Origin of the sequence: Lutibacter sp. (assembly GCF_016342705.1) — a bacterium.
Taxonomy (GTDB): domain Bacteria; phylum Bacteroidota; class Bacteroidia; order Flavobacteriales; family Flavobacteriaceae; genus Lutibacter.
On record NZ_JAEINV010000018.1, the window covers coordinates 1 to 57,671 of the forward strand.

The following is a 57,671-nucleotide window of genomic DNA, read 5'->3' on the forward strand; positions in this document are numbered from 1 at the left end:
TCTTATGAAGAAAATAGAGCCAGACCTCCCATTAGTTTTTTAATTGCCTTATCTGATTATTCTAAGATTACTATGGATACGTTAATTAAAAAGAACGTGAACGAATTAGAATACTAATTCATTCCTCTTAAAAATATTTGGATGTTTCTAAAAAGAAACCTTCAAAGAAGTTCCTTTAAAATAACTTGTCCATTTTTTAAATCTATATTTGTTATCTAATACCTGTATCAAAATACAAATCTAAATTTGTAATCTCCACAGAATTAACAATAACCTCTTTCGTTTGAAACTCAGCACCTAAAATTGGCGCAGATTTATCCGGTACAACTTTGTAATTTCCAGGAGAAAGTAAAACCATATATTCCCCATTTTCATTAGAAACAAATGAAGTTATTTTCTTATTTTTTGAAGTATATATAAAAAATTTAGCACTAAATGGCGCATCGTTTAATTGTCCATCTACTACCACTGGAGCAATAGGTCCTCTAAACATTTGGCCTTTAAGTCCTGTTGTTATTAACTGCTCATTATTTGTACAGCCATTAAAAATAAGTAGAAAAGATAGCGCTATAAAAATATTTCTATGTAGCATATTTTACATTTTATCACAATTCAAAAGTATTAAAATTAGATATGCAATCGTCTTAAAAAAATATATTATTTTACGCGCCGCTTTTAAATAAACTTCTATCTTCCATAAAAATATTATTAAAAAAGGTAAAGGAACTATTTTAATAGTTCATACAATTTATGTAGCTTTAATAAAAGTTTACTAAAACACGATGTATTTAGACCTTATTATTTATGGCTATTAATTGCTACATCTTTATTTTAAAATTAAATGTGTTATCAAACTAAAATTACAAAAGAAAAAGAAGCCATTGCAGCGCTTTTTAATGCTGAAGTTAGTAATTTGAATAGTTATGAACCTCAAGAATTTTGTAGTGCTTTTGAGTATCCAAAAACACCAGTTATAACACATGAAGCACCCAATAAAGTTCAATTATTTCATTGGGGATTAATTCCAAGCTGGTCTGAAGATGACACTATTAAAAAGCACACTTTAAATGCGCGTATAGAAACATTGACTGAAAAAAAGAGTTTTAAAGATGTGATACAGAACCGCTGCTTAATCATTGCGGATGGTTTTTATGAATGGCAATGGAGAACTAAAAGTGGTTCTAAAAAAGAAAAATACTTAATTACGCTTCCTAATCAGGAGCTTTTTGCTTTTGCCGGTATTTACACGCAATGGATAGCTTTTAATAATGAAATTGTAAATTCCTACAGCATTGTTACTACCCAAGCCAATGAATTGATGCGTGAAATTCATAATACCCAGCAACGAATGCCTGTTATTTTAAAAAAACAAGATGAACAACACTGGCTACACTGTGAAAATTACAAAGATTTTGCGTTTCCTTATAGTTGTAATTTGGTGGCTACTTCTTTAGAAAATACTACTGGACAATTGGGGTTGTTTTAAGGATTGGTAGTAGAATAGTATTTTGTAGTAAATATATTGTTGGCGTGGCAAATACATAATAATCTTTTACCGCTTGACTATCCCATTTCTTGTAATCGCAGCTACTGATAAATGATAAATAAGTTTTATAGATTTGAAAGCTTGTAATGTATCATATAAAAGAAAACCCTGACAGCGCCTTTGCAAAGTCACTGCCAGGGTTTCAGAAATAGCGTTGTTAAAAAGACCGAATAGCACGCACACGGTATAAGTTAGTCTTTTCAACGATCCAAGCGATGTAAGGGGATACAGGAGATAAGGAAAATGCTCTAGTGTCATTGTTGCCCTCGGTGGAAGTCCAATAGTTTTTCTCAGTATTAATATTAAAAACAGAATCCCCTAGACTGAATAGTAGTTTTAACTCATATGAGGATGGTAAGTACCAGTCCGCATAGGTAACACCACCATCTGCAACTGAATAATAGACACAAACTTTTGCAGCAAAATTTCCCCATTGGTCATCTGACATTTCATCTATTAAGTTTGAACCTGAAAATACTCAGCAATTAGTCCTTTTTTGTTAAATCCTTATGCCGAACTCAGGTTTTAAGTTAAGACATGTTATGTTACTTAGCTTGGGAGAAAAGATTTAAAATTATTAAACTTACTTTTCTTTTAAGTAATGATTCATTTTTTCTTCCAATACATTGTGCTTTGCGGGTTTTGAAAGAAAATGATTTCCTTGTTAATTTTTATTAGCTGTTATTCAATAATAATTCTTTTATTTATTGTGCCATTTATGGTATTTATTTGAACTATATAAACACCTGTTGCTAATTTTAGAGGTAAAGAAATAATCCTTCTGTTAAGGTCAGTCTTCCAGGTTCTCATGGTTAGTCCTAAATAATTAAATAGGGTTACCCCTGTTATTTCCGTATTCACAATTTTATTAATTTGCAATTCCGAAATCTTATTATTCATATAAATAAAAATACTATTATCTAAAGCAACTTCCTGCAATGTTTTTAAAGAAGGTTGAAAAACAAGGGAAAATCTCTCCAAATATTCTCCAGCTTCCAAAATTACTTCAAATGGCTGACTGTTTATTTTATAAGTTTCACCCGTTAAATGATCCTTCATAAAAAGCTCAACACCCTCTTCTATATTTTCAAGTGCTTCTATTTTAATGCTTGCCAAGCCAGTTTCACTAATTTTCAATCCTAAAGGTAAAACCTGTTCCAAATCAAAGTTATTTACACCTTGAATTACAAATTTACCATTATCAATAATCCAAAACATATCCTCTTTACCATCTTCATTGAGAGGGGCATCATAACCAATATCAAATTGATTAGAAGCATATTCATCCAGACCAACCAATAACGGACGACGATACCCTAATGGAGAATCAAATATCAATCTTATTTTTGGTCTCGTATCGGTAGTTGTTTCTTGGGTTTCCTGGGTTTTCGATTTTTTGGACACAACTGTTTTCATAAATAACGATCCACTGTTTGTTCCAGTAACAACTTCTCGTTGAAATACCCGCTGACCGTTTTTGAAATATAAATTTCCCGTATCGAAAGCATTTACAAAAAACCCTTGTCCAACAGGAATATACCGTTCAGGTACTTTTGAACCTGAATTACCCGTAATTGCAGTTAATGGAACATCTGACTTGGCACTAACACCACCCATTAAGTTATAAATTGCATATCCCGCCTCGTATTGGGCCAATAAATGATTATTGGATAAACCAAAATGATCCCAAAAATAAAGGGTGCCATCAAACACATTAGCACTACCGGTGCAGCCTACACAATCCTTTATGTTGTTTCTTATAAATTCGTTGGCATCCAGCGCCGACGGAAACGGATTTCCTATCAAATAAGTTTGATCTTCGTTTAAATAGGAGGTCATAATATCCCCGGAATTAGGTTTTCCAATAAAAACATAATTTTGAAGTGCATCAATAGCTGCCACTCCACCACTTCCTTTCATGCAAAATCCATCTCCTACATCAATTGCTACTGAACTTCCAACATAATTCCACTGATAATAATTTTGCCAATCAGTATTAGTATTAGGAGTCGTAGAATTGTAAGTCCATATCCATCGGTTACTTATTTTTATTGCTCCTGAATTTGAAGTATCTGCAAAATAAGCGTCATCTCCAAAGGTGATGGAACCGGGACTAAAATTAGATACATCTGTAAAAGTATTTGTCATTAATGATCCATCTCTTAATACGCCACCAACTGAATAGGTTAAATTATCGGCACTTACCGGTGAAGACCAATTATTGTAGATAAAACTATTTTTCTGCCCTTGCTGGTCTATCAAAATATTTCCCGTGCCTCCAGTAGGATTTGGATTTATTCCGATTCCTGCCTGAACCAATTGAGCTTCACCAGTCAATCTGATATCACCATTTGTTAAAGATAAAATATTTGAAACCGTTAATTCAAATTTATCCTCTACACTAATTCCTAAAGCTCCACCCGAATTGTTTGTAGTTAAATTGTAAAAAGTTTCATTGGTTTTAATTCCTGCATTTATCGTCTGAATTTGATTTAAAGTGGCACCATTAAAGGTTACGGTTCCCGTTCCAGGAATAAAAGCTCCACTGTTTTTCCAATCACGACTTACTTGTAATTCTGAATTACTGGTACTTACCATGGTAACTGAAGCGCTAGGCGATATAATCAAATCTCGGGAACTCGCTATAAAACTATACAAAGACGCTAACGGAGAATCTCTGTTTATTACCGGCATTCTTGAACCTCCGGAAGGTGTAGTAGGAATTTGAGCATCTATGGTGCTTGATGGCAAGCCTCCTGCCCAATTAAGACAATCAAACCAATCTGTACTTACCAATCCGGTCCATAATCCATCGGTTCCATTTAGAACAGTAACGCAGAAAATTTCTGAATATTTATCTTCCGTATCAATAACGCCTATATTACCGCCACAAATATTATCAACAAGTGCACGGAAACAAGTAGACGAAGTAAGATTGGAGTATGAATATTGGTATGTAGTGTTGGCTATATCTGTCCAGGTGCCAGTACTTGTTGGTGCAGATTGCCATTTTAAAATCGGACCAGTATGTCCTTGCAATGTCAAAGTACCACTAGACCCTAAACAAATTGGGTTTTCACCCGTTATTATTCCTCCTGAAATACTGCCCAAGTCATCTGAATAATATAGAAAAGCAGGTTCTGAAACATTAGTACATCCGGAAGAGGCGTCAGCGACTATTCTCCTTATCCTATAATCACCTGAGGCATTAGAATTAGGCACTAATATAAAGTCGGTGATGTTCTTTTGAGCTAAATTTGAAGTTGTGATAGGCACATAGCTCGCATCTACAATTGTTGTATAAGCTCCTCCAAAGAATGAAACCTCCCAGCTATAGGTTAGGGTACTACCCGAAGGAGTTGTTCCATTAAGATTTTGCCAACTGTTATTACCGCAAGCAGAATTGAAAATTGGTTCTCCTCCTATAAATGATAGTGAGTTTGGCGTACACTGAGCATATATTTTCGTTATGGCAGTCGAAAATATTAATAAACAAAGCATTAATATTTGGCTAAATACCTTCATCTTATCAACTATTTTATGTGGGTATACTGGTTTATATTATTACTCCTTAGACTTTTAATTAAAGCTTTAGGTAACTTATAATATTTTATTCCCCCTTATAATTCAACATAAGAACAGAACCCATTAAACATATTTTAGATGTAACAAATAATATTAAACTTACTTTTCTTTTGATGTTTTTACAAATCATTGATTGCCTTAAAGTTACAATAAAAAAACCATTTGTTTCAATTTTAATACCATTTATTTAATTTTATGAGACCGCTTCTCATTTTTATATAAACTAAAGAAACTTAAACCTTCCATTCAGCCTCAAACTTCATCTGAACTTGCAACAAAAAGTCGGATAAATTTCTAAAAGCTATAATTCTTCTATTATACCAAATCTATATATATTCAAATACAGCTAATTTAGCTTCTTATATGATTTTAAAACTATGATGAAACGGGTTTTATCAATTTTTTTAGTGGGTTTCATATATATTCTTTGTATTTAAATTTAAACATTTCAAAAAAAATATCAAAAAATTTCTGGTAAAAATTCCTTTTTGGCAAGGGAAGGGTATTATTCTATGCGTGTATATGTATAAAAAGATGGGATGCCCATGGTATTTTTGAATGAAGAATAAGACGTATTGAAAGCTGTTAGTGCTTGGTAAACATCAATTGAATAAGAATATTTTTAATTAAAGTAAGCACTTAACACAGGTAATAGTTTAAATTTAACCTACTTCTGTAACTTTTATAAAATAAACTGCTATACTAAACTTTGTAAAGTTCTTAGTATTTCTTATAAAAACACTTAGTCTTTCTTATAAAAGCTCTTCGTCTTTTTAATAAAAGTTGTACAAGTATTCACTAATTAAATGTAGAATTATTTTTAAAATATTGTAGAATTATTTCAAAAAAATTGTAGAATATTTAGAAAGGCTTTATTTAAGATGAAGTATGGTTTCCCATGTTTTTCAGAATAAAGATAGTGATTTACATGAATTGAAACCTTCTTTCGCCCTTTTTTTTATCAACAATTTATGGACAGTAGTTACTTCCTATGTTTATTAAATATATTCATAGTTCGAAATCCTAAAAACCGGAACGATTTATATGTTCAGCAAAAAGGACTAACATTAGTATTATTTAATTTTATTTCTCCAAAATGCCTTGTTGCAGCAATTTCTAAATTTTGACTATTAATTCTAGAAGGTTACATTTGGTTCTAATAAGCCTAACTGATATTACAACCCTACGTTTTGGGAAAGTAAAATGATTTTAGTTAGAGAGTTTAGGTTATGTTTAATCCCTTCACCAACGCAGTTTTTTAATAAAATTTAGTTCTTTTTTACACGTTTTAAATCTAAGTGATTTACGGGATTAATTCCTAAACCAGAAACATTTTTTTGTGTAAAGCGCACCACCTCATCATAATACAACGGAATGATTACCGATGATTCCATCACCAAACTATCCATTTTTTGGTACAATGCTCTGCGTTTAAAATTATCGGTAATTGTAATAGATTGTTCATACAAAGCATCAAATTCTTTAGAGCTATAATGCGTGTAATTTGGTCCGTTTGGCGAAAAGTTTTTACTATGAAATATAAATAAATAATTCTCCGCATCGGGATAATCAGCCACCCAACTACCTCTAAAAATACTAAGTTTACCATTTACTTTTGTTTGTCGTAATGTGGAAGGTGGTAACACATCAACTTTAACTTCTAAACCCGTTTTACCAACTTCGCGCTGAATATATTCACACAAATCTAAATATTGACTGTTGGTACTTATGGTTATGGAAGGATTTGCGTTTCCAGTTTCCTGTATATACTCTTGCACCAATTGTTTTGCTTTTTCTGGCTGATAGGTATACCCTTTCATATTATTAAACGATGGTAATCCTTTAGGAATAAACCCATTAACCGCTGGAGTTCCAATGCCATTTCTTAAATATTGAATCATTTTTACACGGTCAAATCCATAATTTAAGGCTTTTCTAATTTTTATTGAGTTGACTTCTTTCTCATCAGCATCCACATAAACACCTAAATATTCTGTATTTAAATAAGGACCAGAAACCATATCAATTTTTTCTTTATGAACCTCTTTTAATTTTCCATCCGTAGTTAATAAATCATCTTTATAAGAAGCATCAATACTACTCATAAAATCTATATTTCCTTGAATAAATTGCAAAAATTCACTTTGTTTGTCTGGCAAAAAAGTAATGGCAACGGCTTCTAAATACGGTAGTTTATTTCCTTTCTCATCTTTCTCGTAATAATTATTATTTTTTCTGAACACCAATTTGGTATTTTCAATCCATAATTTAAATTGAAAGGGGCCAGTACCAATTGGGTTTGCTCTAAAAGTACTTCCAAAATAGTCTACCGCTTCTTTAGGAACCACTGAACAATATTTCATACTAAGTATGCTTAAAAAAGGAGGAAAAGATTGCTTTAAATGTATCACAAACGTACTGTCATTTTTTGCTTCAAAAGTATCCACAAAATCTAACACCCATTTTCCAGAAGCTGCAATAGTTGGGTCTAACAATCTATTAAAACTATACACAAAATCGTTGGCCACAACTGCTCTGGTGGAATCTTTTCCAAACAATATATGCTTATGAAAATTCACATCTTTTCTTAAATTAAAAGCATATGTTTTTCCATCTTCAGAAATTACCCAAGAATGCGCAATATCAGGTTGTACTTCTAACTGATCATCTAATTGTACCAATCCATTAAACAATTGGTTTGTTGCCCAAATAGTCCGTAAATCTTTTGCAAAAGCCGGATCTAGCGTTGTAATATTAGCGTGTTCATTATATCTAAAAACCTGATTATCATTATATTTTGAAGTATGCTTTGTACACGAAACCAACAACAAACTACCAACAACCAACAACCAAAACTTACTTTTCAAACCCATACTCTTTTTCTACTTTACAAATTCTAAGTTGATATTTTTTATACCACAAGGCTCTACCCTTTTCACGAGCAACCGTATGCTCCACATTATTTTTCCAATTTAAAATAGCCTCTAAACTTTCCCAGTAACTTACCGTAATTCCCAAACTATCTCTGGCGGATTCAATACCCAAATACCCTGGTTGCAACTTGGCTAGTTCTTCCATTCTGTGGGCTGTTTCCAAATATCCATCATCAACAGTTGTTCTAATGGTTGAAAAAATGACCGCAAAATAAGGTGGTTTTGGTGTGGAAGCAATCATAATTATAAAAATAAAATTCTGTACTTTTGCATCCGATAAATGTACAAGAATGAGCGCACAAAAAAAAGTCGCATTTTACACTTTAGGATGTAAGTTAAATTTTTCGGAAACCTCCACCATTGCCAGAAGCTTTCAAAATGAAGGTTTTGACCGTGTTGAGTTTGACGAAGTTGCTGATATATACGTAATTAACACCTGTTCTGTAACAGATAATGCCGATAAACGTTTTAAAACTATTGTAAAAAACGCATTGAAAAAAAATGAAAATGCCTTTTTAATAGCCATTGGTTGTTATGCCCAATTAAAACCAGAGGAATTAGCTGCTGTAGATGGTGTTGATTTAGTGCTGGGAGCTACAGAAAAATTTAAAGTTACTGATTATATCAATGATCTTAGTAAAAATGAAATGGGCGAAGTGCACTCCTGTGAAATTGAAGAAGCCGATTTTTATGTTGGATCTTACTCTATTGGCGACAGAACACGGGCCTTTTTAAAAGTGCAAGATGGTTGCGATTATAAATGTACGTATTGCACCATTCCGCTGGCTAGAGGAATTTCTAGAAGTGATGAACTGCAAAATGTATTAAAAAATGCCAAAGAAATTTCTGAAAAAGGCATTAAAGAAATTGTGCTTACGGGTGTTAATATTGGCGATTACGGAAAAGGTGAATTTGGAAACAAAAAACACGAACATACTTTTTTAGAATTGGTACAAGCGTTGGATACTGTGGAAGGAATTCATAGATTACGTATTTCCTCTATTGAGCCTAATTTATTAACCAATGAAACTATAGATTTTGTTGCAAATTCAAACAGTTTTGTTCCTCATTTTCACATTCCATTACAAAGCGGAAGCGATACTTTGTTAAAATTAATGAAGCGTAGATATTTACGTGAAACGTATGATAACAGAGTGGAAGCCATTAAAAACACCATGCCAAACGCTTGTATTGGTGTAGATGTAATTGTTGGTTTTCCTGGGGAAACTGATGCCCTATTTTTAGAAACGTACAACTATTTAAATCAGTTAGATATATCCTATTTACACGTGTTTACCTATTCTGAACGTCCAAATACGGAGGCTGTAGAAATGGAAGGATTTGTTCCTTTAAAAACAAGAAACAAACGCAGTAAAATGTTACGCGGTTTATCCGTTAAAAAAAGAAGAGCTTTTTATGAAAGTCAACTTGGAAACGAATCTGTGGTGCTTTTTGAAAGCGAAAATAAAGAAGGATTTATTCACGGATTTACGGAGAATTATGTAAAAGTTAAAACTCCTTGGAATCCAGCATTGGTAAATACTTTACATCCTATTAAATTAACCAACATTGATGAAGATGGAATGGTTAGATTTGATTGGTTAAAAGAACCATCATTAAACTAAAAAAATTGTTGTGACCGAAATATATACTTTTGCTTTACTCGCTTTTACTGCATTTTTCACCATTATAAACCCTTTAGGCACTATGCCTATTTTTATGTCTATGACTGCTTCTTTAAGCAAACAACATAGAAAACAAACTGCAAAAAAAGCAACCATTGTCGCTTTTTTCACAGTGCTTGCATTTGCTTTTTCAGGGCAAATTTTATTTAAATTCTTTGGGATTTCGGTGAACAGTTTTAGAGTTGTTGGTGGTATCATATTTTTTATGATGGGCTGGGATATGTTGCAAGCACGATTGGGACACTTTAAACATACTGATGATGAAGATAAAATTGATGCATACGTTGAAGATATTTCCATTACACCATTAGCAATCCCAATGATTTGTGGACCTGGAGCAATTACAAATGCCATTATTTTAATGGAAGACGCTAAAGATATTCCACAAAAAATAACATTAGTTTTAGTTATTGCACTCGTTTTATTAATTACCAATTTAGTGCTTGTTGGGGCTAGTAAAATCACTGAAAAATTGGGTTCAACCGGAAATAAAGTGATGATGCGTTTAATGGGATTAATAGTAATGGTTATTGCTGTAGAATTTTTCTTTAGCGGTTTAAAACCTATCATTCAAGGAATAATACATTCATAATGGAAAACTCAAAAACACATATTTATTTTGTTCCTGGTTTAGCCGCAAGCTCAAAAATATTTGAATATTTACAATTTCCAGCAGAACAATTCGAATTGCATTTTTTAGAATGGATTTTACCATTATCTGAAAACGAACCTATTGAAGAATACGCCTTAAGAATGGCTAATTTTGTAAAAGAAGAACGTCCTGTTTTAGTAGGTGTTTCTTTTGGAGGCATTATTGTGCAAGAAATGAGCAAACACTTACAACCTAAAAGAGTGATTTTGGTTTCTAGTATAAAATCCAATAAAGAATTACCAAAACGATTAAAAGTTATTCAGAAAACAAAAATTTACAAGTTATTTCCTACACATGCTATAAAAAATATTGAAGGATTCTTTAAATATGCCTTTGGTGATTATGCCAAAAAACGGGTAAAAATTTATAAAGAGTATTTATCTGTGAGAGATGAAACGTATTTAAAATGGGCCATTTATAATGTTCTGCATTGGAATCAGAAAAAACCTATGCCTCATATTGTCCATATTCATGGGGTTGATGATGAAATTTTCCCTATTAAACATATAAAAAATTGTATTACCATAGAAAAGGGTACGCATATTATGATATTACAAAAAGCAAAAAAAATTAGTGAAATAATTATAGATTCACTTAATTAATTGTTAAATTGAAACATCACAAATAGGTAAGTCGAAATTATTTGTACTTTCACATCATATAAAAACTACTACTATGGATAAGTCAATAAAAATTTTAGGGTTAATTGCTATTATTGCTGTATGTTCCATGTTTATTTTTGGCACTAAATCGGACAGTATAAAGAACGTTCTAAATAGCGATAAAAACACCAGCGAAACCTATCAAATTAAAGCATTAAAAATTCCTGATAATTTAAATTTTGCAGGAGAAAAAGTTCCGTTAAACAAACCAGATATTTACGAACGTATTGATAAAGAGCTACTTGTAAACACATATTGGCAATCTAATGGATTGCTTTTATTAAAAAGAGCCAATAAATATTTTCCAATAATTGAACCAATTTTAAAGAAAAATGGTGTTCCAGATGATTTTAAATATTTAGCTGTTATTGAAAGTGGTTTACAAAATATTACATCGCCTGCTGGCGCAACTGGTTTTTGGCAACTAATGCCAGCAACAGCCAAAGAAAATAATTTAGAAGTAAATTCTAATGTTGATGAACGCTACCATATAGAAAAATCTACAGAAGTTGCTTGTGATTATTTAAAAAAAGCCAAAAACAGATTTGGCAACTGGACACTTGCAGCTGCATCTTACAATGCGGGAATGTACGGAATTTCAAAAAAATTAGAAGAGCAATTAGTTGATGATTATTATGATTTATTAGTTTCTGATGAAACAAAAAGATATGTTCCTAGAATTATTGCAGTAAAAGAAATTCTTTCAAACCCAGAGAAATACGGTTTTATTTTTGATGCTGAAGATTTATATACCGAACCTGAAGTGAATATTATAAAAGTAGATACCGCAATTTCAAATATTGCGCGTTTTTCTAAAGAGCTTGGCATTAATTATATGGTTTTAAAACTGCATAATCCTTGGCTAAGAGAAAACAATTTAAATAATAGTTCCAAAAAATTATACGATATTAAAATCCCTAAAGATTTATAAAATCGTAATTGTGGAATTGAATTTACCAATAATAATGACATAAATCATTATTGGTTTAATGGCAGAAATACTAAGTACGTTTTTATCGTTAGTGTTTTTTTTGGCTCTAAAATTATCTTACAAATTGACGAACAAATGCTGACCGTATTTTTGGAGTTTTAGTGCTTATTGTAGCAATTGACTTATATTTACAAAAAAATAAACAAATTAATAATGGGATTATCTAATAACGATATATTTAAAAAATTAAGAGTTGCGCACAAATTAAGAGATACCGATATTGTGGATATTTGTAAATTGGTTGATTTTAACGTCACTAAAGGTGAGTTAGGAGCTATTTTCAGAAATGAAACACATGAAAAATATATGGAATGTGGCGACCAATTATTACGTAACTTTTTGAATGGTTTAATCATTCACTTACGCGGTCCAATGCCTCCAAAAAAGTAATTTTGAGTTAACAAAATTCCTTTTTTGCTTTATTAAAATCAGATACGATTTCTCGCACTATTTCAGCAGCAGGTTTAATTGCATGAATTAATCCTGCAATTTGACCTATTTCTAATTCACCATTTTCCAAATCGCCTTCAAACATTCCTAGCTTAGCTCTACCTTTGCCTAATTTATTTTTTAATTGCTCAATATCTGCATTTTGCTGATATAATTCCTGCAATTCTGTATAAAATTTATTTTTTATCAATCTAACAGGCGCTAATTCCTTTAAAGTTAAATGAGTGTCTCCATCTTCTGCAGTTATCACTTTTTCTTTAAAATTTATATGCGCTGAAGATTCCTCACACGCTACAAACCTACTCCCAATTTGAACGCCATCTGCACCTAAAACCATAGCTGCTAACATTCCTTTTCCTGTAGCAATACCTCCTGCTGCAATTAATGGTATTGTTAATTTTTCTTTCACCATTGGAATTAAAGTAAACGTAGTTGTTTCTTCTCTACCATTATGTCCACCTGCTTCAAACCCTTCTGCAACAACAGCATCTACACCAGCTTGTTCAGATTTAAGCGCAAACTTCACACTACTCACTACATGTACAACGGTAATCCCGTTTTCTTTTAAATAAGGAGTCCACGTTTTTGGATTTCCTGCGGAAGTAAATACAATTTTAACACCTTCCTCTACAATAATTTTTAGTATTTCTTCAACATTTGGATACAACATTGGAACATTTACACCAAATGGCTTATTTGTTGCATTTTTACACTTTTGTATATGTTCTCTTAAAACATCTGGATACATAGATCCCGCGCCGATTAAACCCAATCCTCCTGCATTACTAACCGCTGAAGCAAGTTTCCAACCACTATTCCAAACCATTCCTGCTTGAATAATTGGATATTCTATTTTAAATAATTCGGTAATTCGATTTTTCATTATTGCTTTAAAATTTTTAAAACTTGTTCTTCTAAATTAGATTGTATTTGGGCAAAATAAATACCTGCTGGTAAAAATGAAATATCCATTTTTGGGTCAGTAATAGTCACTCCTTTTACTAATATTAATTGCCCTAAGGTTGAATAAATTGAAACCTCAAAATTTGAAGTAGTATTAGGAAATGAAAAATAAATCATTTCCGTAGTTGGATTTGGGTACAATCGAATAGTTTCCTCATCAATAACTTCCTCAGTAATAGCTAAAGTATTATAAATGGTTTCAAAATTTGGTATCCCATATCCTTCCTGATTGGTTGGGTTTGCAAACAAATGGGCACTCTCACGCACTAATTGTGTTATTTCTGCATTTGTTTTATGAGGAAAAGCTTGCCATAAACAAGTCACCATTCCTGCCATAACAGGTCCAGAAAAAGATGTTCCGTTTGAAGTTGCAATGGTTCCTGCAGAATTAATAATATATACTCCAGCTCCTTCTGCACATACATCTGGTTTTATTCTACCATCTGAGGTAGGACCATAAGAACTAAAATTTGCTATAAACCTATCTTTATCAACAGCTCCAATACTTAATACGGCAGGTGCGTCAGCAGGTGCAATAATATAGTGCCAAGCATTATTACCTTCATTTCCAGCAGAATTAACAAGTAACATCCCTCTAGAAAATGCAATTTCAGCACCTCTACTTATAAATGCAGTTTGCCCATTCATATCACTATATGAGTAATTATAACTAGTATCATCAAATTCATAATATCCTAAAGATGTATTTATTACATCAACTCCTAACCTATCTGCCTCCTCCGCTGCTTCTACCCATAAACTTTCTTCTAAAGGAGTTTCATTATTGGAATCTTCAGTAATAAATAAATAAAAACTTGCATCTGGTGCAGTACCAACAAAATCGTTTGTAGCAATCTCATCATCCGAATAAATATACCCTGCAATGGTAGATAAAACCGATACGCCATGAGAATTCCCTGTATTATACTCAGGATTTCTATTTACATAATCATAACCACCTAAAATCTGTCCATTATTTACAATTCTCTGAAATGCAGGAAGTGATTTTACATTCGGAAAACCAGCATCTATTACCGCAATCTGCATTCCTTCTCCAGTAAAATTATTTTGATGTAATACTTCTCCTTTTAACATTTGAATTTGATTTGCAGCCTGACCATAGTTAAAATTTGTCGCCAATTTTAATTTATTTTCAGGCTTTCTTTTTATAAATTCTTTAGAAGATTTACCACTAACATGTATTGTTTTATCGGCAAATTCAATAGAAGCCACAATATTCCCTCCGTTAATTTGTATCGTATTTAAAGCATCAATAGCTGATACTGTACCTCTAACGTGCAAAGCATTTAACCATTTAGATTTTGCCATAACTGAAATTCCATTGGCATTTTCAATTGCTGAAATATAACTAGCCTCAACAGGTATATCTTTAAAATCTAATGGAATATTATATCTAATTCGTCTATCTAATGCTCTTTGAGTAAGCATTGTTAAAGGAGCTTCCATATAGCTATTTTCATTGGGCTTATCCTTAAAATAAACCCATGCATCTTCTTCCTGAGCCATTAATATACTCATAGGAATTATTAATAAAAATAACAGTAGTTTACTTTTCACCAAATTTGATTTTAAGAATTCTAAAATACAATTAATTTATGAAATAACACCTGAGCCTAACAGCTCATCATTTATATACCAAGCTACAAATTGCCCTTCAGTAATGGCAGATTGTGGATTTTCAAATTCCACATATAAGCCATTTTTAACTTTGTATACTATGGCATTTTCTAATTTTTGGCGGTATCTAATTCTAGCCAAAACATTTAAACTATCACCGTCTTTTAGGGCTAAATCTGTTCTCACCCAATGGGTTTCTTCATTAGTAACAAATAAAACATTGCGGTATAATCCTTTATGATTTTTACCCTCACCAGTATAAATTACATTTTCAACAACATCGGTATCAATTACAAATAATGGTTCTTTTGTTCCACCCACAGCTAATCCTTTACGTTGCCCTTTGGTGAAATAGTGAGCGCCTTGATGTTTGGCTACAATTTTCCCATTATTAATTGAATATTTTATTTTTTTTGAATAAAAAGCCAATTCTTCTTCTTTTGAGGTAAAAACTGGAATTTCTTGTTTATAAAGTTCTGAATCTGCAGGAATTTGAACTATTACACCTTCTTTTGGTTGTAATTTTTGTTGCAAGAATTCTGGTAGTCTCACTTTTCCGATAAAACACAATCCTTGTGAATCTTTTTTATCAGCAGTAATTAAATCTTGCTCGGCTGCAATTTTTCTTACTTCTGGCTTGGTTAATTCTCCAATTGGAAATAATGCTTTTGACAATTGTTCTTGAGAAAGTTGGCATAAAAAGTAAGATTGGTCTTTATTTCCATCTTTACCCGCTAATAATTTATAAATTGGGTTTCCGTCTATTATTTCTTCACCTTTTCTACAATAATGCCCCGTTGCAACATAATCGGCACCTAATTCTAATGCTATTTTTAAAAAAACGTCAAATTTAATTTCTCTGTTGCATAAAACATCCGGATTTGGTGTGCGTCCTTTTTCATATTCATTAAACATATAATCTACAATGCGCTCTTTATATTGCTCACTTAAATCAACTACCTGAAATGGAATACCTAATTTTTCAGCCACAATCATAGCATCATTGCTATCTTCCAACCACGGACATTCATTAGAAATAGTCACAGATTCATCGTGCCAATTTTTCATAAATAAACCAATAACTTCATATCCTTGTTCTTTTAACAAATAAGCTGCAACACTACTATCTACTCCACCCGAAAGTCCAACAATTACACGTTTCATTTTAAATTTTTTAGCCTACAAAGTTACAACTTCTAGTTAGTAACAAAAAGTTAATTTCATACTTGTTTAAATATGAGCTAAATGAATTTTATTTAAAAACAAATTTTATGTTTAAATTCGCTTAAAATGACATTTTTATGAAATTTCAATTAGTTTATTTTACATTTTTTCTTTTTTACCTAAAAACATTTGCGCAATTACCGCCAGGTTTTGTGTACGTTGGCAATGAAATTCCTTCTGTAAAAACTGAACTAAGGTATTTTTCTGAAAATAATTTTGTTGGAAGTAATATTGAAGGGTACGAAACTAACTCAGCCATTCTTTCAAAAGAAGCTACAATGGCTTTAAAGAAGGTGCAAATGGCATTGGAAAATAAAAATTTATCGCTAAAAATTTATGATGCCTACAGACCTCAAAAAGCTGTGAATTATTTTTGGGAATGGACAAAAAAACTAGATGATACTTTAATGAAAGAACAATATTACCCAAAATTAAAAAAGACAGATTTATTTCAGTTACACTATATTGCCAAACGTTCTGGGCATAGCAGAGGAAGCACTGTTGATCTTACAATTGTAGATAATTTAACTGGAAAAGAATTAGATATGGGTACTCCTTATGATTATTTTGGGGAAGAATCTTGGGTAAATTTTAAAGGTATTTCAATAGCACAGCAAAATAATAGAAAACTTTTGCAACGCGTAATGTTAGCCAATGGTTTTAGAAATTACTCCAAAGAATGGTGGCATTTTACCTTAAATAATGAACCATTTAAAAACACTTATTTTAATTTTGATGTAAAATAAAAAAGCCTATTATAAAAATAATAGGCTCTGCATCTTAAAAGGCAAGTATATAATTAAATAACTTTTACGTTTACTGCGTTTAATCCTTTTCTACCGTCTTGTAAATCGAATTCTACCTCATCACCTTCACGAATCTCATCGATTAATCCAGAAATGTGTACAAAATGTTCTTTGTTTGAACCATCTTCTTTTATGAATCCAAATCCTTTAGCTTCATTGAAGAATTTTACTGTTCCTTTACTCATTATTAAAAATTTAAAATATTATATTAGTTGCAAATATACTTATTTTTATTATTTAAATCTATAATTTTCAATAATTTATTTTCATTCATTAAGACAATCTATAAATTTCCATGATATCTTCTAAAATTTTATTGAAATTAATTTTTAAATCTATCAATTCTCCTGTATGAATATCCCAAACCCAACCATGAACTGTAATATTTCTTTTTTTAAATGCCTGTTGTACATCTGAAGTTTTTAAAATATTAACGCACTGTTCTTGTACATTTAATTCTACCAGTCTATCATACTTTTTTTCTTCACAAGTAATTAAATCTAATTCCGTTTTATGCAATCTATACACATCACGAATATTTCGTAACCAAGGATTTAATATTCCAAGATCTTTGGATTGCATTGCTGCTTTTACACCACCACACGAATAATGTCCGCAAACAACTACGTGTTTTACCTCTAAATGGCTTACCGCATAGTTAATAACGGACATGGCACTTAAATCGGTATTTGGAACCATATTTGCAATATTTCTATGCACAAAAACATCACCTGGTTCAACCCCCATTAAATCTTCTGCAGAAACTCGGCTGTCTGAACAACCAATGTATAAAATTTGGGGCGCTTGCCCTTTCCCTAATTCAGTAAAATAATCTGGATTTATTTTTAATTTTTCAGAAATCCACTTTTTATTATTTTCAAATATAGTAGCTATGTTCAAGGTTTTTAGTTTTTAGTTAATAATTTTACAACACAAATAAAAGAAAAAAAATGATTTAAATTGTATTTAATTAATTCTTACCATCATTATAATATTTCCAATCTCCAACCCGTTCATCATTTTCATAAACACCTGTATATATTAGTTTTCCATCTACATTATAGTAATTTGCTGGTCCATTTAATACATCATTCACATAATTTAAATCCTCCAATAAAGTTCCATTATCAGCAAATCGTTTAATATTTCCATTTAATTTACCGTTTTTATATGTTAGCTGTTCACTTAATTTTGAATTTTTAAAATAGCTCGTATAATTTCCGTTTAAAACCCCATCCTCATAATTTTCTTCAATCATTAAAATTTTTCCATCAGGATAATAATATAACCACTTTCCAATGCGGTTTTTCCCTTTCATTTTTCCTTCACTTTCCTTAATTCCATCTTCTTTATAATATACAACTTCTGTAATGTCACTATCTTTAGAAAAAGTTTTAATAATTATTGGATGATCAGAGCTTAAAATACTATAATATTTAAAAACGCCAATTTCTTTATCGGCTTCAAACTGCCCTTCATATCTAATTCTATTATTATTGTGATATTTTTTCCAAATGCCCGTTTTTCTACCTTTTGCATCTAGCTGATTTATTTTTTCTTGTGCATTTCCATATATTGGAATTAAAATACACCAACTAAAAAATATAAGTATTATTTTATAAAATTTCATTCTAACTTATTTTAGGGTTTTAACCCAATTTAGCATTATTTTATATTGAGCTTCTGTCATTTTTGCATTTTCATGAATAATTAAATAACTTTTTAAAGGCATTTCTTTGTCTTGTAATTCTTCTTCTATATCCTTAATAATATGACTTTTTTGATTTTCATTATAAGATGCCCATTCCGAAAAATTTAAATGTTCTTTTCCTTCATTTACATGTGACGCTAAATACCAAGAAACTGGTGCAATTTCGCTATACCAAGGATAAACGGTATTGTTTGAATGGCAGTCGTTACACGATGTTTTTAATATTTCCTGAACTTCAGCAGGAACATCCATAACTGTTGAAATAGCATTTAATTCATTATTTGAATTATTTTTTTCTGGTCTAATAAATTGTATTAAAATAATAACCGCCAATAGTGCTAAAAGTATTTTTTTCATTTGTTTAAAGTTTTAAAATTTCTTGTAATTCCTGATTTGAAATAGTTAACAATTTAGGTTTTATTAATCGCGGTGTTAACTCTTTCCATTTACTGTTTTGTTTAAATATATCTTTTAGTATTTTTTTAGCTTCAATAAGCTCTCCATTATTTGCCAAAGTTATAGCAAACCAGTATTTCATTTCTAAATTATCTGGATTTAATTTTTGAGCATTCATATAATATTCTTTTGCAAATGTATTATCTCCTGTTTCAACAGCTAAATCACCTTTATTCATAAACTCATAAGCTGTATGAATAGTTAACAATCTTCTCATTTCTTGCAACGGATTATCATTGTCTTCAACTCTTAAATCAACTACTTTATCTTCCCAGCTATTCCCAGTACTTTTAGCTTTCACTACTAAAATTGCCGCAGATTGTTTACCTCTTATGTCGCCTCCTTCTTTTTGCGCCGCTTCCATGGCTGTTAGCATACGTTCTGCCAAACTTCCTTTTGCGTTTTTAAAAGCCTCAGCCATAGCTGGCCAAACCGTATTTTTATCCATTAAATTTGCCTGAACAGAAAAATTATCACCAATAATATGTCCAGCAGCATCAATACAATTTTTACCTGTAAATGCTTCTACATTTCCATGCGCATCTAAAATAGCCAATTGGCGAACTTCTCTATTCTCATCAAGTTCTAATAACGTTTTAACCGCCAATTTTGGTGTTAATCCATTTTCTAATAAACTAATTCCTCGGGGACCAAAAGAAGGATTTACAAAAGATTGAGTTGCCACAACACCAACTCCTGCTTTCCCCCAAATTACCAAACTGCCAACAGAAAACCAGTGAGATTGCACTGCAACACCCATTTCACCTGTAATTGTATCTCTGGCTACAATTGAATATGTATGTGCAAAAGGTTCTTTTTTTAAAAATACTTGTTGTGAATTTATATTAACACTAACTATTAATGTTAGCACAGTTACAAATATCCATCTCATAATTAATTAATTTTATAGAATAAAGATATCATTTTCTTTCATACTTTTAAACATATTAATAAATTATGGGAATTTCAAATTTTTGGTTTTACACCATAATGGTGGTTGTTATTTTACACGTTATTGTAGGCTTTGCGTATTTATTGTACAAACTCTCGCCTAAAAAAAAGGATAAAAAAAAACATGAATAAAGACTTTTTAATTGTTCAGCTTCATAACCTTGAAAATGCAAAACGTACTAATAGATTGCGCGTTACCAATTTAGTACTTGAAAACAATGAACTTTTTAACTATTTAATTGAACTAGTTTTTGAAGTAAAAAACAAATTATCTATAAAAGCAGCTTGGGTTTTAGAACTTGTTTGTGAAAAAAAATTGGAATGGATTGTACCACATTTAAGCTATTTTACCGAAAATATTCATACCGTTATTTTTGATAGTGCCATAAGACCAGTTTCTAAAATTTGTAATTTTTTAGCAATTGCTTATACTTCTAAAACTGAAAACTTAATTAAAGAATGTATTTCTACAAACCATATTGAAAAAATTATAGAAGCAGGATTTGATTGGATGATTAGCAAACAAAAAGTAGCCGTAAAAGCATATACAATGAATGCTTTATATTTATTTGGAAAAGACTCAGATTGGGTTCATCACGAATTAAAATTAATAATTCAACAAAATATTGCAATAGAAAGTGCCGCCTATAAAGCACGCGGAAAGATTACTTTAGCACTCATAAACAAAAAATAAAACTATCTAATTTGGCTTAATTTCATTAATTTTGCGTTTTTCAACTCAAAACTAACAAATGATATTAACAAGTTTAAATGCCATATCTCCAATTGACGGTAGATACAGAAATAAAGTAGAAAATTTAGCGCCGTTTTTTTCGGAAGAAGCACTAATAAAATATCGTGTAAAAGTAGAAATTGAATATTTTATTGCGTTATGCGAAATTCCTTTACCGCAATTAGCAGATTTTAACACTTCCTTATTCTCTGAACTAAAAAATATCTATGTTAATTTTTCTTCAGATGATGCACAAAAAATAAAAGACATTGAAAAAGTTACAAATCATGATGTTAAAGCTGTTGAATATTTTATAAAAGAAAAATTTGACGCTTTAAATCTTCAAAAATATAAAGAGTTTATCCATTTTGGATTGACTTCTCAAGATATTAATAATACCTCAGTACCATTATCAATAAATGATGCTTTTGATGCTGTTTATTATCCTGAATTGGCGCTATTATTACAAAAACTGTGTGAATTAGCTGCTGAATGGGCACACATACCTATGTTGGCGCGCACACATGGACAACCAGCCTCTCCAACGCGTTTAGGAAAGGAAATTGACGTTTTTATAGAGCGAATTGAACAACAAGTAAAACAATTGCAAAATGTGCCTTATGCTGCTAAATTTGGTGGTGCAACTGGTAATTTTAACGCACATAAAGTAGCATACCCAAACATCGACTGGAAAGCTTTTGGAACAAATTTTGTTGAAAAAGTTTTAGGTTTACACCACTCTTTTCCAACCACTCAAATTGAACATTACGATCATTTAGCGGGTATTTTTGATGCTCAAAAACGCATCAACACTATTTTAATAGACTTTAACCGAGATATTTGGACATACGTTTCAATGGATTATTTCAAACAAAAAATTAAAGCCGGTGAAGTTGGTTCATCTGCTATGCCACACAAAGTAAATCCTATAGATTTTGAAAACTCTGAAGGAAATTTAGGAATTGCCAATGCTATTTTTGAACATTTATCGGCAAAATTACCTATTTCTCGTTTACAACGCGATTTAACCGATTCTACAGTTTTAAGAAATGTTGGTGTTCCTTTTGCACACACAATTATTGGTTTTAGTTCTACGTTAAAAGGATTAAATAAATTAATTATTAATGAAGCAAAATTTGCTGAAGATTTAGAAAATAATTGGGCGGTTGTTGCGGAAGCAATTCAAACAATATTGCGTAGAGAAGCATATCCAAATCCATATGAAGCTTTAAAAGGGTTAACAAGAACTAACGAAAAGATTACACAAAAATCAATGGCTGATTTTATTGAAAGTTTAGCTATTTCTGAAACATTAAAAACAGAATTAAAAGCTATTACACCAAGTAATTACACAGGTATTTAAACATTTAAATATGAAAAAGTTAATTTTATTAATTTGTGTTTTAACAGTAACTATTTGCTGTAAAGAGGAAGGTTTAAATGCAGACCGTTTTAAAACCGGAACTTTTGAAATTCCAGAAGGAAAAGGGTATGAAAAAACCATTCTTATAAGGAAAGACTCACTTCAAATTGAAAAATATGAAGATAGAATAGACACATTATCAATTACTTGGAAAAATAATTTTAACTACACTTTAAAAATGTTGCACCCAAAATCTGCTATTGATGAAGATCCAATACACGTTAAAATTACCAATGTAAAAAAAGATTCGTATGAATTTGAAGCTGTTATTGGACATTCAAATTTTGTACAAAAAGGAGAAATTATAAAAAAATCTAATTAAAAAATGGAAATATTTTTACACGCAGACACTTGGATTGCTTTACTTACATTGACATTTTTAGAAATAATTTTAGGAATAGATAATATTATTTTTATTTCTATTACGGCAGGTAAATTACCTAAAGACCAGATTAAAAAAGCTACGAGATTAGGATTACTATTAGCGCTTGTTTTTAGAATTATTTTATTAATGGGTGTTACGTGGCTCATATCTATGAAAGCACCATTTTTAAGTTTTGATTTATCTTGGTTTAAAGGAGGAATTACAGGTCAAAGTGTAATTTTGGTTTTAGGTGGAATATTTTTATTATACAAAAGCACCAAAGAAATTCACCATAAAGTAGAAGGAGATGAAAAAACTGAAGGCGACTCAACATCTGTAAAAAGTAAAGTGGCAGCTACATTTGGAATGGTGATTGTGCAAATTGTAATGATTGACATTGTGTTCTCTTTTGATTCAGTTTTAACGGCCGTTGGTATGACAAACGGGATTCCTGGAGCCTTACTTATTATGATTACCGCCGTTATTGTTTCTATGATTATTATGATGATTTTTGCAGTACCTGTTGGTGATTTTGTAAACAAACATCCAACCATTCAAATGTTGGCATTATCGTTTTTAATTTTAATTGGTTTTATGCTAATTACAGAAGGCGCACATTTATCTCATATTGAAATTTTTAATAAACCCGTTGGAGCAATTCCAAAAGGTTATTTATATTTCGCTATTGCTTTTTCATTAGGTGTTGAAGCGCTTAATATGAAAATTAGAAAAAAGGATTAATTAAAAGTAAACACTTGATACATTATTATTTACAAATTTAAAATAGATTATTTAAAAAGAAATATTTTCGTCAACGTGAACTTGTTTCAGGTTCTCATACTAAAGGATAATTAGCATATTGAGATTCTGAAACAAGTTCAGAATGACAACACTAACCACTTTTTATACAGCTTTTTATTAAATTTACAAATCATACCACACAATAAATTATGAACGAACGCAGGACCACCAATATTTTATTATTAATAATTGTAGTTCCAGTAATTTTTTATTTACTTAAAATATTACATTTCATTCTAATTCCATTAGTAGCCTCCTTATTTATAGCGTTATTATTTTTACCATTAATGAGATGGCTTTCAAAAAGAAATATTCCAAATTCTTTAAGTGTCATTATTGTTTTATTAATTTTTGTAGCAAGCTTTTTAGTAGGTGGAGAAATTATAAAATTGGCAAGCAAAGAAATTATGGAAACTCAGGGTGCTTTTATGGCAAAAGCACAAATTAAGTTAACAGATTTGGCTTATACAATTGAAGATTTTTTAGGTATTAAAATCATAGAAAATGGCAACCTAATGAATGTTTTTATAAATAAAGAGGATGTTGGGAAAAATTTTGGTTTAACCATTGGTTTAATTGGAAATATTGTATCCATGCTACTGATGACAGCCTTTTTTGTTGTGCTTTGGCTTGCCGAATCTCTTAATTTTTACAAAGTTTTAAGTAGTACTATTTTTAAACAAAAATATGCTTCTGCAAAAATTTTCATGAAAATTGAAAGTGATTTAATCACTTTTGTAAAAGTTAAATTTTTTGTAAGTGCTTTAACTGGCATTGGATTTGGGCTTGCTTGTTACTTTTTTGATGTTAGTTTTCCAATATTTTGGGGCTTATTTGCATTTTTAATTAATTTTGTTCAAATGATTGGCTCTGTGGTATCTGTAATTTTATTAGCATTATTTGCATTTGTAGAATTAGATCCAACTAGCACATTACTATTCTTTATTTTATCTATAACCTTGGTACAAGTAATTTTTGGAAGTATTTTAGAACCTATTTTTATGGGAAAATCATTCTCCATAAATGTAATTGCCATTCTTGTTTCTTTAATGTTTTGGGGTTATATCTGGGGAGTTCCCGGACTTATTATGTCTATACCAATAACTGTCTTTTTAAAAATAATTTTTGAACAATTCCCTCAAACAAAGTTGTTTGCAACTTTACTAAAAGGTGCTGATCAAAAAATAAAGATACCAATCATTAAAAAACAGCACTAAATTCAATATTATTTTGTAAATTCATAATGTCTTTAACATACTATTTTTCAAATAGTTGTTAAATTCAAATTTTGTGTTTTAAAGTAATATTAGTTACATACAACTGTAATGTTTATTACGGTTTACACTTTTCACCTCCTATACATTTGCACCAAACTAAAAAGCAAAAACTATGAGAGTTTCTTATATTTTATTTATTTCAATTTTATTTCTAAATCTAACAACTATTTATGCTCAACAAGAAATTTCAATTTCTTTAAGTGATGTTTTAGAAAAAGTTGATAACAACAATCATACGGTTAAAATTGCAGAACAAAATTATAATGCAGCTAAGGCTGATTTTAATCAAACAAACTCAATTTTATTGCCAAACATTTCCATTTCACACGCTGCAATTTCTACAACCAATCCTTTAATGGCATTTGGTTCAAAATTGAATCAGGAAATTTTAACACAAGCCGATTTTAATCCAGCTTTATTAAATGATCCTGATGAAATTAAAAACTTCACCACAAAAATTGAAGTGCAACAACCAATTTTTAATGCCGACGGTATTTTTATGCGTAAAGCGGCAAAAGCTAAAATGAATGCTTTTGAATTGCAAACTACAAGAACTAAAGATGCTATGAAGCTAGAAGTAACCAAAGCTTATATGCAATTACAAGTTGCTTACAAAGCTGTTGAAGTTTTAGAAAAGGCAAAAGAAGCTGCTTTAGAAAGCAAAAAAATTGCAGATAATAATTTTAAACAAGGTTATATGCAAAAAGCTGATATTTTATCTGTTGAAGTTCACGTTACAGAAGTTGAAAATCAATTATTAACAACTAAAAGCAACGTTAAAAATGCATCAGATTATTTATTGTTTTTAATGAACGAAGATAGTGAAGGCACATTAAAACCATCAAATGAATTAGTTGCTGATTTAAATTTAGACGTTTATAACCAACAATTATCTGAAAACAGAGCAGATATTGAAGCCATGCAAAAAAGTACAGAAGCATATAGCAATATGCACAAGGCCGATAAAATGAGCTTTTTACCAAGATTAAATGCATTTGGAACCTATGAATTATATGACGACCAACTTTTTGGCACCAATGCAAAAGGTTATTTGGTAGGTGCTCAACTTTCTTGGAATGTTTTTGATGGGTTTAAAAGCATTGGAAAAGCACAAAAAAGTAAAGCTGAATTGGATAAAGCTGAAATTAGTTTAGATCAATACAAAAACCAAAGTCAGTTAGAATTTAACAAAGCAAAACGCCAATTAAAAGATGCTGAAAACCAGTTAAAACTAACAACTTTAGCTTTGGAACAATCTAAAGAAGCTTTCAGAATAAGAAAAAACAGATTTGAGCAAGGATTAGAAAAAACCTCCGATTTATTAATTTCTGAAACTCAATATTTTCAAAAACAATTGGAACAACTACAAACAGTTTTCAATTATAATTTTACAAAAGCTTATGTAGCTTTTTTAACAAAATAAACTAACACAATCAAGCTAATAGTAGATCACAAAAATAAAAAATCGATGAAAAATTCACTAAAAATAATAGCAATTGCAACTTTAATATTCATAGCTAGTTGCGGAGATGATAAAAATAAAACAATTGATAACCAAGTAGCTGTTGCAGTAAAAGTAAACACGCCATCATCAGAAAATGGCGCTTTTTTAACAGCAAGCGGAAAAATTGAAGCCGTTCAAAATGCAAACTTAAGCACCAGAATGATGGGCTTTGTAAATAATGTTCACGTAAAAGTTGGACAGAAAGTTTCTCAAGGTCAATTATTAGTGAGCATTAATAGCGCAGATATTTCTGCTCAAAAAGCTCAGGTAAATGCATCTATTACAGAAGCTACCGCTGCTTTTAAAAACGCTGAAAAAGACTATAACAGATTTAAAGCATTATTTAGTGATAACAGTGCATCTCAAAAAGAAATGGATGATATGACTGCGCATTATGAAATGGCAAAAGCACGTTTAGAAGCAGCTAACCAAATGAAAAATGGTGTAAACGCACAATTATCTTACTCAAACATTACAGCTCCTTTTAGTGGTGTTGTAACGGGGAAATATGTGAATAAAGGAGATATGGCAAACCCAGGAATGCCTTTAATTAGTATGGAAACTCCTGGTTTATATCAAGTAATTGCTATGGTTCCAGAATCTGAAATTACTAAAATTACCAACGGTATTGAAGTTGCTGTTTTGGTGAAATCTACCAATCAATTATTAAAAGGAAAAGTTACGGAAGTTAGTACTTCAACTAAAAATACTGGTGGACAATATTTGGTGAAAGTTGTGTTAGACAAAACGGATGTAAAATTACTATCTGGTATGTTTACTTCGGTTCAGTTTCCTATTGAGAAAAAAGAAAATGCAAACGGATTGATTTTGATTCCGAAAAGTGCTTTAATTCAACAAGGACAATTAACTGGTATTTATACTATTGGAAATGAAAATACTGCTATTTTAAGATGGTTAAGAATTGGTAAAACTTTTGGTGATGATGTTGAAGTTTTATCTGGCTTAAGTAAAGATGAACAATATATAGTTTCTTCGGACAGTAAATTATTTAACGGAGCAAAAGTAACTATTCAATAATATTAATAGTAGCGTTAGGGATAGCAGTGGAAATACTTTTTTGAGAAAAAAAGATTGAAACGAATAGCCCGGCCCAAAGGGTAACGCCCAAAAATTTTAAATTATGCAAGAAGGTATATCAGGTAAAATTGCCAATGTATTTATAAATTCTAAATTAACTATATTGTTAATGGTGGCTTTAATGGCCATTGGTATTTATAGTTCTTTTTTAATTCCAAGAGAAGAAGAACCACAAATTATTGTTCCTATGGCCGATGTTTTGGTTGGCTATCCGGGAGCAAGTCCTACGGAAATTGAAAGCAGAGTTGTAAAACCGCTGGAGAAAATTATTTCGAATATTAAAGGTGTGCAACACGTGCATAGTATTGCTATGAACGGACAAAGTATGATGATTGTGCAGTTTTATGTTGGTGAAGATACAGAGCGTTCATACGTTAAATTATATGACGAATTAATGCGCTACCAAGGAATGTTTCCTCCGGGAGTTACCCAACCGTTGGTAAAAACGCGTTCTATTGATGATGTTCCTATGTTGGGATTGACTTTTTGGAGTGAAAGTTTAAATGATTTTGAAATTCGTCAAATTGCTGAAGAAGTTACTTCGGAAATTGAAAAAGTGAAAGATGTATCTATTACTAAAGTTATTGGTGGAAGAAACCGTGAATTAAAAGTGACTTTAGATAAAGATAAAATGGCTGAAAATGGTGTAGATGCTTTGGGAATTATGCAACTTATTCAGGCTAATAATAGCAGTTCTCAATCTGGAAGTTTTGTAAAAGGTGATGAAGAATTTTTAGTGACAACTGGTAAATTTTTAACATCTAAGGACGATGTAGAAAATTTAGTTGTTGGTGTACATCAAAATATGCCCGTGTATTTAAAACAAGTGGCAACTATACATGACGGACCTGGCACTCCAAAAAGTTATGTGAGCTTTGGTTTTGGAAAAGGAAATGAACAATTTGCTAAAAGCCCGAGTGAATACTCTGCAGTTACACTATCAATAGCAAAAGTAAAAGGTGCTGATGCTATGAAAATTTCAGAAAAAATTCTGGAAAAAGTAGCACACTTAAAACAAAATTTAATTCCAAATGATGTCCAAGTAGATATAACTAGAAATTATGGAGAAACAGCTTCTCACAAAGTTGGTGAACTTTTATTACACTTGGGAGTTGCTATTTTAGCCGTTACAATTTTAGTAATGTTAGCTATGGGATGGCGCGGTGGATTAGTGGTGTTTTTCTCAGTTCCACTAACATTTGCTTTAACGCTATTTAGCTATTATTTGTTAGGTTACACATTAAACCGTATTACATTATTTGCACTGGTTTTTGTGGTTGGTATTGTGGTAGATGATAGTATTATTATTGCTGAAAATATGCACAGACACTTTAAAATGAAGCGTTTACCATTTAAACAAGCAGCTATTTATGCTATTAACGAAGTTGGAAATCCAACCATTTTAGCAACATTTACTGTAATTGCGGCAATTTTACCAATGGCTTTTGTTTCTGGTATGATGGGACCTTACATGAGTCCAATGCCAATTGGAGCATCTATCGCTATGATACTTTCATTATTTGTGGCTTTAACCGTAACTCCTTATTTGGGATACCATTTATTACAAGAAAAAGACGAACAAGCTCATAAAGAAGAAGAAGGCTTAGAAACTGGTCTGATTTATAAAATCTACAAAAAAGTAGAACAACCTTTTTTAGATAGTAAGAAAAAACGATTTGTAATGTTAGGTATTACAGTAGTTTTATTACTAGGTTCTGTTTTAATGTTTTTTACAAAATCGGTAGCTGTAAAAATGTTGCCTTTTGATAATAAAAATGAGTTTCAAGTAGTTATTGATATGCCTGAAGGAACTACTCTAGAAAGAACTGCAGTAGTTACAAAAGAAATTGCGCAATATTTATCTACAATTCCAGAAGTTGTAAATTATCAGAATTATATAGGAACCTCTGCACCTATTACATTTAACGGATTGGTTCGTCATTACGATGTTCGTGGTGGAAGTAATATGGCAGATATTCAGGTGAATTTATTATTGAAGGAAAATAGAGATTTACAAAGTCATGATATTGCTAAAAAAGTACGTCCACAAGTTCAAAAAATAGCAAAAAAATATGGTGCAAACGTAAAATTAGTGGAAGTTCCACCAGGACCTCCAGTATTATCAACGTTGGTTGCAGAAATTTATGGACCTAATTATGATGAGCAAATTAAAGTTGCCAAACAAGTTAAAACTATTTTAGAAAACACAACCGATGTTGTGGATATTGACTGGATGGTTGAAGATGCTCAAACTGAATATAAATTAGAAGTAGACAAAGAAAAAGCAATGTTAAACGGCATTGCACCTCAACAAATAGTTGGAAACTTAACGTATTTATTAACCGAATATCCAATCTCTTATTTATATGATGAAAATTCTTTTGACGAAGTAAACATTGTTTTAGGTTTAAATGATGATGACAAAACTAGTTTACAAGATATTCAAAACATAAAAATTAAAGGTAGTACCGGAAATATTGTTCCTATTAGTGATTTGGTAAAAGTAAAAGTAGACTCATTACAAAATAACATTTATAGAAAGGACCAAAAACGCGTAGTTTATGTTACTGCAGATATGGCAGGTGGTTTAGAAAGTCCTGTATATGCTATTTTAGGAATGAAAGAAAAATTGCAAAAAATAGAAATTCCTAAAGGTTATAAAATTAATGAGTTGTATTTAGATACTCCATCTGATGAAAGTGACTTTACCGTAAAATGGGATGGTGAATGGCAAATTACTTTAGAAGTTTTTAGAGATTTAGGAGCTGCATTTATAATAGTTATTATTATTATTTATATGTTAATTGTTGGATGGTTTCAAAACTTTAAAACACCAATGGTTATGATGGCCGCTATTCCACTTTCATTAATTGGAATTGTATTAGGTCACTGGTTATTAGGCGCTTTCTTTACTGCAACTTCATTTATTGGAATGATTGCTTTGGCTGGGGTTATGGTTAGAAATTCAGTATTATTAATTGACTTTATTGAAATTCGTTTAAACGATGGAATTCCTTTAAAACAAGCAATAATTGATGCAGGAGCAGTAAGAACTACACCAATTTTATTAACAACAGGAGCAGTAGTTATTGGGGCATCTATTATATTATTTGATCCAATTTTTCAAGGGTTGGCAATTTCGTTAGTAGCAGGAGCAATTGTATCAACACTCTTAACATTAATTGTTGTGCCATTAATTTATTATATGACCGAAAAGAAAAAATGGGAAAATAATAACAAAAATTAAAACTCAGAATTATGAAATTATTAATAATTACCGCCATTAAAGTTTTTGAAAAGGAAGTTAAACAAATGCTGAAAAAATCAGGAGTTAAGGTGTTTTCTTATACAGATATAAACGGCTTTAGAGACGCAACAGAACAAGCTGTTGAAAGTAATTGGTTTGGATCTGAAATGAATGAAAATGAAAGTTTAATGTTCTATTCTTTTGCTGATCAAGAAAAAACAGATCTATTATTTAAATATGCGAATGAATTTAATGAAACTCAAAAAACATTATCAAAAATTCATGTAGTTATTTTAAACGTTGAAAAATCTAATTAATAAATTATGAAAACTAGAATTATACATGTTGTTGCAGGACTTTTTATATTAATAAGCTTAATTCTTGCTGTAAAAGTAAATATTAATTGGCTATGGTTTACTGCATTTGTTGGAGCCAATTTGTTTCAATCTGGAATTACTAAATGGTGTCTAATGGGCATTATTTTAGAGAAATTTGGCATAAAAGACTAAAAATAGTTTGTAATATTGTGTTTAAATTAAAGTATTATTAAAAAGTTTTTTAAACATATAATTTCAATACTACTAGTTACAACTATACTGCTACCTTTTGCAGTACAGTTTGTGCATTCCTTTGAAAAACATGAACAATCAATTTGTCACGAGCAAAATAAAACACATTTTGATACTCATGAAATTGATTGTTCTGTTTTTCATTTTAAAATAAATAACAATACTGTAAATTTTTCTTCTACAGTATTTAAAACTATTATTACCAATGTTGAAGAAAAAATAATTTCTGTTGAACATCAATTTTCATCAGAAAAACCTCAACATAAATCATCTAGAGCTCCCCCGTATTTATTGATATAAACTGAATTTTTAATTAGTTATCAATAAAATATTTAAACATGAAAACACTAAGTACCATCCTTTTAATAGGATTATCCATTTTTGCCCATGGTCAAAATAAACTATCGGGAAAAATAACTACTCATTTAAATGAACCAATATTTGGTGCAGAAATTTATATTGAAGAACTCAATAAAGGAACTTCTTCAAATGAAAACGGTTACTATGACTTAACCAATTTACCTAATAATCCAATTAAAATTACGATTTCATTTATAGGCTTTGAAACTAAAGTAATCACTTTTATTCCAACAGAAAAAGAAAATACCCTAAATATTGTTTTAATGGATGCCATTTTTAAAATGGATGAAATTATAATTTCAACACCTTTTAATAAATTACAATCGGAAAATGTTGTAAAAATTGAACGCGCAAGTTTACAGCAATTAAAAAATAAAGGTGCCGCTACATTAATTGATGGTATTGGAGCGCTACCAGGCGTTTCCGTAGTTTCAACTGGTGTTGGCATAGGAAAACCAGTAATTAGAGGTTTACGAGGAAATAGAGTTTTGGTGTACACACAAGGAATTAGATTGGAAAACCAACAATTTGGTGATGAACACGGTTTAGGAGTTGATGAATCTAGTATTGAAAGCGTAGAAGTTATTAAAGGTCCTGCATCGCTTTTATATGGTTCAGATGCTTTGGGTGGCGTACTCTATTTTAACCCTACAAAATTTGCTGAATTAAATAATTTCGATGTTAATTTTAATCAAACTTATTTTTCAAATACAGCAGGAAGCAACACATCTTTTGGGGTTAAAAAATCATATAATTTATGGAAGTTTTTAGCAAATGGAGCTCACAACCAACATAGTGATTACGAAACTCCAAATCAAGGAAATGTGACTAATACACGATTTAATGAAACTACCTTTAACACTGCTATAGGATTTAATAACAGTAAATTATCCAGCACCTTACGCTTTAATTTCAATAATTCCATAGTTGGTATTCCTGAAGAAATTGGAGTGCAAAACAACCATAAAACACCACTTTTACCTTACCAAGATTTAACCACAAAAATGGTAAGTTTAAATTCCATTTTCTTTTTACCGGCATCTAAAATTTCAACAACTTTTGGCTATACATTAAATGTTAGAAAAGAGTTTGAAGAACACGAACATGAAGAGGGTGAAGAACATTTGGAAAATGAAACCTTAAATCCATCGTTATTTTTAAATTTAAACACTTTTAGTTATGATGCCAAATGGCATTTGCCAAAAATAGGTAAAGTAGAATCAATTGTGGGAGTACAAGGTATTTATCAGGAAAATGAAAATTTTGGAGAGGAAATTTTAATACCAAATGCTACCACCAAAGATTTTGGAACTTTTATTACAGGATTGTATAATTGGAAACAAAATACGCTACAAGCAGGAATACGCTTTGATACCAGACATTTAAATACTGAAGAACATTTCGTAATTCATGAAGATGAAACACATATTTTTGAAGCAATTGATAAATCGTTTGAAAACATATCATCTTCATTAGGTTTTAAAACAGTTTTGTTTGATAAACTTATCAGCAGATTTAATATTGCGTCAGGATTTAAAGCTCCAAACTTGGCTGAGTTAACTTCCAATGGTATTCACCACGGTTCAAATAGGTTTGAAATTGGCAATGGTAACTTAAAAAATGAACAAAACTTTCAATCGGATATTTCTTTAGAATTTAATACCAATCATTTTGAATTTTATGCCAATGGATTTTATAATTATATTAACAACTATATTTTTATAGCTCCTACTGGAGAACTAGAAGAAGAATTATACATTTATAAATATACACAAGATAATGCCAAATTATATGGTGGAGAAATTGGTTGGCATTTACATCCACATCCTTTAGACTGGTTGCATTTAAATAGCAGTTTTGAAATAGTTGTAGGAAAGCAAAACAATGGTAATTATTTACCTTTAATACCTGCTAATAAATTTACTAACACTTTAAAAACTGTATTTAAAGATACAAAATGGGTGCAAAATGGTTTTGGAGCCATTACATTAGAATCTAATTTTAAACAAAAAAATATTAGTGAGTTTGAAACTAGCACCAATGGCTACAATATTGTTAATATTGGAGTTGGTGGAACCATAAAATTATCTAAATACATGTTAGACGTTAGCTTAAATGCCAACAATTTATTGAACACTTCTTATATAGCTCATTTATCTAGATTAAAGGTTGATGGAATTGAAAATATTGGAAGAAATATAATTTTTAATTTAAAACTTGAACTCTAATTTCATTCTATACTAGGCATAAAAAAAGTAGCTTTAAATTAATTTAAAGCTACTTTTTATTTGTAAAAATTGGCTATTTTCTAATTTTTATTCAATTACAAAAAGTACATCGTTCTTTTGAACAGAATCACCAGACTCAAAAATTATTCCAGCTAAAACGCCATCTTTAGATGCTTGAAAATTGTTCATCATTTTCATAGCTTCTAAAACAACAACAATATCACCTTCTTTAACTTGGTCTCCATTATTAAATTTATACTCAATAATCATTCCTGGAATTGGAGATTTTACAGCTCCATTTTCATCTCCATCATTTTCTCTTGCCTCTTTCTTTTTACGAGAAAATTGTCTTGCATTAGCCTTATTGGTTGGAATAGAAACACTAAAACGTTCTCCATCAACAAAAACTTCCATTTCTTGCATTGGTGTATCAGAATTTACGTTTGAAGTAGTTAATTCTCCTTTTAAAGCCTTGGCAATTAATTCTTCCTCTTTTTTAACCTCTTCCATTGTTTTAGCTTTCATATCAGCAGGCATTTCCTCTAAACCATATTTGATTTTTAAGAATTTTTTACCTGTTACTGGATATAATGCTAATAATACTTCATCATCAATATCTTTTGCTAAACCTTTTGCTCCTTCTTTAACAGCATCCATTTCTGGTTCTAAAACACTTCCTGGTCTACATTCAATATGTTGTTCACCTCTTGGATAGTCTTTTAAAGCTTTCTTTCTAAGTTCAGGATTTATTGGCAACGTAGTTTTACCATATAATCCGTAACATAAATCTTTAACCTCTTGAGTAATTTTAGAATATTCCCCTTCATAAGAATCAAACAATACATTGTTTACTGTTTGCACACCAACAATTTGACTAGTAGGTGTTACTAATGGAATTTGTCCTAAATCTTTTCTTACTTTAGGTAACATTTTAAATACATCATCTAATCTATCTAATGAATCCATTGCTTTTAATTGATTCACCAAGTTAGATAACATACCTCCTGGAGTTTGATGTAAAATTACATTTGTATCAATAATTGAATATTTCGGACTGTTATCTAAATGCTTATATTTAGGTATAATAGCTTCCATTTGAGCGCTAATATCCGTTAGTTTTTTAATATCTAAGCCAGTATCTCTGTTTGTTCCTAATAAAGAAATTACTAGTGGCTCAATAGCTGCGTGAGAAGTTCTATACGCGTATGGCGACATACAAGTATCAACAATATCAACACCTGCCTCTATTGCCTTAAAAATAGCTAAATCTCCCATCCCTGAAGTAAAATGAGTATGCAAGTTTAAAGGAATATCTGTAATTTTCTTAAGTTCAACAACTAAATTATAAATATCATAAGGAGCAATTAAACCTGCCATATCTTTAATACAGATAGAATCAACACCAAATTCCATTAATTCTTTTGCTTTGTTTAAGTAATAGTCCATATTGTACACCTCACCACCTAACCTTGGTTCTGTTAATGTATAACAAATGGTACCTTGGAAATGTTTTCCATTACGCTTTACAACTTTTGCTGCTGTTTCAAAGTTTCTATAATCATTTAATGCATCAAAACATCTGAAAATATCCATTCCATTGTCACAAGAACGTTGAACAAAATTTTCTACAACATCATCTGCATAATTTCTATAACCAACAACATTTTGACCTCTTAACAACATAAAAAATGGTGTTTTAGGCATATATTTTTTTAATGTTCTTAATCGTTCCCAAGGATCTTCTCCTAAGTATCTGTGCATGGTATCAAACGTAGCTCCTCCCCAAGTTTCAATTGCATGAAACCCAACTTCATCCATTTGCTCAGCAAAAGGTATCATATCTTCAGTTCTACCTCTTGTTGCAAACAACGATTGGTGTCCATCACGAAAACTTAAATCTTGTATTTTTATTGGGTTTTCTGCTTTTGGTCGGTCTGCACTATAATTCATTGGAGTCATAATTAATGCTCCGTGTTTATCATATATCATTGTACGTCAATTTTAATATTTAAGAAATTCTTACTCCTATTGTTTTCCCTTGTCTAAATAAAAATTCTCTATCATTCATTTTTCTATTCATTCCCATTTTACTCCAATTACAACTAATTACTTCATTTTCGTTATTTTCTTCAGCTTGTAAATAAAGTGAAACTGCAATAGCTGCTGCTCTTTTCTTTTTTTCTAATAATTCCATAATTTTTAATATTTATTGAGGGATGTTTCCATGTTTTTTTGCTGGTACAATTTCAACTTTAGAGCCTAAAGCTTCTAAAGCCATTACCAATCTTTCTCTTGTTTCACTTGGTAAAATTACTTCATCAATATAACCTCTTTCAGCTGCCAAATATGGTACACCAAAAGCCGTTTCATATTCTTCAATTTTTTCTTCTCTTTTAGCTGCTTTATCTTCTGCTTGTGCAATTTCTTTTTTATAACTTGAAATTACTTCAACAGCTCCTTTAGCTCCCATTACTGCAATTTCAGCTGTTGGCCAAGCAAAAACCATATCTGCTCCTAAATGTTTAGAACTCATTGCAACGTATGCTCCACCATAATCTTTACGAACAACTACTGTAAATTTAGGTACAGTTGCTTCAGAGTAACTCCATAATAATTTTGCACCGTGTCTAATAATTCCGTTCCATTCTTGTTGGACACCAGGCAAGTAACCAGGCACATCAACAAAAGTTATAATTGGAATATTAAAAGCATCACAAGTTCTAATAAATCTACTAATCTTATCCGATGCGTCAATATCTAAACAACCAGCTAAAATCATTGGTTGATTGGCAATTATACCAACAGATCTATTATTTAATCTACCAAAACCAACAATACAGTTTTCAGCAAAATATTCGTGTACTTCATAGAAATGACCGGCATCCAAAACCTCTTCAATAATATCTTTCATATTATATGGTACTTTTGAATCGTCTGGAATAATGGTATTCAACATTTCACAAGCACGTTTTGGATCATCTCCCATTTCTAAAATTGGGGTCATTTCCATATTGTTATTTGGAAGGTAATCTATTAATTCTCTAATTTGTTCAATACAATCGGTATCATCTTCACAAGCAAAATGTGCATTTCCACTTTTTGAATTATGAACCATTGCTCCTCCTAATTCTTCGAAAGTAGTATCTTCACCTGTTACTGTTTTAATTACATATGGACTTGTAATAAACATATTACTTGTTTTTTTCACCATAAAAATGAAATCTGTCATTGCAGGCGAATAAACTGCTCCACCAGCACAAGGTCCCATAATTGCCGAAATCTGTGGAATTACACCAGATGCTCTTGAGTTTCTAAAGAAAACATCTCCATAACCTTTTAAAGCATCTACACCTTCTTCTACTCTTGCTCCTCCAGAATCATTTAATCCAACAACTGGCGCTCCAGCTTTTAAAGCTAAGTCCATTATTTTACAAATTTTTGTTGCGTGCATTTCTCCTAAAGCACCTCCGCTAGATGTAAAATCTTGAGAAAAAGCAAATACTGTTCTTCCATTAACTAGTCCGTGTCCAACAATTACTCCATCTGAAGCTATTTCAACTTGCTCCATTCCAAAATTTACAGAACGATGTTTAACCAAAGAATCTATTTCATAAAAACTTCCTTCATCAAACAATATATTAATACGCTCACGAGCAGTTAATTTACCTTTTGCATGTTGTTTTTCAATTCTTTGTTCACCACCCATTTGCGCGGCTTGTTCTCTACGAGTAATTAAATATGATATTTTATCAGAAACTTTCATTTTTTATATATAGTTTTTCTATTTTTTAATGCTTCTTTTTTTAACTTTCTTCAATGCTATTTTTGTTGTATAAAGATAAAGATTGTTATCTAGATTATGGCCCATTTTTAATATAAAAAAAACAAAAAAACCCAATTCCCGTTATTTTTAATGAACAATTTTGTTGTTTATTTGTTATTTTTAGCCTTGTTTTTTACATTATATTTAATTTTTAAATACATTTTTCGTTTATTTATTGAATTATTCATAAAAATATTTTTCTGTAACATTTGTGTTTTTACATTTTCTACACACCTCTTAAAAAGGAAAAAAATCGTGTTTTAGAGAGCTGAAAAATGCTATTTACAACGATTTCGAAATGACAAATAAAAAAAGTAAATAAGTATTTTTTTTTTAGTGCTTTTTCCCTTCAAAATAGCTCGTTTTTGGCAAAAAAAGCAGGTGAAAAATGAAATTTGAGTAAAAAATTGACTCAAATATTCTTAAAATGAAAAATATTGAAGTAAAATTTAATGTTTTTTTTATAGAATGATTCTAAATTTCTATGTAAAAAGCAATCTTTTAAGGTTTTTAAAAATATATAGTTAAATTAGCTCGATTTAAAAAAAACATCCAAATGAAACCTTCTCAAAACCAAACTCTAACAGACACTTCAAACCCAATAAAAAGAATAATTATTGGTGTGCAATTTTTATTTGTAGCTTTTGGCGCTACAGTTTTAGTGCCTTTATTAATTGACATTGATCCTTCAGTTGCATTATTTACAGCTGGTGTTGGAACATTAATTTTTCATATAATAACCAAAGGAAAAGTACCAGTATTTTTAGGGAGTAGTTTTGCTTTTATTGCTCCAATTATAGCTGCAACTAAAATTTACGGTTACCCTGGAACCTTAGGTGGTATTATTGCGGTGGGATTGGTATACGGAATTGTTTCTGCAATTATTAAATTATGGGGATTACGCATAATTGAAAAAATATTTCCTGCTGTTGTAGTAGGTCCTGTAATTATGATTATTGGATTATCACTTGCAACTGTTGGCGTTGACATGGCGAAAACAAATTGGCCAATTGCTTTAGTTGTTTTAGCAACTGCAATTATTATAGTAACATTTACTAAAGGTTTAATTAAACTCATACCTATTTTTATAGGAATTATTGTTGGTTATATTATTTCAATTATAATTGGGATTGTAGATTTTTCTTCGGTTAATGAAGCTGCTTGGTTTGCTTTACCTAAGTTTACTACTCCTGAATTTAATTGGGGAGCCATTTTATATATGATACCTGTTGCTATTGCTCCTATTATTGAACATATTGGAGATATGTATGCTATTAGTGGTGTTGCAGAAAAACAATTTGTTAAAGATCCTGGATTACATAGAACTTTATTAGGAGATGGTATAGCTACAGCTTTTGCTGGATTTATGGGTGGTCCTCCAAACACAACCTACTCTGAGGTTACTGGAGCTGTCGCTTTAACTAAAATTACCGACCCTAGAGTATTACGAATTGCAGCTGTAACGGCTATTGTGTTTTCTTTGGTTGGAAAAATTAGTGCAATATTGAAAACCATCCCTGCAGCAGTATTAGGCGGTATAATGTTGTTACTTTTTGGTATGATTGCTAGTATTGGTATTAAAACCTTAATTGATAATAAAACCGATTTTTCAATTACCAGAAATCAAGTAATTGTTTCAATTATATTAACAATTGGTATTGGTGGCGCACAATTAGGTTACGGAAACTTTTCATTAGCTGGTATTGGTTTAGCTTCTGTTGTTGGTGTTATTCTAAATTTAGTTTTGCCAAACCCTTCTAAATAAGATAAAAAAAACCGACTACAATTAATTTTAAAAACATTAAAAAACCTTTTGAAAATTTTCAAAAAGGTTTTTTAATGTATAGAATTCTAATTATTTATACATAAAATTTTATAATGAATAGAATTGCAATAATTACCATAATTGGTTTTATTTCTTTATATCTGCCGGTTAGCAGTTTTAATAAAACGAATGATAACATTCCAAAAACAATTCCCTCCGCTATACTATATGTAAGTGGCATCATTATTATAGTGAAAAATGCAGGAATAGATTCCGTAAAATCATCTAAATCTATTTTCATTATTGGAGATATCATAAACAAACCTACAATTATTAAAGCTGGTGCTGTTGCAGCTGCTGGAATAATCATAAAAATTGGAGCGAAAAACAATGCCAATGCAAACATTCCTGCAACAGTTAATGCTGTCATCCCTGTTTTTCCTCCTTCAGCAACACCTGCAGCACTTTCTACATAAGTTGTAACTGTTGATGTCCCTAAAATTGCTCCAACAAAAGTTCCAATTGCATCTGCAAATAATGCTTGTTTAACTCTTGGAACATTTCCTTCTTCATCCAACATTCCTGATTTTGATGATACGCCAACCAATGTTCCCACAGTATCAAACATATCAACAAATAAAAACGTGAATAACACTATTAACATATCTAAACTAAATACTTGAGAAAAATCAAATTTGAAGAAAATTGGCTCTAATGATGGAGGTAAACTTACAAAGCTAAAATTCTCAGGAATCACAGTTACACCAGCAATTAAACCTATTATAGTTGATGCTAAAATTCCAATTAAAATGGCTCCTTTTATTTTTTTTGTTAATAAAACACCTATTATTAATACACCTGCCATACCTACTAAAACTTCAGGATTTTTCATGCTTCCTAAAGTTACTAGTGTTGCTGGATTATCAACTATTAATCCAGTTCCTTTTAAACCTATAAAAGCAATAAACAGACCTATTCCAACGGAAACTGCATGTTTTAAATTTAAAGGTATTGAATTTACTATAAGTTCACGAATATTAAACGCCGTTAAAATAATAAAGATGATTCCTTCAAGAAAAACAGCTGTTAATGCAAATTCCCAAGAATAGCCCATTCCTAAAACTACTGTAAATGCAAAAAAGGCATTTAAACCCATACCTGGAGCAAGTGCAAATGGTAATTTTGCATATAACGCCATAATTAATGTGGCAATAACTGCCGATAATGCTGTTGCTGTAAAAACGGCATCTTTATCCATTCCTGCCGCACTTAAAATACTTGGATTAACTGCCAAAATATATACCATAGTCATAAAAGTGGTAATTCCTGCAATTATTTCCGTTTTTAAGGTTGATTTATTTTCTGTTATTTTAAAAAACTTGTCTAACATAATTTATTTTTTAAATATTCCACTTAATTCCTAATGTTGGTCTTCCTTTTATAGCGTCATTTCCACCCGCAAAATTTGATGAAATTTCTAACTCTCCACCTACAGAAAAAGTTTTATTTAAATGATACCATATTTGTGGTTCAGACAAAAACACGGTTAAGTCTTTCGCTCCTTTATAATTTTGAGTCCACAAATCAGCAAAACCAGTAAATGTTAATTTATTTTCAATTAAATTAACATACCAAGTTCCAGTAACTTGAAAGTTTCCTTTTTCAGCTCCAGTAAAAGCTTTATACCCCGCATATGTTGAAAATCCCCATTTAGCATTTCCTTTTCCATAATTAGCTCCAAAAATCCAAGCTTCGTCAATTGTATAACCACCTGTAGAATTTCCCGCTTTAAATGTTCCCAAACCTGCATTATATTCAACATGTAAACCAACTGGCATTTTTTCTGTTTTTAATACTCTTGCAATTTCATAATATGAACCACTTACACCTGTTGAAGCATCATAATCAAAATCAATAAAGGTAAAAGTATTACCATATTTGTCTATTTTAAACATTTCAAAAGTAGTTGTGAAATGGCCTCTTTCAAAATCTCTATGCAATTGAAAGTTTTGTGCTGTAACAGAAACTGTTACAAAAATTGTAATAAGGGTGATTAGTTTTTTCATTGTGTTTGTTTGTTAATTGTTATAAAAAAATTAAGGACAAAAATACTACAATAAACACTAAATAGTCCTATTCATTTTTTTCAATTATTAACACGTAATTAACTATTTAAAATGAAAATAAATAACGTAAATGTTAAAACCTTAATTTTAATTAATATAAATTGAAATATTCCTATAAAAACTAAATTACCTCTAACCTATTTTACTCATTTCATTCGTAAAATAATATTATAATTATTTTACGAATTATTTATAATTTATAAGAAAAAAGAAGACAATTAAGTTGATTTACACATACTTATGTTGTAAATTTATTGTAACTAAATTATTTAACTATGAAACGGACAAGGCTATTATCTCGCCTTTGGGAGTTTCAGAATAAGTATGGTTACATCCCTGACAATGCTATTTCAGAAATTGCTCAAAAATTAAGAGTATCAAAAATTGAAATTGAAGGAGTTATCTCTTTTTATCATTTCTTCCACAGAAAACCAACTGGTAAATATATTGTTTACCTTAATAACAGCATTATTTCAGAATTAAATGGATTTAAGGATATAAAAGCTGCTTTTGAAAAAGAAACGGGTTGCACTTTTAATAGTTACGACAACAATCCACTGTTTTCATTATTCGAAACATCTTGTATTGGACTTAGCGATCAAGAACCAGCAGCACTTATAAATTTTCATGCATTTACTCATTTAACTCCTGAAAAAGTTAAATCAATTATTGAAAAGCTAAAAAATTATGTAAAATTAGATTCCATTGCAAATAATCCAGTTTGTAAAATTCAATATACACCTTCTGAAAATAAAACAATTTTCTTCAGAAATTACATCTTAGGTAACTCATTAAAAAAAATAAAACCTAACACCCAAAATAAACTTTTAGCACAAATTGAAAAAGCTGAGTTAAAAGGAAGAGGTGGTGCATTCTTTTCAACCGCAGCAAAATGGAATGCTTGTAAAACTTCAAATAGTACAAAAAAATACATAATTTGTAATGCTGATGAAGGTGAACCAGGTACTTTTAAAGATAAAGCATTACTAACTAATTATCCTGGTTTAGTAATTGAAGGTATGATTTTAGCAGCCTATATTACAGGTGCCAAAACTGGATATATTTATTTAAGGACCGAATATAAATATTTACTAAAAAAACTAAAAAATACTTTAATGGAATTTGAAGAAAAAGGGTTTTTAGGTAAAAATATACAAGGCATTGATAATTTTAATTTTAAAATAAAAATTGAATTAGGTGCAGGAGCATATGTTTGCGGAGCCGAAACTGCTTTAATAGAATCTTTAGAAGGTTTTAGAGGAGAACCAAGGATTCGGAAACATTTCCCTACAGAAAATGGATATTTAGGCTATTCCACTATTGTAAATAATGTAGAAACCTTTGCTATGGCTTCTAGAATTATTGAATTAGGTGCTAACTTTATAAATACTATAGGAACAAAACAAAGTAAAGGAACCAAAATAATTAGCCTAGCTGGCGATATTGCAAAACCGGGAATTTATGAAATTGAATGGGGAATGTCTGTACAAGAAATACTTCATTTAAGCCAAGCAACAGCACCACATTTTGTGCAAATTAGTGGACCTTCTGGAGAATGTATTAATGAAACCGAATTTCATAGAAAAATATGTGAGGAAGATTTAGTTTGTGGTGGCTCCATAATGGTTTTTAATAAATTTAGAAGCATTATTCAAATATTAGAAAACTTTAGTAAATTCTTTAAAATTGAATCTTGTGGCGCATGTACCCCTTGCCGTGCAGGAAATCAAATTTTATATGAAAAAATCCTAAAAATTAAACGAGGAATATGCACTTCAAAAGATTTAGAAGAGATAAAAGAATGGGGTAAAATTATGCAAAGCTCAAGCCGTTGTGGTTTAGGACAATATGCAGCAAACACCTTAATAATGGCCATTGATAAATTTAATGATTATTTTAGTTTAAAAGTAGCTTCGTGCACAGATAACTGTAATGTAGAATTTGATATGCAAAATGCAGTTTATGATTACGATCTTATAATAAACACTCAAATTAACGATGTTAATTAAATTATAATAAATGCAATATTTAGCATATAATAAATATTAATTTTATCATAAACATATTTTAATACGCCATTATTTACTTTTATATCAATTTAATATGTAGCATTTCGTATCTAACTACTAGGTATAAAATAATAAAATAATGATTTTGTTGTATAATTTTCAATAGTCTACTACTGTCTATTTAAATAACTGTAAAAAGAGTTTTCAACATTAAAAATCAACACTTTAAATATGAATAATCCGTAACTTTAAGTACCAAAAAGTACAATACAACTTCATATGGAAAGAATACATTTATTAAATAAACTTTGGGAGTACCAGCATCAGTTTGGTTACATTTCAAAAAAAGCAATTTCAGAAATTTCTATTTTATTAAATGTTTCTGCAATTGAAATTGAAAGTGTAATTTCATTTTATCATTTTTTTCAAAAAAATCCAACAGGAAAACATACCATTTATTTAAGTAACAATATTATTTCTGAATTAAAAGGATTTGCTGAAGTTAAAACTGCTTTTGAAAAAGAAACTGGTTGTACATTTAATGAACTCGGAAACGAAGAATTTTCTTTGTTTGAAACATCATGTATCGGTTTAAATGATCAAAGTCCAGCTGCACTTATAAATTTTCAACCTTTTGCAGATTTAACTCCAAAAAAAGTATCGTTAATAATTCAAAAAATACGAAATGGCGAAAATGTAATAAATTTTGCAAGTAAAGTGAAAAGTAAAATACATTTTATTCCTACAAATAATAAAGCTGTTATTTTTAAACCTTATGAAATAGGAACAAGTATTAAAGAAGGCTTAAAATATACACCTCAACAAATAATAGATAAAATTTCTAAATCTAAACTATTGGGCTGTGGTGGCGCTTTTTTTGAAGTAGGCTACAAATGGCAATCCTGCAAAAACAATGAAGCCGATGCAAAATATATTATTTGCAATGCAGACGAAGGAGAACCCGGAACATTTAAAGATAGAGCTTTGCTTCAACACCTTCCTGGTTTAGTTATTGAAGGCATGATTTTAGCAGGTTATGCAACCGGAGCAAGAGAAGGTATTTTCTATTTAAGAGCCGAATATCAATTTTTATTAAAAGAATTGGAACAACAAATTAAACAGTTTCATGATAAAAATTTATTGGGAAAAAACATTCAAGAAATTGAAGGTTTTAATTTTGAAATAAGAATTCAATTAGGTGGAGGATCTTATGTTTGCGGCGCCGCATCTGCATTAATTGAATCTTTAGAAGGTCGCAGAGGAGAACCACCCGTTAGAACTTGGTCTGCGACAAAATACGGCTTTAAAAACAAACCTACAGTAGTAAACAACGTAGAAACATTAGCTTACGCATCCAGAATTATTGAATTAGGTGAAGATTTCTTTTTAACTATTGGAACACCAAAATCACCGGGAACAAAATTAATTAGTATATCAGGCGATGTTGCAAAACCAGGTATTTATGAAATTGAATATGGAACCACAATTGGAGATTTATTAAGTATTGAAATGAGCCAAGCAACATCTCCTTATCTAGTACAAGTTAGTGGGCCATCTGGAGAATGTTTAAATACTACCGAATTCAATCGTAAAATTTGTAAAGAAGATATTTTGTGTGGCGGTTCATTTATGGTATTTAATAGAAACCGAGACATATTGCAGATTTTAAGAAATTTTATGGAATTTTTTAAAGAAGAATCTTGCGGTGTTTGTACACCTTGTAGAGCTGGTAATTTTATTTTAACAGAAAAAGTAAAGAAAATTCAACGCGGCTTATGTACACAAGAAGATTTAGATGAAATTCAACAATGGGGAAACATAATTAAACTTTCAAGCAGATGCGGATTAGGAAAGGCATCTCCAAATGCTTTAATAATGGCAACTGAAAAGTTTAAAGATTATTTTAATGTAAAAATAGCGCCAAACAATGGAAACCAAAATGTAGAATTTGATATGGAAAATGCTATTTATGAATTTGATAGTTTAATAAAAGACACACAACTTTAGCAAAAATATTAAAAATGGAAAACATAACCTTTAAATTAGATGGAAGAATTTGCACCGCCGAAAAAGGCTTAAATTTAATTGAAGCTGCAAAACAAAATGGTATCTTTATTCCAACTTTATGCCATTTTAAACACTTAAATCCATTAGGAAGTTGCAGAGTTTGCACTGTCAACTTAAATGGCCGTTCAGTTGCTGGATGTACCATTCAAGTTCAAGAAGGAATGGATATTGAAGTAAATACTATAGAATTACTTGATACCCGAAAAGCCATTTTAGAAATGATGTTTGTTGAAGGAAATCACTTTTGTCCTTCCTGTGAAAAAAGTGGTGATTGTCAAATGCAAAATTTAGGATACGAAACAGGTATCAGATTTACACGTTTTCCTCACCTATTTGTTGACAGACTGGTAGATGCACGTCCAGAACGCATTGTCATCAACCAAAATAGGTGCATTAAATGTAAACGCTGTATTGAAGAAGTAAAAACGGCAGATGGCTATAATGTATTTAGTTTTACCGAAAGAGGTAACAGCACTAAAGTTTCTATAGATTATAAGCAAGAAGCTAAATTATCTGAAATTGAAGCTGAACGTGCAATGCAAATTTGCCCAACAGGTTCTATTTTGGTAAAAGGAAAAACATTCAGTAAACCATTTGGCGATCGTCAATTTGATTTAGGTCCTGAAGGCAAATTATTTTCCTTAGATAAAATTAAAAAACATAGAACTAAAAATAAGAAAAAACGAATTGCAACCACCTCATTGGCAGGTTGTTTTGGCTGCCACATGTCTATGTTAGATATAGATTTAGGCTTATTAGATTTATTAGAAGTTGTTGAATTTAACAAATCTCCATTAACTGATCTAAAAAACTTTACAGAACATTGTGATATTGGTTTAATTGAAGGTGGTTGTTGTAACACAAATAATATTGAAGTTTTAAGAGAGTTCCGTAAACATTGTGATATTTTAGTTTCAGTAGGAGAATGTGCAATTTGGGGCGGATTACCAGCTATAAGAAATACTTTTCCACTTGAAGAATGCTTAAGAGAAGCTTATTTAGAATCTATGACAAGTGAAGAAGGAGCTACAATTATCCCTAATCACGAAGACATTCCTAAAATATTAAACAAAGTATATTCTAACCACGAAGTGGTAAAAATAGATTATCACATTCCAGGTTGCCCACCAAATGCCAATCATATTTGGAATGTTGTAAAACATATTTTATTTGAAGAAGAATATTCCATCGCATATCCTGAATTTAAATATGACTAAACCTTAAAAATTTAAAAATGAGTACAAAAAAAATAGTTATAGAACCAGTAACCAGAGTTGAAGGTCATGGAAAAGTAACCATTAAAATAAATGAAAATGGTAAAGTTGAAGACGCTTTTTTACATATTGTAGAATTTAGAGGTTTCGAAAAATTTATACAAGGTCATCCCTATTGGGAAGCACCAGTTTTAGTGCAACGTTTGTGTGGTATCTGTCCTGTAAGTCATCATCTTGCAGCCGCAAAAGCAATTGATCAATTAGTTGGTGTTGATCCTGAAAACTTATCACCTACTGCTACAAAATTGCGTAAATTATTACATTACGGACAAGTATTTCAGTCTCATGCATTACACTTTTTCTACTTAGCTTCACCAGATATTTTATTTGGTATCAACGCTCCTGCTGAAAAAAGAAATATTGTTGCCGTTGCAGCAGAAAATAGAGAATTGGCAAAAAAAGGAATTTTAATGCGAAAATTTGGTCAAGAAATAATTAAAGCGCTGGCAGGCAAAAAAATTCACGGAATATTAGCTGTGCCTGGTGGAGTTCATAAAACATTTACCAAACAAGAACGTCAATATTTTTTAGATGGAATTCAAATTCCAACAATTGATACTATGATTCAATGGTCAAAAGAAATAATCGACTTTATGAAAAATTATCACACCGAAAATGCTAAATGGATTGATCATTTTGCCGCGTATCCATCAAATCATTTAGGCTTGGTTGATAAAGAAACAGGGGCTTTAGAATTATACGATGGAAGATTACGTTCTGTTGATTTTGAAGGAAAAGAACTTCTAAATATTGAAGATATTGAATATCGCTACCACTTTAAAGAAGCTGTAGAGCCTTGGTCATATTTAAAATTTCCTTATATGACAAAATACGGAAGAGAAAATGGATGGAACAGAGTTGGTCCGTTAGCGCGTTTAAATACTGCTTCACATATTACAACCCCTTTTGCAGAAATTGAACGACAAATATTTAAGGCATACACAAAAAACAAACCTAACAATATGACCATGCACACACATTGGGCACGTTTAATAGAAATGCTACATTGTGCAGAATTAATGAAGGAATTATTACATGATGATGCGTTAATGGGAACCGATTTAGTTAGAAAAGGAACGCCGAGAAATAAAGGAATTGGTATTATTGAAGCGCCAAGAGGAACCTTAATTCACGAATATCATACTGATGATAAAGGCTTAATCACAAAATGTAATTTAATAGTATCTACTACGCATAATAATGAAGCAATGAACCGAGGCGTTAGAGTTGTTGCTCAGGAAGTTTTAAATGATAAACCTGAGATTACTGAACCTATGCTAAATCAAATTGAAATGGCAATTAGAGCCTACGATCCTTGTTTAAGTTGCGCAACACATGCATTAGGTGAAATGCCTTTAATTGTTCAAATAGAAGACATCCAAGGAAATTTAATAGATGAAAAAATTAGATAAAACACTTATAATAGGTATTGGAAATAACACTCGCCAAGACGATGGTCTTGGTTGGTGTTTTTTAGATAAATTAATGGAAGATGGCTATAATGAAGATCATTTATTATACAAATATCAATTAATGGTGGAAGATGCCGAATTAATTAGCGAGTATGATACTGTTATTTTTGTTGACGCAAATAAAACTACAAATAACAATGGATTTGCTATTGAACAAATTTATCCTGCGGAAAAAGTAGCCTTTTCTACCCACTCGGTTCCTCCAAACCAAATATTAAATTTGTGTGAAACAATTTATGATAAAAAGCCAAAAGCCTATGTAATTAAAATTGATGGCTACAGTTGGAATTTTACTATTAGTTTAACAAATAAAGCTACAGAAAATTTAAATAATTCTTTGTCCCATTTTAAATCGTTTATATTTTAAATTTTATTAATTTTAATATTCAATTAAATTTAGTAATGCAACCAGAATTTACTCCTAAATTATTTTCATTAATAAAACAGGGAATTTCAAAAAAAACAATTTCAACAGATATTGTAGCCGGTATTATTGTTGGTATTGTAGCGCTTCCACTCTCAATAGCATTTGCAATTGCTTCAGGTGTTTCACCAGAAAAAGGAATAATAACTGCCATTATTGCAGGTATTTTAATTTCTGCATTTGGAGGAAGTAGAGTTCAAATTGGCGGTCCAACAGGTGCTTTTATTGTAATAGTTTACGGTATTGTTCAAAAATTTGGTATTGATGGGTTAACCATAGCAACTTTTATGGCGGGAGTTATTATTATTGGAATGGGAATTTTAAAACTCGGAAATTTATTAAAATTTATACCTTATTCATTGGTTGTTGGTTTTACCAGTGGAATTGCAATTATTATTTTTTCCTCTCAATTAAATGCTTTTTTTGGCCTTGGTATTGAAAAAGTTCCGGCAGATTTTATTGATAAGTGGATTGTTTACTTCAATAATTTTAGCAAAATTAACTGGTATTCCTTTTTAATAGCAATTGGAACTGTTTTAATCATTTTAATCTTTCAAAAAATAAGTAAAAAAATTCCAGGTTCTATAATTGCAATTTTAATAGCTACAATTTCAGTTGTTTATTTTAAATTACCTGTAGAAACTATTGAAAGTAATTTTGGAAATATTTCAGGAAGCTTTTCTGCTCCATCACTTCCAAATTTTAATTACGAAACTATAAAATCATTAATTCAACCTGCATTTGCAATTGCCATTTTAGGAAGTATAGAATCATTACTTTCTGCAGTTGTTTCAGATTCTATGATTGGAGGAAAACATAGATCAAATATTGAGTTAATTGCACAAGGTTTTGCAAATATTGTATCGTCATTATTTGGTGGAATTCCTGCAACTGGCGCCATAGCAAGAACCGCAACAAATGTAAAAAATGGAGGAAGAACTCCAATTGCTGGAATAATTCACGGATTAGTTTTATTAGCTATCATGCTATTATTTGCTCCATACGCAAAACTAATTCCTTTATCTTGTTTAGCTGGAATTTTAGTAATTGTTGCCTATCATATGAGTGAATGGCGACAATTTATTTCTATTTTAAAAGGGCACAGAATGGATATCATTATTTTGCTAACAACCTTCTTTTTAACTGTTGTTTTTGATTTAATTATTGCCATTGAAATAGGAATTATCCTATCAAGTTTTATGTTTATGAAAAGAATGAGCGAATCTGTTCATATTCAAAATATTACTTCTGAAAACAAATTAAAAGAACAACTTTTTGAGCAGGAAATACATGATTTACCTAAAGGAGTTCAACTGTTTGAAATTAATGGACCATTATTTTTTGGAGCTGCGCGTCAATTTCAAGAAACTTTAACCAGTTTTAATAACGATTGTAAAGTGGTAATTCTCAGAATGCGCTACATTCCAATGATTGACGCAACTGGGTTTCAAAGTTTAAAAGAGATTATTAAAACTTTTAATAACAGTGGAATTTTAATCATTTTATCTGGAATTAGCCCAGAATTAAGAAGTGGTTTTAGAAAAAATGGTATTTATGAAATAATTGACAGAAAATACATTGTTAGTAATATTACTATGGCTGTTTCTAGAGCTAAAACTTATTTAGAAACCTAATTTCCAAAAGCGGTTAACACCAATTTTCTAGCACCACCAAAATCTCGATGCTCGCACAAATAAATTCCTTGCCAAATTCCTATATTCAATTTTCCATTTGAAATTGGAATATGCAATGAATTACCTAAAATAGAAGCTTTAATATGAGCAGGCATATCATCTGGTCCTTCATACGTATGAATATAATAGGGCATATTTTCAGGAACTATTTTATTAAAATGACTTTCAAAATCGGTTCTTACACTGGCATCAGCATTTTCATTAATTGTTAAACTTGCTGAAGTATGTTTAATAAAAACCTGTAATTGACCAATAGTTATTTCCTTTAATTCTGGAAAGGCAGCAATAATTTCATTTGTAATTAAATGAAAACCTCTTTTTTTAGGTGAAATTTGTATTTCCTTTTGATAAAATTTCATGGGATTTAAATTAATTTACTTTGCCAACAATTTCATCAGCGATTGATAAACAGGCAGTTGCAGCCGGCGAAGGTGCATTTAACACATGAATATTATTATTGTGATGTATAATTTTAAAATCATCTACCATATTTCCATCAAAATCTATGGCTTGTGCTCTTACACCAGATCTTGCGGTTTGCACTTCATTAACAGTAATAGATGGCATCATTTTTTGAAGTTCTTTCACAAACAATCGTTTAGAAAAAGCCCTTTTATATTCATCAATTCCTTTACGCCAATGTTTGCCAAATAATTTCCAGGTTCCTTTAAACGTAAGTGCTTCAAAAGTATCTTTAAAACTAAAACTTGTTCTGTTATAACCTTCGCGTTTAAAAGTAAAAACGGCGTTTGGACCACATTCTATACTTCCATCCACCATTCTGGTAAAATGAACTCCGAGAAAAGGAAATTTTGGATCTGGTACTGGATATACTAAGTTTTTAATTTTATGAGCTGCTGCTGGTTTTAACTCAAAATAATCGCCTCTAAAACCAACAATATGAATGTCTAGTTTTGCATTGTCTTTTTCTGCAATTCTATCGGACTGTAAACCTGCGCAAAAAATAACTTTAGCAGCTTCAAAAGTTTCTGAATTTGTTTCTAAAATGGTTTTATCTTTTAAAGAAGATATCTTTTTAACTTCACAAGAACTAATTAATCCACTTTCAGAATTTATCGTATTAATTTGTTGTACAAAAGCTTTACAAACACCCACGTAATCTATAATTCCTGCGGTTGGAACCCAAATGGCTTTTAAACCAACAATAAAAGGTTCTTTTTCTATAATTTCTTCTGAAGATAAATATTGAATTCCTTCCGTTCCGTTTTCAATTCCTCGGTTAAAAATACCTTCTAAAATTGGTAATTCTTCATTTTTAGTAGCTACAATTATTTTCCCACAAACATCAACTTTTACATTATTTTCAACAGCAAAATTCACCAACTGCTTCCCTCCTTTTTTTGAATTTAATGCTTTATAGGAACCTGGTTTATAGTAAATTCCGGAATGAATTACACCTGAATTTCTACCTGTTTGATGCATTCCTACTTCAGACTCTTTTTCTAAAACAGCAATAGATTTATTTGGGAATTTTAATTGCAATTTATAGGCGGTTGCCAACCCAACAATTCCGCCTCCAACAATAATAAAATCAAATTTATTGGACATATTTTGTTTTTCCAACAAAGGTCAGCAAAACAAAAGAAATTAAAAAGAAAATAGCTAAAAACAATACACTCCATTGCATTGAACCTGTAAGGGAAACTAACAATCCAAAAACTAGCATCCCAAACACTATGGCTATTTTTTCAGTAACATCATAAAAGCTAAAATAAGTTGCGTGGTCTTTTGTTTCAGGTAATAATTTTGAATATGTAGAACGTGAAAGTGACTGAATTGCGCCCATTACTAATCCAATAAGAGCTCCTATTCCATAAAAATAATAATGAACATCCTCATTAGATTTATCCAACATAAAAGCTGTAGCACACACTATTGCCCAAATAAAAACAGTGATTTTTAATGATGAAATATTTCCAATTCTATTAGACAATCGAGAAAATAAAAATGCCCCAGCAATTCCAACTATTTGTACAATTAAAATTACTGCAATTAAATCTAACGTAGGTAAACCAAGCTCTTTACTGCCAAAAATTCCAGCCATTAAAATAATTGTTTGAACACCAACACTGTACATGAAAAATGCAGATAAAAAGAATTTTAATTCAAGGTGATTTTTTAATTCTAAAGCCACTATCTTTAATTCGTGTAAACCTTTCCAAATAAAATCTTTTTCAGGTTTTCTGTTATAAATATTATTTGGTAATTTACTATATGTAATTTGCGCAAAACCAAACCACCAAACACCAACAATTAAAAAGGTAATTCTTGATGCAACTCCAGCGTCAGGAATTCCAAATAGTGCTGGTTTATTTATCATAACCAAACTAAAAAGCAATAAAATAATAGAACCAATATAGCCGAAAATAAATCCCTTTGCGCTAACTTTATCTTGCTGTTCTGGATGTGCAACTTCGGGTAAATATGCATTGTAAAAAACAATACTTCCCCAAAAACCAATACTGGCTAATATTGTAAAAACAATTCCTATCCAAAGTGTTTCTTCACCTTTAAAAAAATACAAACTCATTACAGATAAAGAGCCTAATAAACAAAAAGCCTTTAAAAATTTTAATTTATTACCCGTATAATCTGCAATACCTGATAAAATTGGAGAAATAAAAGCCACAATAAGAAATGAAAAAGCTAATGTATAATCATACAATGTTGTTGGATTCCATTGTGTTCCTAAAAAATTAATTTTCCCTTCAATATTTGAGAAAGATTCTGTTAAACTACTATAATAAATTGGAAAAACTGCTGTACTAATAACTAATGAATATACCGAATTTGCCCAATCATAAAAGGCCCATGCGTTTATTAACTTCTTATCTCCTTTTTTTAACATATTCTAAAAAATAAAAAACCGTTCTAATTTATTTTAGAACGGTTTACAATATACTATAATTATTTTTTAATGCTATTAACTTTTTGTAGGTGCAACATTATATTTTTTTGCCAATTCAATAGCTGTTGGTAAATATGCTTTTAAATCTTGAATTCTAGTTTCATTGGATGGATGTGTACTCATAAACTCTGGTGGCGCACTAGACGCATCTGCACGCTGACTCATTCTAATCCAAACATTTATAGCTTCTTCTGGTTTATAACCAGCCATAATCATAAACACCATTCCTAATTTATCAGCTTCTGTTTCATGACTTCTACTAAATGGTAAAGCTATTCCATATTGAGCTCCTAAACCAAAAGCTGTATTCCAAATTTGTTGTGTTTTTGGGTCTTTATTAGCAGTTCCAAGCGCAACTGCTGTGCCACCTAATTGTAATAAAGTACCTGTAGACATTCTTTCTTGCCCATGTTTTGCAAAAGCATGCGCAACTTCGTGCCCCATAACCGCAGCAATTCCATCTGTATTTGCACACATTGGTAAAATACCTGTATAAAAAACCACCTTTCCTCCTGGCATACACCAAGCGTTAATAGTTGGATCATCAATTAAATTAAATTCCCAACGGTAACTATCTGCTTCTGCCACCATTCCATTTGCCCTCATAAATTTATCAACAGCTTTTGAAATGTTTAAACCAACTGTTTGTATTTCAGCGGTCTGTTTTTTGTCTGTAGAAATTTTGTTCTCTTTCAAAAATCCTTCATATTGAGCAAAACTTGCCGGCAATACTTCTGCATCAGTCACAAAATTAATCCTTTTTCTTCCAGTAATGGGCACTGTACTACAACTCACAATAAATAAAAACACAAGTGACAGTGAAATAAATTTTTTCATTTTTCAGTTTTTTTAATTTCTAGTTAATCTTTAAAAATACAAATTCTATATTTACAAACAAAATTAAACAATTAAATGAATAAAATTGAATCTGATAAAAGTAAGCCTTCAAATAATGTTCCAAAAATTCCAAAATCTATTTTATATACAGGAAAAATATTGCAATTTTTTTCTATTACGCTTGCTACCAAATTTGCCGTAAAATTATTTAGAACTCCCATTAGATACAAAACTCCTGAGCGTGAAAAAATGATGGCAAAAAGTGCTCAAAAGGAACTTATTAAAATTCCTGAACTAAATAAAGAAGTGATGGTATATAGCTATGGATATTCTAAAAGAAAAGTGCTTTTGGTTCACGGATGGTCTGGTAGAGGAACTCAATTATATAAAATTGCCGATAAATTATTAGAAAATGGATTTATGACTATAAGTTTTGATGCGCCTGCCCACGGAAAATCTTCTGGCAAAACTACTATGATGACAGAATTTATTGCAACATCAAAATATTTGGAAGAAAAATATGGTCCTTTTGAAATTGCAATCGGACATTCTTTAGGTGGAATGTCAGTTTTAAATAGTGTAAAACGATTTTTAAAAGTTAAAAAAGCAATTATAATTGGTTCTGGTGATATTATTACTGATATAATGATTGGTTTTATTTCAAAATTAGAACTAAGTAGAAAGCTAGTTGATAAAATGAAATACTTTTTTCAGAAAAAATTTGGTGAAGACATTGATAATTATTCTGGGAGTGTTGCTGCACTCCAAGTTAAAATACCAACTTTAGTGATTCACGATACCGCAGATAAAGAGGTGCCTGTTGAATGTGCATATAATATTCGAAAAAATTTAGATTTTGGTGAAATATTAATTACCAATGGTTTAGGTCATACTCGAATTTTAAAGGATAATTTTGTTATAGAGCGAATTATAGATTTTATTCATAAAACCAATTAAAATAGTAAGTAATTTTAACTATTTACGTCTATTACAGAAATTTGTATTTATGAAGAAATTATATTTTATAGTATTTTTGATGTCATTATTATATTTTCAAGGAAATTCTCAAGTTAAAAATAACAAAACAATGGTTAAAAAAGTTACTAAAACTGAAGCTGAGTGGAAAAAAGAATTATCGCCACAACAATATTTTGTATTAAGACAAAAAGGAACTGATGCACCAAGTGAAAGTGGTTTAACTTCTCATTTTGAAAAAGGAACTTACCATTGTGCAGCATGTAATTTACAGCTATTTAAGTCTAACAGTAAATTTGAATCGCATTGTGGTTGGCCTTCTTTTGATGATGCCATAAAAGGCACTGTTGAATTTGTTTTGGATAAATCGCATGGAATGATTAGAACTGAAATTATTTGTGCTTCTTGTGGTGGTCATTTAGGACATGTTTTTAATGATGGTCCAAAAGAAACAACAGGACAACGCTATTGTGTGAATACTTCATCTATAAAATTTGTAAAAGCAACAAAATAATTTTTGTAATTTGGTATTTTAAAATAATCATAAATGACTAAAGCAAATCCAACAGCAACACTTTTAATTGATGATTATATTGAAAGTTTACCTACTTTTTCGAAAGAAATTTGTGAAACTATTCGATTCTTAATTCATAAAACTGAACAACAAATAATTGAAGATTGGAAGTGGAATAGGCCAATATTTATTAACCATAAAATGGTTTGTGGGTTTTCAGCACATAAAAATCACGTATCGCTTACTTTTTTTAATGGGGCAAATATGAGTGACCAATATCAATTATTTACAGGTGATTGTAGTGCTCAGCATACAAGAAATATTAAATTTGAAACTTCTTCAGAAATAAATAAAAAACAGCTACTAGATTATTTTAAGGAAGCCTTTTTGTTAGAAAATACCGTTAAACAAACAAAAACTAGTAAAAAAGTAGAAATTCCAGAATTACTTAAAAATGCTTTAGAAAAAAATAAATTAGCTAAAACTAATTTTGAAAATATGGCGTATACTTATAGAAAGGAATATGCACTTTATATTTTAGAAGCTAAAAGAGAAGCTACCAAACTGAGTAGACTTGAAAAAGTTATTTTTAATCTTGAAAAAAATATTAAAATGCACGAACAGTATAAATGTTAAAAAAGGTTGTTCTACAAAATTTGAATTTGCAAAAACACCCTTTTACTCAAAAATAAATTATTTTTTTATTTCTCTTCAACCAAAACAGGTTCTGGAATTACAATTTTATCGCTATACATTTGCCATAATTTAAAACCTCCCGCTAAGTTAAGAATAGTATCAATTTTATTTTGTTTCAATATTAATTCGGCTAAATAACCACGTAATCCTTTTTGGCAAAAAATAATAATTGGTTTATTCAATGTTTTTATAGCATCAATATTATTTCTAATTTCATCTAAAGGAAAATTTACAGCATTTGGAATGGTACCTTTTTCAAATTCAGCAACCGTTCTTACATCAATTAAGGTATAGTGACTTGTATTTTCATCTGTTAAAAAATCATCTAATTCCTCAACAGAAACCTGTACACTTCTATTATTTAATATATTCTCAGCTACAAAACTTGAAACAACAACTGGATCTTTTGCCGGTGAATATGGTGGTGCATATGCTAAATCTAATTGTGCCAAATCAGCAATTTTTAATTTCGCATAAATTGCAGTACTTAAAACATCTACTCTTTTATCAACTCCAACTTCACCAAATAATTCTGCTCCTAAAATTTGGTCAGTTTCGGCATGGTAATAAATTTCAGAAATTAAATCCTTTTGATCTGGATAATAACTTGGAGTTGAACCTGCAATAGTTAACACTGTTTTAAATGGAATTTCCAACTGGTTTAATGCTCTTGGATTTAAACCTGTACGTGCTAATGTATAATCAAATACTTTTACAATGGCCGTTTTATAAGCTCCTTTAAAATTGATATTTCCACCAACTGCATTTGCTCCTGCCGCTCTTCCCGCTTTGTTTGAATGCGTTCCTAATGGAAAATAATCGTACTCATTTGTTTGTAAATTTTTAATAGCCACATTATCTCCAGCTGCATACACATCTTTTATAGATGTTTCCATATGCTCATTTACTTTTAAAGCACCGTTTCCAATATGTTCTGCACCGTTTTCAATTAATAAATTGGTATTTGGCTTAATTCCAACACTTAAAATTACAAAATCAGTATTTATTGTTCTACCATCTTTTAATTTTACGGTAGAAATTTTCCAGTTTTCATCTAATTCAAATTCAGAAACTAAACCTGAAGTAATAACTTCTATACCTTTTTCTTTTAAAATTGTTTCTGCAAAATTTCCAAATTTTTGCTGCCACATATTTAAAATTTGGCTGTCACCTTCAATTAAAGTAACATTTTTACCTGCTTCTTTTAAA

The 57,671-nt window shown here is 30.5% G+C and carries 51 protein-coding genes (1 of these 51 running past the window's edge); 29 read left to right on the forward strand and 22 right to left on the reverse strand.

The features are described from left to right. Positions 1-211: 211 nt before the first annotated feature. Complete coding sequence (locus JEY78_RS13830) at positions 212-592, reverse strand: hypothetical protein (RefSeq protein WP_291852578.1); 381 nt, start codon at positions 590-592, stop codon at positions 212-214. Positions 593-841: 249 nt separating this feature from the next. Between JEY78_RS13830 and JEY78_RS13835 the strand changes: the two genes are divergently transcribed. Beyond that, positions 842-1,486 (forward strand): SOS response-associated peptidase, encoded by a 645-nt coding sequence (locus JEY78_RS13835; protein WP_291852581.1) that lies wholly within the window; start codon positions 842-844, stop codon positions 1,484-1,486. A 741-nt stretch (positions 1,487-2,227) separates the two neighbouring features. Here JEY78_RS13835 and JEY78_RS13840 read toward each other — a convergent pair. From JEY78_RS13840 to JEY78_RS13850, 3 genes are all read right to left on the reverse strand, one after another. Next, positions 2,228-5,071, reverse strand: a complete 2,844-nt coding sequence (locus tag JEY78_RS13840) for a T9SS type A sorting domain-containing protein (protein WP_291852583.1) — start codon at positions 5,069-5,071, stop codon at positions 2,228-2,230. Between the two features lie 1,328 nt (positions 5,072-6,399). After that, positions 6,400-8,004, reverse strand: coding sequence for an ABC transporter substrate-binding protein (locus JEY78_RS13845; protein ID WP_291852586.1), 1,605 nt, complete (start codon positions 8,002-8,004; stop codon positions 6,400-6,402). Next, positions 7,988-8,305: an antibiotic biosynthesis monooxygenase gene (locus JEY78_RS13850; RefSeq protein WP_291852589.1), complete on the reverse strand. Its 318-nt coding sequence runs from the start codon at positions 8,303-8,305 to the stop codon at positions 7,988-7,990. The genes JEY78_RS13845 and JEY78_RS13850 overlap by 17 nt, the downstream gene beginning before the upstream one ends. Positions 8,306-8,354: 49 nt before the next feature. Here JEY78_RS13850 and mtaB point away from each other — a divergent pair, with 49 nt between their 5' ends. From mtaB to JEY78_RS13875, 5 genes are all read left to right on the forward strand, one after another. Continuing rightward, entirely contained in the window at positions 8,355-9,689 is a 1,335-nt protein-coding gene (gene mtaB, locus JEY78_RS13855; RefSeq protein WP_291852594.1) for a tRNA (N(6)-L-threonylcarbamoyladenosine(37)-C(2))-methylthiotransferase MtaB, read from the forward strand. A gap of 10 nt (positions 9,690-9,699) precedes the next feature. Then, entirely contained in the window at positions 9,700-10,341 is a 642-nt protein-coding gene (locus JEY78_RS13860) for a MarC family protein (RefSeq protein WP_291852597.1), read from the forward strand. Then, positions 10,341-11,003 (forward strand): alpha/beta hydrolase, encoded by a 663-nt coding sequence (locus JEY78_RS13865; RefSeq protein ID WP_291852599.1) that lies wholly within the window; start codon positions 10,341-10,343, stop codon positions 11,001-11,003. The genes JEY78_RS13860 and JEY78_RS13865 overlap by 1 nt, the downstream gene beginning before the upstream one ends. Positions 11,004-11,076: 73 nt before the next feature. Further along, positions 11,077-11,994 carry a lytic transglycosylase domain-containing protein gene (locus JEY78_RS13870; RefSeq protein WP_291852602.1) on the forward strand — a complete coding sequence of 306 codons (918 nt, stop codon included), beginning with the start codon at positions 11,077-11,079 and terminating at the stop codon, positions 11,992-11,994. 213 nt (positions 11,995-12,207) lie between these two features. Beyond that, on the forward strand, positions 12,208-12,444 hold the full coding sequence (locus tag JEY78_RS13875; RefSeq protein WP_291852605.1) for a DUF1456 family protein: 237 nt from the start codon (positions 12,208-12,210) through the stop codon (positions 12,442-12,444). A 7-nt stretch (positions 12,445-12,451) separates the two neighbouring features. Here JEY78_RS13875 and JEY78_RS13880 read toward each other — a convergent pair whose 3' ends face one another. Genes JEY78_RS13880 through mnmA form a run of 3 tightly spaced genes read right to left on the reverse strand, consistent with a single transcriptional unit; the run spans position 12,452 to position 16,269 of the window. After that, a complete protein-coding gene (locus tag JEY78_RS13880; RefSeq protein WP_291852607.1) occupies positions 12,452-13,387 on the reverse strand; it encodes a nitronate monooxygenase in 936 nt (311 codons plus the stop codon). Beyond that, positions 13,387-15,045 (reverse strand): S8 family serine peptidase, encoded by a 1,659-nt coding sequence (locus JEY78_RS13885; RefSeq protein WP_367158789.1) that lies wholly within the window; start codon positions 15,043-15,045, stop codon positions 13,387-13,389. The genes JEY78_RS13880 and JEY78_RS13885 overlap by 1 nt, the downstream gene beginning before the upstream one ends. 36 nt (positions 15,046-15,081) lie before the next feature. Continuing rightward, on the reverse strand, positions 15,082-16,269 hold the full coding sequence (gene mnmA / locus JEY78_RS13890; RefSeq protein WP_291852610.1) for a tRNA 2-thiouridine(34) synthase MnmA: 1,188 nt from the start codon (positions 16,267-16,269) through the stop codon (positions 15,082-15,084). A 137-nt stretch (positions 16,270-16,406) separates the two neighbouring features. Here mnmA and JEY78_RS13895 point away from each other — a divergent pair, with 137 nt between their 5' ends. After that, positions 16,407-17,075 carry a M15 family metallopeptidase gene (locus tag JEY78_RS13895; RefSeq protein WP_291852613.1) on the forward strand — a complete coding sequence of 223 codons (669 nt, stop codon included), beginning with the start codon at positions 16,407-16,409 and terminating at the stop codon, positions 17,073-17,075. A 53-nt stretch (positions 17,076-17,128) separates the two neighbouring features. On the opposite strand, the gene JEY78_RS13900 is transcribed toward JEY78_RS13895, so the two are convergent. From JEY78_RS13900 to JEY78_RS13920, 5 genes are all read right to left on the reverse strand, one after another. Then, complete coding sequence (locus JEY78_RS13900) at positions 17,129-17,320, reverse strand: cold shock domain-containing protein (protein WP_090229794.1); 192 nt, start codon at positions 17,318-17,320, stop codon at positions 17,129-17,131. Between the two features lie 88 nt (positions 17,321-17,408). Next, positions 17,409-18,035 (reverse strand): carbonic anhydrase, encoded by a 627-nt coding sequence (locus tag JEY78_RS13905; RefSeq protein WP_291852622.1) that lies wholly within the window; start codon positions 18,033-18,035, stop codon positions 17,409-17,411. A gap of 70 nt (positions 18,036-18,105) precedes the next feature. Further along, entirely contained in the window at positions 18,106-18,765 is a 660-nt protein-coding gene (locus JEY78_RS13910; RefSeq protein WP_291852625.1) for a toxin-antitoxin system YwqK family antitoxin, read from the reverse strand. A gap of 6 nt (positions 18,766-18,771) precedes the next feature. Continuing rightward, positions 18,772-19,203: a heme-binding domain-containing protein gene (locus JEY78_RS13915; RefSeq protein WP_291852628.1), complete on the reverse strand. Its 432-nt coding sequence runs from the start codon at positions 19,201-19,203 to the stop codon at positions 18,772-18,774. A gap of 4 nt (positions 19,204-19,207) precedes the next feature. Next, positions 19,208-20,194, reverse strand: coding sequence for a DUF1028 domain-containing protein (locus JEY78_RS13920; RefSeq protein ID WP_291852631.1), 987 nt, complete (start codon positions 20,192-20,194; stop codon positions 19,208-19,210). 183 nt (positions 20,195-20,377) lie between these two features. Here JEY78_RS13920 and JEY78_RS13925 point away from each other — a divergent pair, with 183 nt between their 5' ends. From JEY78_RS13925 to JEY78_RS13980, 12 genes are all read left to right on the forward strand, one after another. Beyond that, on the forward strand, positions 20,378-20,947 hold the full coding sequence (locus JEY78_RS13925; RefSeq protein WP_291852634.1) for an adenylosuccinate lyase: 570 nt from the start codon (positions 20,378-20,380) through the stop codon (positions 20,945-20,947). A gap of 58 nt (positions 20,948-21,005) precedes the next feature. Beyond that, complete coding sequence (gene purB / locus JEY78_RS13930; RefSeq protein WP_291852637.1) at positions 21,006-22,349, forward strand: adenylosuccinate lyase; 1,344 nt, start codon at positions 21,006-21,008, stop codon at positions 22,347-22,349. Positions 22,350-22,359: 10 nt separating this feature from the next. After that, positions 22,360-22,731 (forward strand): hypothetical protein, encoded by a 372-nt coding sequence (locus JEY78_RS13935; protein WP_291852640.1) that lies wholly within the window; start codon positions 22,360-22,362, stop codon positions 22,729-22,731. 3 nt (positions 22,732-22,734) lie between these two features. Next, positions 22,735-23,514 (forward strand): TerC family protein, encoded by a 780-nt coding sequence (locus JEY78_RS13940; protein WP_291852643.1) that lies wholly within the window; start codon positions 22,735-22,737, stop codon positions 23,512-23,514. A gap of 209 nt (positions 23,515-23,723) precedes the next feature. After that, positions 23,724-24,791, forward strand: coding sequence for an AI-2E family transporter (locus JEY78_RS13945; protein WP_291852646.1), 1,068 nt, complete (start codon positions 23,724-23,726; stop codon positions 24,789-24,791). 172 nt (positions 24,792-24,963) lie between these two features. Continuing rightward, a complete protein-coding gene (locus tag JEY78_RS13950) occupies positions 24,964-26,274 on the forward strand; it encodes a TolC family protein (RefSeq protein ID WP_291852649.1) in 1,311 nt (436 codons plus the stop codon). Between the two features lie 45 nt (positions 26,275-26,319). Then, positions 26,320-27,393: an efflux RND transporter periplasmic adaptor subunit gene (locus JEY78_RS13955; protein ID WP_291852652.1), complete on the forward strand. Its 1,074-nt coding sequence runs from the start codon at positions 26,320-26,322 to the stop codon at positions 27,391-27,393. A gap of 103 nt (positions 27,394-27,496) precedes the next feature. Next, on the forward strand, positions 27,497-30,700 hold the full coding sequence (locus JEY78_RS13960) for an efflux RND transporter permease subunit (protein ID WP_291852654.1): 3,204 nt from the start codon (positions 27,497-27,499) through the stop codon (positions 30,698-30,700). An 11-nt stretch (positions 30,701-30,711) separates the two neighbouring features. Continuing rightward, positions 30,712-31,017 (forward strand): hypothetical protein, encoded by a 306-nt coding sequence (locus JEY78_RS13965; protein ID WP_291852656.1) that lies wholly within the window; start codon positions 30,712-30,714, stop codon positions 31,015-31,017. 6 nt (positions 31,018-31,023) lie between these two features. Next, positions 31,024-31,209, forward strand: coding sequence for a DUF2892 domain-containing protein (locus JEY78_RS13970; RefSeq protein ID WP_291852659.1), 186 nt, complete (start codon positions 31,024-31,026; stop codon positions 31,207-31,209). A 111-nt stretch (positions 31,210-31,320) separates the two neighbouring features. Then, positions 31,321-31,569, forward strand: a complete 249-nt coding sequence (locus tag JEY78_RS13975) for a hypothetical protein (RefSeq protein WP_291852661.1) — start codon at positions 31,321-31,323, stop codon at positions 31,567-31,569. Between the two features lie 38 nt (positions 31,570-31,607). Then, positions 31,608-33,857, forward strand: coding sequence for a TonB-dependent receptor (locus tag JEY78_RS13980; protein ID WP_291852664.1), 2,250 nt, complete (start codon positions 31,608-31,610; stop codon positions 33,855-33,857). Positions 33,858-33,944: 87 nt separating this feature from the next. Here JEY78_RS13980 and JEY78_RS13985 read toward each other — a convergent pair whose 3' ends face one another. The 3 genes from JEY78_RS13985 to JEY78_RS13995 are packed head-to-tail and all read right to left on the reverse strand — an operon-like array spanning position 33,945 to position 37,620. Then, positions 33,945-35,846 carry a pyruvate carboxylase subunit B gene (locus tag JEY78_RS13985; protein ID WP_291852666.1) on the reverse strand — a complete coding sequence of 634 codons (1,902 nt, stop codon included), beginning with the start codon at positions 35,844-35,846 and terminating at the stop codon, positions 33,945-33,947. A 19-nt stretch (positions 35,847-35,865) separates the two neighbouring features. Then, a complete protein-coding gene (locus tag JEY78_RS13990; RefSeq protein ID WP_291852669.1) occupies positions 35,866-36,051 on the reverse strand; it encodes a hypothetical protein in 186 nt (61 codons plus the stop codon). Between the two features lie 12 nt (positions 36,052-36,063). Next, positions 36,064-37,620, reverse strand: coding sequence for an acyl-CoA carboxylase subunit beta (locus tag JEY78_RS13995; RefSeq protein ID WP_291852672.1), 1,557 nt, complete (start codon positions 37,618-37,620; stop codon positions 36,064-36,066). Positions 37,621-38,236: 616 nt separating this feature from the next. Between JEY78_RS13995 and JEY78_RS14000 the strand changes: the two genes are divergently transcribed. Beyond that, positions 38,237-39,445: a uracil-xanthine permease family protein gene (locus JEY78_RS14000; RefSeq protein ID WP_291852675.1), complete on the forward strand. Its 1,209-nt coding sequence runs from the start codon at positions 38,237-38,239 to the stop codon at positions 39,443-39,445. 94 nt (positions 39,446-39,539) lie between these two features. Here the strand turns inward: JEY78_RS14000 and JEY78_RS14005 are convergent, their stop codons facing one another. Both JEY78_RS14005 and JEY78_RS14010 read right to left on the reverse strand, forming a co-directional pair. Continuing rightward, positions 39,540-40,835 (reverse strand): NCS2 family permease, encoded by a 1,296-nt coding sequence (locus JEY78_RS14005; RefSeq protein WP_291852678.1) that lies wholly within the window; start codon positions 40,833-40,835, stop codon positions 39,540-39,542. A gap of 10 nt (positions 40,836-40,845) precedes the next feature. Beyond that, positions 40,846-41,511: a DUF5020 family protein gene (locus JEY78_RS14010; protein ID WP_291852681.1), complete on the reverse strand. Its 666-nt coding sequence runs from the start codon at positions 41,509-41,511 to the stop codon at positions 40,846-40,848. A 335-nt stretch (positions 41,512-41,846) separates the two neighbouring features. On the opposite strand from JEY78_RS14010, the gene JEY78_RS14015 reads away from it, so the two are divergent. The 6 genes from JEY78_RS14015 to JEY78_RS14040 all read left to right on the forward strand — a co-directional run bounded on the left by JEY78_RS14015 (position 41,847) and on the right by JEY78_RS14040 (position 50,451). Beyond that, positions 41,847-43,580 carry an NAD(P)H-dependent oxidoreductase subunit E gene (locus tag JEY78_RS14015; RefSeq protein ID WP_291852684.1) on the forward strand — a complete coding sequence of 578 codons (1,734 nt, stop codon included), beginning with the start codon at positions 41,847-41,849 and terminating at the stop codon, positions 43,578-43,580. A 279-nt stretch (positions 43,581-43,859) separates the two neighbouring features. Then, the gene (locus JEY78_RS14020) at positions 43,860-45,587 is read left to right on the forward strand and encodes an NAD(P)H-dependent oxidoreductase subunit E (protein ID WP_291852687.1); all 1,728 of its coding nucleotides are present in this window, start codon (positions 43,860-43,862) and stop codon (positions 45,585-45,587) included. A gap of 14 nt (positions 45,588-45,601) precedes the next feature. Beyond that, positions 45,602-46,864: a 2Fe-2S iron-sulfur cluster-binding protein gene (locus tag JEY78_RS14025; protein ID WP_291852690.1), complete on the forward strand. Its 1,263-nt coding sequence runs from the start codon at positions 45,602-45,604 to the stop codon at positions 46,862-46,864. 17 nt (positions 46,865-46,881) lie between these two features. Further along, complete coding sequence (locus tag JEY78_RS14030; protein ID WP_291852693.1) at positions 46,882-48,333, forward strand: Ni/Fe hydrogenase subunit alpha; 1,452 nt, start codon at positions 46,882-46,884, stop codon at positions 48,331-48,333. Further along, positions 48,317-48,760 (forward strand): hydrogenase maturation protease, encoded by a 444-nt coding sequence (locus tag JEY78_RS14035; RefSeq protein ID WP_291852696.1) that lies wholly within the window; start codon positions 48,317-48,319, stop codon positions 48,758-48,760. The genes JEY78_RS14030 and JEY78_RS14035 overlap by 17 nt, the downstream gene beginning before the upstream one ends. Positions 48,761-48,795: 35 nt before the next feature. Further along, positions 48,796-50,451 carry a SulP family inorganic anion transporter gene (locus JEY78_RS14040; RefSeq protein ID WP_291852699.1) on the forward strand — a complete coding sequence of 552 codons (1,656 nt, stop codon included), beginning with the start codon at positions 48,796-48,798 and terminating at the stop codon, positions 50,449-50,451. Here the strand turns inward: JEY78_RS14040 and JEY78_RS14045 are convergent. From JEY78_RS14045 to JEY78_RS14060, 4 genes are all read right to left on the reverse strand, one after another. Further along, entirely contained in the window at positions 50,448-50,870 is a 423-nt protein-coding gene (locus JEY78_RS14045; RefSeq protein ID WP_291852701.1) for a secondary thiamine-phosphate synthase enzyme YjbQ, read from the reverse strand. The two genes, JEY78_RS14040 and JEY78_RS14045, sit on opposite strands and share 4 nt — an antisense overlap. 10 nt (positions 50,871-50,880) lie before the next feature. Continuing rightward, entirely contained in the window at positions 50,881-52,080 is a 1,200-nt protein-coding gene (gene lhgO, locus JEY78_RS14050) for an L-2-hydroxyglutarate oxidase (RefSeq protein WP_291852704.1), read from the reverse strand. Continuing rightward, the gene (locus tag JEY78_RS14055; RefSeq protein ID WP_291852707.1) at positions 52,070-53,380 is read right to left on the reverse strand and encodes an MFS transporter; all 1,311 of its coding nucleotides are present in this window, start codon (positions 53,378-53,380) and stop codon (positions 52,070-52,072) included. Before JEY78_RS14055 ends, lhgO begins: the two co-directional genes overlap by 11 nt. 75 nt (positions 53,381-53,455) lie before the next feature. Then, positions 53,456-54,277, reverse strand: a complete 822-nt coding sequence (locus tag JEY78_RS14060) for a M48 family metallopeptidase (protein WP_291852709.1) — start codon at positions 54,275-54,277, stop codon at positions 53,456-53,458. A gap of 75 nt (positions 54,278-54,352) precedes the next feature. On the opposite strand from JEY78_RS14060, the gene JEY78_RS14065 reads away from it, so the two are divergent. The 3 genes from JEY78_RS14065 to JEY78_RS14075 are packed head-to-tail and all read left to right on the forward strand — an operon-like array spanning position 54,353 to position 56,402. Further along, entirely contained in the window at positions 54,353-55,234 is an 882-nt protein-coding gene (locus tag JEY78_RS14065; RefSeq protein WP_291852712.1) for an alpha/beta hydrolase, read from the forward strand. Between the two features lie 49 nt (positions 55,235-55,283). Then, positions 55,284-55,766 carry a peptide-methionine (R)-S-oxide reductase MsrB gene (gene msrB / locus JEY78_RS14070; protein WP_291852714.1) on the forward strand — a complete coding sequence of 161 codons (483 nt, stop codon included), beginning with the start codon at positions 55,284-55,286 and terminating at the stop codon, positions 55,764-55,766. A 33-nt stretch (positions 55,767-55,799) separates the two neighbouring features. Continuing rightward, a complete protein-coding gene (locus tag JEY78_RS14075) occupies positions 55,800-56,402 on the forward strand; it encodes a YdeI/OmpD-associated family protein (RefSeq protein ID WP_291852717.1) in 603 nt (200 codons plus the stop codon). A gap of 65 nt (positions 56,403-56,467) precedes the next feature. Here JEY78_RS14075 and JEY78_RS14080 read toward each other — a convergent pair whose 3' ends face one another. Continuing rightward, positions 56,468-57,671 carry the 3' portion of an FAD-dependent oxidoreductase gene (locus tag JEY78_RS14080; RefSeq protein WP_291852719.1) on the reverse strand. 491 nt of this gene lie beyond the right edge of the window, so the window shows 1,204 of its 1,695 coding nt (coding positions 492-1,695); the start codon falls outside the window, past its right edge — the gene reads right to left on this strand; its stop codon occupies positions 56,468-56,470.

Coding starts and splice junctions, on each gene's coding strand:
- JEY78_RS13950 (WP_291852649.1), top strand. CDS start 24,964: ATGAGAGTTTCTTATATTTTATTTATTTCAATTTTATTTCTAAATCTA.
- purB (WP_291852637.1), top strand. CDS start 21,006: ATGATATTAACAAGTTTAAATGCCATATCTCCAATTGACGGTAGATAC.
- JEY78_RS14020 (WP_291852687.1), top strand. CDS start 43,860: ATGGAAAGAATACATTTATTAAATAAACTTTGGGAGTACCAGCATCAG.
- JEY78_RS13940 (WP_291852643.1), top strand. CDS start 22,735: ATGGAAATATTTTTACACGCAGACACTTGGATTGCTTTACTTACATTG.
- JEY78_RS14000 (WP_291852675.1), top strand. CDS start 38,237: ATGAAACCTTCTCAAAACCAAACTCTAACAGACACTTCAAACCCAATA.
- JEY78_RS14075 (WP_291852717.1), top strand. CDS start 55,800: ATGACTAAAGCAAATCCAACAGCAACACTTTTAATTGATGATTATATT.
- JEY78_RS13845 (WP_291852586.1), bottom strand. CDS start 8,004: ATGGGTTTGAAAAGTAAGTTTTGGTTGTTGGTTGTTGGTAGTTTGTTG.
- JEY78_RS14010 (WP_291852681.1), bottom strand. CDS start 41,511: ATGAAAAAACTAATCACCCTTATTACAATTTTTGTAACAGTTTCTGTT.
- JEY78_RS13990 (WP_291852669.1), bottom strand. CDS start 36,051: ATGGAATTATTAGAAAAAAAGAAAAGAGCAGCAGCTATTGCAGTTTCA.
- JEY78_RS14005 (WP_291852678.1), bottom strand. CDS start 40,835: ATGTTAGACAAGTTTTTTAAAATAACAGAAAATAAATCAACCTTAAAA.
- JEY78_RS13955 (WP_291852652.1), top strand. CDS start 26,320: ATGAAAAATTCACTAAAAATAATAGCAATTGCAACTTTAATATTCATA.
- JEY78_RS13980 (WP_291852664.1), top strand. CDS start 31,608: ATGAAAACACTAAGTACCATCCTTTTAATAGGATTATCCATTTTTGCC.
- JEY78_RS14060 (WP_291852709.1), bottom strand. CDS start 54,277: ATGAAAAAATTTATTTCACTGTCACTTGTGTTTTTATTTATTGTGAGT.
- JEY78_RS13925 (WP_291852634.1), top strand. CDS start 20,378: ATGAATAAAGACTTTTTAATTGTTCAGCTTCATAACCTTGAAAATGCA.
- JEY78_RS13945 (WP_291852646.1), top strand. CDS start 23,724: ATGAACGAACGCAGGACCACCAATATTTTATTATTAATAATTGTAGTT.
- JEY78_RS13915 (WP_291852628.1), bottom strand. CDS start 19,203: ATGAAAAAAATACTTTTAGCACTATTGGCGGTTATTATTTTAATACAA.
- JEY78_RS13935 (WP_291852640.1), top strand. CDS start 22,360: ATGAAAAAGTTAATTTTATTAATTTGTGTTTTAACAGTAACTATTTGC.
- JEY78_RS13900 (WP_090229794.1), bottom strand. CDS start 17,320: ATGAGTAAAGGAACAGTAAAATTCTTCAATGAAGCTAAAGGATTTGGA.
- JEY78_RS13995 (WP_291852672.1), bottom strand. CDS start 37,620: ATGAAAGTTTCTGATAAAATATCATATTTAATTACTCGTAGAGAACAA.
- JEY78_RS13865 (WP_291852599.1), top strand. CDS start 10,341: ATGGAAAACTCAAAAACACATATTTATTTTGTTCCTGGTTTAGCCGCA.
- JEY78_RS14065 (WP_291852712.1), top strand. CDS start 54,353: ATGAATAAAATTGAATCTGATAAAAGTAAGCCTTCAAATAATGTTCCA.
- lhgO (WP_291852704.1), bottom strand. CDS start 52,080: ATGTCCAATAAATTTGATTTTATTATTGTTGGAGGCGGAATTGTTGGG.
- JEY78_RS13870 (WP_291852602.1), top strand. CDS start 11,077: ATGGATAAGTCAATAAAAATTTTAGGGTTAATTGCTATTATTGCTGTA.
- JEY78_RS14025 (WP_291852690.1), top strand. CDS start 45,602: ATGGAAAACATAACCTTTAAATTAGATGGAAGAATTTGCACCGCCGAA.
- JEY78_RS13830 (WP_291852578.1), bottom strand. CDS start 592: ATGCTACATAGAAATATTTTTATAGCGCTATCTTTTCTACTTATTTTT.
- JEY78_RS13840 (WP_291852583.1), bottom strand. CDS start 5,071: ATGAAGGTATTTAGCCAAATATTAATGCTTTGTTTATTAATATTTTCG.
- JEY78_RS13960 (WP_291852654.1), top strand. CDS start 27,497: ATGCAAGAAGGTATATCAGGTAAAATTGCCAATGTATTTATAAATTCT.
- JEY78_RS13970 (WP_291852659.1), top strand. CDS start 31,024: ATGAAAACTAGAATTATACATGTTGTTGCAGGACTTTTTATATTAATA.
- JEY78_RS13835 (WP_291852581.1), top strand. CDS start 842: ATGTGTTATCAAACTAAAATTACAAAAGAAAAAGAAGCCATTGCAGCG.
- JEY78_RS13920 (WP_291852631.1), bottom strand. CDS start 20,194: ATGAGATGGATATTTGTAACTGTGCTAACATTAATAGTTAGTGTTAAT.
- JEY78_RS13985 (WP_291852666.1), bottom strand. CDS start 35,846: ATGATATATGATAAACACGGAGCATTAATTATGACTCCAATGAATTAT.
- JEY78_RS13850 (WP_291852589.1), bottom strand. CDS start 8,305: ATGATTGCTTCCACACCAAAACCACCTTATTTTGCGGTCATTTTTTCA.
- mnmA (WP_291852610.1), bottom strand. CDS start 16,269: ATGAAACGTGTAATTGTTGGACTTTCGGGTGGAGTAGATAGTAGTGTT.
- JEY78_RS14030 (WP_291852693.1), top strand. CDS start 46,882: ATGAGTACAAAAAAAATAGTTATAGAACCAGTAACCAGAGTTGAAGGT.
- JEY78_RS14040 (WP_291852699.1), top strand. CDS start 48,796: ATGCAACCAGAATTTACTCCTAAATTATTTTCATTAATAAAACAGGGA.
- JEY78_RS13880 (WP_291852607.1), bottom strand. CDS start 13,387: ATGAAAAATCGAATTACCGAATTATTTAAAATAGAATATCCAATTATT.
- JEY78_RS13965 (WP_291852656.1), top strand. CDS start 30,712: ATGAAATTATTAATAATTACCGCCATTAAAGTTTTTGAAAAGGAAGTT.
- JEY78_RS13895 (WP_291852613.1), top strand. CDS start 16,407: ATGAAATTTCAATTAGTTTATTTTACATTTTTTCTTTTTTACCTAAAA.
- JEY78_RS14055 (WP_291852707.1), bottom strand. CDS start 53,380: ATGTTAAAAAAAGGAGATAAGAAGTTAATAAACGCATGGGCCTTTTAT.
- mtaB (WP_291852594.1), top strand. CDS start 8,355: ATGAGCGCACAAAAAAAAGTCGCATTTTACACTTTAGGATGTAAGTTA.
- JEY78_RS13875 (WP_291852605.1), top strand. CDS start 12,208: ATGGGATTATCTAATAACGATATATTTAAAAAATTAAGAGTTGCGCAC.
- msrB (WP_291852714.1), top strand. CDS start 55,284: ATGAAGAAATTATATTTTATAGTATTTTTGATGTCATTATTATATTTT.
- JEY78_RS14035 (WP_291852696.1), top strand. CDS start 48,317: ATGAAAAAATTAGATAAAACACTTATAATAGGTATTGGAAATAACACT.
- JEY78_RS13910 (WP_291852625.1), bottom strand. CDS start 18,765: ATGAAATTTTATAAAATAATACTTATATTTTTTAGTTGGTGTATTTTA.
- JEY78_RS14045 (WP_291852701.1), bottom strand. CDS start 50,870: ATGAAATTTTATCAAAAGGAAATACAAATTTCACCTAAAAAAAGAGGT.
- JEY78_RS14015 (WP_291852684.1), top strand. CDS start 41,847: ATGAAACGGACAAGGCTATTATCTCGCCTTTGGGAGTTTCAGAATAAG.